The sequence below is a fragment of the Xanthomonas sp. NCPPB 2866 genome (genome assembly GCF_041475745.2).
GTDB lineage: Bacteria > Pseudomonadota > Gammaproteobacteria > Xanthomonadales > Xanthomonadaceae > Xanthomonas > Xanthomonas arboricola.
Map to the genome: position 1 here is coordinate 3,432,541 of NZ_CM192975.1, position 57,671 is coordinate 3,490,211.

The following is a 57,671-nucleotide window of genomic DNA, read 5'->3' on the forward strand; positions in this document are numbered from 1 at the left end:
ATCGCTGCCTATCACCGCATGCGCCTTGCCACCTGGGTCGCGCTGAGCGCCTGTGTGCTGGTGGCCTGCTGGTTGCTGGGTGCCAATCTCACCGCAACCATCGTCGCTGCCGTGCTGGTGGTGCTGGTTTCCGCACCGGTGCTGTTGCCGTTCCTGCGCAAGCCGCTGCTGACCACGCCACTGATGGGCTTCTTCCGCAAGGTGCTGCCGCCGCTGTCGCAGACCGAGCGCATCGCGCTGGAAACGGGTTCGGTGGGCTTTGAAGGCGAACTGTTCACCGGCGACCCGGATTGGCAGAAGCTGCTCAACTATCCCAAGCCGCAACTGAGCGCCGAAGAGCAGGCCTTCCTAGATGGCCCGGTCGAAGAGCTGTGCAGGATGGTCAACGACTGGGAGATCACCCACGTCCACGCCGACCTGCCGCCGGAGCTGTGGGAATACATCAAGAAGAACAAGTTCTTCGGCATGATCATTCCCAAGCAATACGGCGGGCTGGGCTTCAGTGCGCTGGCGCATCACAAGGTGATCCAGAAGCTGTCCTCGATCTCCAGCGTGGTCAGCTCCACCGTCGGCGTGCCCAACTCGCTCGGGCCGGGCGAGCTGCTGCTGCATTACGGCACGCCGGAACAGAAGGATTACTACCTGCCGCGCCTGGCGGTCGGCGCAGAAGTGCCGTGTTTCGGCCTGACCGGTCCGTTCGCCGGTTCCGATGCGACCTCGATCCCCGACTACGGCATCGTCTGCAAGGGCGAGTGGAATGGCGCCAACGTGCTTGGCGTCAAGCTGACCTTCGACAAGCGCTACATCACCCTGGCGCCGGTGGCCTCGCTGATCGGCCTGGCATTCCGCGCCTACGATCCGGATGGCCTGATCGGCGACAAGAAGGACATCGGCATCACCCTGGCCCTGTTGCCGCGCGAGACCCCCGGCGTGGAAATCGGCCGTCGCCATTTCCCGCTCAATTCGCCGTTCCAGAATGGCCCGATCCACGGCGAGGAAGTGTTCATCCCGCTGAGCCAGCTGATCGGCGGCGTGGAGATGGTCGGTAAGGGCTGGAACATGCTCAACGAGTGCCTGGCGGTGGGCCGTTCGATCACCCTGCCCTCCACGGCCAGCGGTGGCAGCAAGTATGCCGCCGTGGTCACCGGCGCGTATGCGCGTATTCGCAAGCAGTTCGGCCTGTCGGTCGGACGCTTCGAGGGCGTCGAAGAAGCGCTCGCGCGGATCGGCGGCAAGGCCTATGCCATCAGCGCGTTGTCGCAGGCCACCGCTGCGGCGGTGGACCGTGGCGATGTGCCATCGGTGCCGTCGGCGATCGCCAAGTATCACTGCACCACCATGGGCCGCGAAGTGGTCAGCGACATGATGGATGTGATCGGCGGCAAGGGCATCATCCTGGGGCCGCGCAACTTCGCCGGCCGTGCCTGGCAGGCGGCACCGATCGGCGTGACCGTGGAAGGCGCCAACATCATGACCCGCAGCCTGCTGATCTTCGGGCAGGGCGCAATCCTGTGCCATCCGTGGGTGATGAAGGAAATGCAGGCGGCGCAGGATCCGGACACGCGTCGTGGCCTGGAAGAGTTCGACCAGAGTCTGTTTGGGCATATCCGCTTCGGCATCTCCAATGCGGTGCGTTCGTTCTGGTTCGGGCTGACCGGTGCGCGCATCGGGGCAGCGCCGGGCGATGCGTACACGCGGCGCTTCTTCCGCAAGCTGGATCGTTATTCCGCCAACCTGGCGCTGATGGCCGACGTGTCGATGCTGATGCTCGGCGGCAAGCTCAAGTTCAAGGAATCGCTGTCCGGACGTCTGGGCGACGTGCTGAGCCACATCTACCTGACCAGCGCGATGCTCAAGCGCTATCACGACGAAGGCGCGCCGGCGACCGATCAGCCGCTGCTGGCCTGGGCGTTCCATGACAGCGTGCACAAGATCGAAACCGCGCTGTCTGCGGCGCTGCGCAACTTCCCGATCCGTCCGGTGGGCTGGCTGATGTGGGTGCTGATCTTCCCGCTGGGCCGTCGTGCCGAAGCACCGGGCGACCGGCTGGGACACCGCGTGGCATCGATCCTGATGACGCCGAACGAAGCGCGCGACCGTCTGGGCCAGGGCGTGTTTCTGACCCCCTGCGCCAACAATCCGGGCGGACGTATCGCCAGCTATCTGGCCAAGGCCGTGCTGGCCGAGCCGGTGGAGCGCAAGTTCCTCAAGGCGCTCAAGACCAAGGGCATCGAAGCGCTGGATTTCACCGCGCAGCTGGACGAAGCCGTGGCCGAAGGCGTGATCACCGGCGACGAGCGCAGGCAGCTGGAAGAGTTGCGCGAGATGATGATGGACACCATCACCGTGGACGATTTCGACCCGCACGAACTGCGTGCGGCTAGCTACTACGACAAGCCGCAGGCCCAGCAGCCGCGCGAAGCGGCGTAGGTCTCAGGCCGAGGTGACAAGCAGACAGCGGCGGGCTTCGGCCCGCCGTTGTCGTTTGTGGAGACTGGCTGTGGTGGAGGACGAGCATTCGCAACTGCGCTGCCTGCCGTCAGCGTCTTCGACCAGTTCCCAGCAACTGCAATCCGGTGGACACCTGGTAGGAGCGGGCTTGCCCGCGATGAAGCTCTACCGGTAACGCCTCATCGCGGGCAGGCCCGCTCCTACAGGAAGCGAGCACACGGCCTCAGCGCGGCAACCACAGCAACGCCAGGGCAATCAGCGCGGGCAAGGCCTGCACGAAAAAAATGCGGCGGTTGACGCTGTAGGCGCCATAGCAGCCTGCCACGACGACACAGCCCAGAAAGAAGCTCAGCACATCCGCGCGTGCCTGCAACGCGCCCCAGAACAGGCCCGCTGCCAGGAAGCCGTTGTACAAGCCCTGATTGGCCGCGAGCACGCGTGTGGCTTGCGCCTTCTCGGGAGTATTGCGGAAGGTCTTCAGGCCCAGCGGCCGCGTCCACAACGCCATCTCCAAGACCAGAATGTAGACGTGCAGCAGAGCGACGCACAGGCCGGCAACGATGGCGAACAGGGACATGGCGGATCGACGTGATGGATGTGGCGACCAGCATAGCTGCGATTGCGGCCCTGCTGCTCGGAACAGGCGACGGAACCCGGCGCGCCGGCAAGAGACGGGGGATGTGCAGGACCTGCATGCATGATCGGAGCGTCGCGATTGCGGACATCGGCGGCGTGTCCTGCAATGGTCTGATCTATCTGCTCGCCACACTCTCCCAAAGGCAAAAGCGGCTAGTCCAGACAGCGGCATCGCTAATGCATGTCATGCCCTGCTTGCCAGTGCACACCGACCATCTCGGTCCTTGCTCGCTCACCGTCTCGGGACCTTATGCGGCATGGATGCCGCGTATGAGCCTACACGGACGTACTTGCGGCGTGTCCCGCGAGGGTGGGCGGGCAAGGGCGCTGCAACCAGGCCATTTGTTGACCGCTCCTAGTCGGAGACCTGATTGCCAGTCTCCGCATCGCGCTCTGCGGGCAGTTTGCGCGCCTCGCGCAGCAGGCCGAACGCGCCCAGGGTCATGCCCGATGCCACCAGCAGACCGACGCCGAACACCGCGCTGGAGCCGAATGCCGACACCAGCTTGTGCACCCAGACGAAGGTGAGATCGCCACCGCGGTAGATCACGGTGTCGATCGCCGCGCCGGCCTTGTAACGCCATTCCCGATCCACCCGCGTGTACAAGGTCTCGCGCGCCGGCTTGGCCAGTGCGAACTCGCTGGAGCGGGTGATCACCTGCACGATCGCAAGCATCATCGGCAGCGGCGAGGCCGTCAGCACGGCATAGCCCAGCGTGATCGCCACGCCCGGAATCAGCAGCGCCGGTGCGATGCCGAAACGCGACAGCAGCGCGCGCGTCACCAGCAGCTGCAACACCAGGGTAAGCGCGTTGATCGCCAGGTCGATGCTGGCGTAATAGGCGGTGGCCGCCGCTGCGTCCGTGTAGAGCCGGCGTACCAGCGCTGCCTGCTCGTTGTAGAGCAAGGTGCCGACGCCCACGCCGAACAGCACCATGAAAGCCAACCAGCGCAGCAACGGCTCGCGCACGATCAGCTTGAGCCCGCCCAGCACATCGCCGCCCATTGGCACCTCGCCGGAGCCCAGCTGTCGCTCCTGCTCGCGCGCAACCGCCCACAGGCGTAGACGCAGCACGCACACCACGCACACGGTCAGAAACCCGGCCGACACCAGCATCAGATGCGCGATGCCGATGCGCTCGACCAGCGTGCGGGTGAGGATCGGCCCGAGAAACGCGCCCAGCGTGCCGGCCGCACCGATGTAACCGTAGTAGCTGCGCGCTTCGGCATTGCTGAAGACGTCGGCCATGAAGCTCCAGAACACCGCCACCGCAAACAGGTTGAAGACGGTCACCCACAGGAAGAACGCCAGGCCGCGCCCAGGCACGCCGCTGTCGAATAATACGTAGAACAGCAACAGGGTCGCGATGAAGAAGCCATACACCGCCGGCAGGAACACCCGGCGCGGGTAGCGACTGACCAGCGCGCCGTAGACCGGCTGCAGCAACACCATGATCAGGAAGGTGCAGGTAAACAGCACCTGCAGGGTGAAATCCTTGAGCGGTATGCCGTGCGTGGCAAAGAAGGCGATCATGCCGGTGGGGAAAATCGCTTCCACATCCGCCGACGCACTCATCGCCTCGCGCACCGGGCGCAGCACGTAGTAGCCGCTGAGCAGGCAGAAGAAATACAGGAACGACCACGCCAGCGGCGGCGAGCTGCGCAATGCCACGCTCAGACGGCCAGCCGCAGAGCGCGGCGAAGACAGGCTGGTCATCGGGTAAGGCTCGCTCGCATCGACGAGCGCGACAGCAGGGACATGGCAGCGGCAACACCCGCGAAACAAGCGCGCAAGTTAGCCGATGCCGCGCTGCATCACCAGCAGCAGCGGGCGGCACCGACTAAATCGATTGACTGCGGAGACGGCACGCCGCTTGCAGCTGTCTCCGCACGGGCTCCCGATTGCGTTGCAGAGGGTCCTGGCAGTTCGATTTATGAACCTAAAATCATCAATAGGATCAACACGATGCCCATTCATCTTCCGGCAGTTTGTGCTATTGCAAAGCGCGGCGCTAGAATCGTCGGAGGCAGTGGAACAGGCGGGACAACCATGACTCAAATGCGCAGGCGCCGACGGTTCCGACCGTTGGCCATCGGGCTGCTCGGGGCGTTATTGCCTCTGGCCCTCTCTTCCACCGCGCAGACACCCGCGCCGGCTGCTTCTGCGCTGCAGCCGGCCACCGTCGTGCAGTCGCCCACCGCCCCGCTGCAATACCGCGCGTCGCTTCCGGCCAGCCAGGTGCTGGCCCCGGCGGCCGGGTTCGATGTGGCCGCGTTCGAATCGATGGCCAACCAGTTGACCTACGGCAATCGCCTGCCCGGCATGGCGATGGCGATCGTGCAGGGCGGCAAGGTGCTGAGCGCGCGCGGCTATGGTGTCACCGACGTCAATCACCCGCAGCCGGTCGACGCGCATACCGTGTTCCGTCTGGCATCGCTGTCCAAGGCCTTCGCCGGCACCATGGCCGGGTTGCTGGTCAACGACGGCGTGCTGCGTTGGGACAGCAAGGTAGTGGACTACGTGCCTGGGTTCCAGCTCAGCAATGACGTCGCCACCCGGCAGCTCACCGTCGCCGAGGTGCTGAGCCACCGCGTCGGGCTGACCCGCAACGCCTACGACAACGATATCGAATCCAACGTCGACTACTACTCGCTCAGCCACAAGCTTGCCGCCGCACCGCTGCGCTGCGCGCCCGGCGATTGCTATGCGTACCAGAACGTGGCCTTCAGCCTGGTCGGCGATGTGGTGTTCGCTGCGTCCGGCAGCTTCTACGAGCAGTCGGTGGAGCGCCGCATCTTCAAGCCGCTGGGCATGAACGATGCGAGCATGGGTCTGGCCGGTATCCAGGCCAGCCCGCGCTGGGCGCGCCCGCATGTGCGCAGCCGCAATGGCTGGGTGTCGTTGACGCCCAAGCCGACCTACTACCGTCTGGCCCCCGCTGCCGGCGTCAATGCCAGCGCCAGCGACATGGCGCAGTGGCTGCTCGCGCACACCGGCCACCGCACCGACGTGCTGCCTGCGCCGCTGCTGGCGACGCTGCACGCGCCGCTGATCTCCACGCCTGGGGAGATGCGCTCGGGTTGGCGCCACGAGCGTGTTGACGCTGCCAGCTACGCGCTGGGTTGGCGCGTGTTCGACTACGCCGGCCATCAGGTCGTCTTCCATGCCGGCGCAGTGCAAGGCTATCGCGGCCTGGTCGCGTTGCTGCCCGAACGTGATCTCGGCATCGCGATCATGTGGAACGGCGAGAGCGGCCTGCCCTCCGGCATGCTGCCCACCATTCTGGATCGGGCGCTGGGTCTGCCCGCCAAGCGTTGGCTGGATATCGATGTGGATGGCGACTTCGGCAGCGAGAACATGCTGGCCGAGCGCCCCGATCCTGCCGGCAAGGGCGCCTCGTCGGGCAAGTCGGTGGCATCGCCGCGCTGAGTTGGCGTTGCGGCGACCTCGCACACAGGCGGCTTCGGCCGCCTGTGTCGTTTCCGGCCTGCAGAATCGAGTCGGGCGTGTCGACATCGGTGGCCGGAAGCCGGGCATCGCTCCATGCCATGCGATGACGATCATGGCAGGCGCAGGTCTGAGTCACCTTGTCGAGTAAGCGCGTCAGACCTGACTGAAAAGCGAGAGCGTGGCTGCCCACGATGCGGCCCAATGCATCTACTCCCGCTTGGCACGACCAACACACCGCACCGCTAGGCCAATCGATGGCGGCACGACCGATCGGGACAGACGATGGTCAGTTGGGCGGGCGGCGCAGCGGCCCAGCCCACTGCTAGCGTTGGACCGGAGAAAGCGGGTGGCGGGTGGCAAGCGGCGATAGTGTGGCGATAGCCACAACGTCCCGGCCTGACATCCCGTCACGCACAGCGCAACGCATCCAGCGGCGATAGCTTCGGCTGCCTGCGTGCGACCGGGACTTCCTCGATCACGGACGCCCTGGGCACGTCAATAAAAAAGCTCCCTCCCCGCTGGGCGTCGGGGAGAGAGCTCGATGTTTACGGCGATCGGGTGGTGCAGATCAGATCAGCGGCGCCGGGGTTGCGGGCAGCGCGACCGGAGCGGCCTTCTTCTTGCGAACGGCCGGCTTCTTTTTGGCGACCTTCTTCACAGCAGGCTTCTTGGCGGTAGTCTTCTTGGTGGCGGACTTCTTGGTCGCCTTCTTGGCAACTGCCTTCTTGGCGGTCTTCTTTACCGCTTTCTTGGCGGTCTTCTTGACGGCCTTCTTGGCGGCGGTCTTCTTGGTCGCCTTCTTTGCAGTCTTCTTCACTGCCTTCTTGGCGGCAGTCTTCTTGGTTGCCTTCTTTGCAGTCTTCTTCACTGCCTTCTTGGCGGTTGCCTTCTTTGCAGTCTTCTTGACGGCCTTCTTGGCAGCAGTCTTCTTCACTGCCTTCTTGGCGGTTGCCTTTTTGGCGACCTTCTTGACTGCCTTCTTGGCGGCAGTCTTCTTCACTGCCTTCTTGGCAGTGGGTTTCTTTTTCGCAGCTTTTGCAGTGGCCATGTAATTGGCTCCTCGTCAGTGAACTATGGAGGTGAAACGCCCAGTTGAAGCAAACCCCGCAACGGCACGCCGTCGTCGGGAACCGTCCGCAGGTAATGCGCGACGGGACGGATACAGAAACACCCGCATCGAACAGCGACGCGGGTGCGTGATCGGAGCGACTGCTGCTTTTTCGGAGAGAAGCGGACCCAACTCCACCGTGGATAGCGCTTCGGTGGACTTAGGGAACAAGCGTGTCGGCTTGATGTCGATTCTGCTCACTCTCTTTCGCAGCAACGTCTGCTGGGCGAAACCTAATCACGCTTTTTTTTACTGTCAACACTCTTTTGCATTTTTTTTTCAACGCCTCGTCGCGGCGCGTCCCGTCGAGCGTGTCCAAAGACGCCGTGCGATGGCGCGCGCCGCTGACCTTGGCATGCAGCGGCGCAACGACGTTTTCAAAAAAGCACTTCTTTTGTGCTGTTTTTTTTTTGCGATGCAGACGCGCACGCTGTTGCCCACTGCACCGACGTAGCAGCGCACGCCTGCTCGCCGCAGTGCGCGCCGCCTGTCCGCCAGCTGAAAATTTTTTATCGACCAAGCTTGCCCAAGGCCTCGCACAAGCAAAAATGCGCAAACTTATTGCGCGTTTTTCGACCCATGCGTGCATCCGCGTGCACTGCCAACGGCATCCGTTGCGCACCGTGTCCAAGGTTGGATGCAGGCGACGCTGCAAATATTTTTCACCGGCTGCACGCCATCTCCTCACGACCGGCTCACGTCGGAAATCCGACACCACGACGATCGCAACGCAGTCGACGATGTCGCGCGCGCATGCCGCTGGCGAGTGCACGGTCGTCGAACATCGGCAAAGGCTTCGACTGCGAGCGACAGCCGGCACCGGCCGGACGCGTGCAGCGCGGCAGGACGCACGCCATCGGCAGGCGGGATCGGCGCGCGGCCATCGCCACGCAGACAAAAAAATGGCCGCTCCAACGAGCGGCCATCCGGGTGTGCGACGGGCGAGGCGCGGTCAGTGCGCGTCGTCTTCCAGCAGCTCGGCGTAGTCGTCCGGCGACAGCAGGTCGTTGAGCTCTTCCTTGTCGTCGAGTTCGACCACGAAGATCCAGCCTTCGCCGTAGGCGTCTTCGTTGATGGTTTCCGGCTTGTCGCTGAGTGCGCCGTTGACCTCGACGACGGTGCCGCTGACCGGGCTGTAGACGTCGGAGGCGGCCTTGACCGACTCCACCACCGCCGCGCCGGTACCGACCTGCACGGTGTCGCCGACGCCGGGCAGTTCGACGTAGACCAAGTCGCCCAGCAAGCCCTGCGCGTGGTCGGAGATGCCGACGGTCACGCGGCCGCTGCTTTCGACGCGGGCCCACTCGTGGGATTTGAGGAACTTGAGGTCGCCAGGGATCTCGCTCATGGGTGTGCTCCGGGGAAACTGTTGGGTTGGGGACAGGTGGCTAGTTTAGACCGCACGACAACACAGGTGCACGCGCGTGTCGGCCGGTGGGTGGCGATGGATGTCGCACGCTGCCGGACGTTTGCACGCCCGGCAGAGGTCTGACTCATTCGCCGAGGACGCCAGGCTGCGCCTGGCCGTCGCGCACGAACGGAAACTTCACCGCGCGCAACGGCACCTGCTTGCCACGGATGTCCACGCGCAGCGCGTCGATGCTGCCGGCCGGCACGCGCGCGAACGCGATCGCCTTGCCGAGCGTGGGCGAGAAGGTGCCGGACAGGATCTCGCCTTCGCCGCTGGCGCTAAGCACGGTCTGGCCATGCCGCAGCACGCCCTTCTCGTCCATCACCACACCGATCAGCTGACGCGGTGCGCCCTGCGCCTTTTGCGACTCGAGCACGGCGCGACCGATGAAGTCGCGGCCGTCGTCCAGGGCGATCGTCCAGGCCAGCGCGGCCTCGTACGGACTGACCGTGTCGTCCATGTCCTGGCCGTAGAGATTCATGCCGGCTTCCAGACGCAAGGTGTCGCGTGCGCCCAGACCGGCCGGCTTGACGCCCTGCGCGAGCAGCGCGTTCCAGAACGCCACTGCTGCCTCCTGCGGCAACACGATTTCGAAACCGTCTTCGCCGGTGTAGCCGGTGCGCGCAAGGAACAGTTCCACGCCATCGCGCGAACGCGTCTGCAGCGCAGCGAAACGGCCGAGCTTGCTCGCCGCTACGGTATCGGCCGGATCCACCAGTTCGATCACCTTGGCGCGCGCGTTGGGCCCTTGCACGGCGATCATCGCAAAGTCGCCGCGCTCTTCCACGCGCACCTGGAAGGCTGCGGCCTGTTCGCCGATCCACTGCAGGTCCTTTTCGCGGGTGGCGGCGTTGACCACCAGGCGGAAGAAGTCCTCGCGCAGGAAGTAGACGATCAGATCATCGATCACCCCGCCCTGCGGGTTGAGCATGCAGGTGTACAGCGCCTTGCCGGAGACCTTGAGCTTGTCCACCGAGTTGGCCAGCAGGTAGCGCAGGAACTCGCGCACGCGTGCACCGTGCAGGTCGACCACGGTCATGTGGCTGACATCGAACATGCCGGCGTCGCGACGCACGTGGTGGTGCTCGTCCAGCTGCGAGCCGTAATGGATCGGCATGTCCCAACCGCCGAAGTCGACCATCTTGGCGCCGAGCGCACGATGGGTGTCGTTGAGGATGGTCTTCTGGGTCATGCGCACCGGTCCAAGGGAAAGAGGACCATTATCGCCGCCTGGCCGTGCCTGGGGAAACGGCGCAGGCGATGCGGCAACGCGCCGCCGACACCTGGACCTGGCCGCGCTCTATCGCGCCGCGCTGCAGCATCGCTGCATGGGCACGACGCGTGCCCTGCCCGATCAACCGGCCGCCTGCACCTGCAAGGTCATGCCATCGACACCGACGATGCGCACCGGCGTGCCGGCCGGAAGGTCCGGGCCGCTGACCACCCAGAACGCGTCGTCGACCTTGGCACGGCCGCGTCCCTCCCGGATCGCCTGGTCGAGCACCACGCAGCGACCGATCAACTGCTCGGCACGTCGGTTGAGCAGGGGCCGATCACTCTGCCGGCCCTTGCCGCGGAACCAGCTGCGATACACCTGCACCGAGACGAAACTCAGCAGCACGAAGGCGACGATCTGCAGCAGCAGCGACATGCCCGGCAACGCGAGCACCAGCACGCACACCGCTGCGGCGGCAATGCCCATCCACAGCAGGAACGCGCCGGGCACCAGCGTCTCGGCAGCAATCAACAGCAACGCCAGTACCGCCCAGGCCACCACGTCCCAATGCATGGCTCAGCCTCCCACGCGCGGCGGCATCGGCGGCACGCGCACATTGCTCGCCTCGGGTTTGTTCAGCGCCTCCTTGGCCAGCTCGGCGATGCCGGCGATCGAGCCGATGACGCCGCTGGATTCCATCGGCATCAGCACGAACTTCTGGTTGGGCGCGGTGGCCAGCGCCTTGAACGCCTCCACATACTTCTGCGCGACGAAGTAATTGATCGCCTGCACGCTGCCATTGGCGATCGCATCGGAGACCATCTGGGTGGCCTTGGCTTCGGCCTCGGCCAGTCGCTCGCGCGCCTCGGCGTCGCGGAACGCGGCTTCCTTGCGGCCTTCGGCTTCGAGCACGGCGGCCTGCTTCTCGCCTTCGGCGCGCAGGATTTCCGACTGGCGCGAGCCCTCGGCTTCGAGGATCTGCGCGCGCTTCTCGCGCTCGGCCTTCATCTGCCGCGCCATCGAGTCGATCAGGTCGCGCGGCGGCTGGATGTCGCGGATCTCGATGCGCGTGACCTTGATGCCCCAGGGATTGGTGGCCTGGTCGACCACGCTGAGCAGCTGCGCATTGATGGTCTCGCGCTGGCTCAGCGATTCGTCCAGATCCATCGAGCCGATCACGGTGCGGATGTTGGTCTGCACCAGCGCGATCGAGGCGATCTCCAGGTTAGAGACCTCATAGGCGGCCTTGGCGGCATCCAGCACCTGGAAGAACACCACGCCATCCACGCGCACCACCGCGTTGTCCTTGGTGATGACGTCCTGGCTAGGGACGTCGAGCACCTGCTCCATCATGTTGATCTTGCGCCCCACGCCGTAGACCACCGGCACCAGAAAGTGCAGACCCGGACTCATGGTGTGGGTGTAGCGGCCGAAGCGCTCCACCGTCCACTGAAAGCCCTGCGGCACCATGCGCACGGTCTTGAACAACACGATGACGCCAGCGACCAGAACGGCGATGGCCAAGAAAGAAGTCGGAAACATGAGCAGCCCCTTGCGATGACGAGTCGATCCTTGGCTTGAGTATGCCCTAGCGCCACCTGTCCCCACTGCGCGCCCCACCTTCGGCAACGGCGGTCACGACCCTGCATGCGGCGCTGTGGCTGACCACCTCGGGCAGCGTGTCGGCGTTGCGCAGCTCGCCGCAACGCGCAGGCGACCGCGCTTTGCAAAGCGCAGACGGTGCTGCGAAGGTGCTCTCAGGCGCCGCGCGGCGAGAACATGATGATCGCCATGCCGAGCAGGCAGCAGGCTGCGCCCAGCAGATCCCAACGCGTCGGCGTCACCCCGTCCACCCACCACAGCCACAGCAGCGCACTGGCGATATAGACCCCGCCATAGGCGGCATACACCCGGCCGCTGGCATCGGGATGCAGGCTCAACAACCAGACGAAGACGGCCAGGCTCAGCGCCGTCGGCAGCAACAACCAGATGCTGCCGCCCTTGCGCAGCCACAGATACGGCAGGTAGCAGCCGACCAGCTCGGCAACGGCAGTGGCCGCGAACAGCAACAGCGTGGTCGGTGCGCCATTCATGCGTGGCCGGGCTTGTCGACGCCTTGCTTGCCAACGTCGGCCTGCTGCAGCTCCGCAGTGTCGCGCGCCTGCACACCGGCCGCAGGCGCGTCAGTGACAGGCGTCGCGGCAGCTCGATCGGGAGCAGCAGGATCACCGCCGCGTTCGCCGCGCTTGACCTGTTGCCACAGCGCCTCCTGCTGCTGCAGCGACAGCGCGGCCAGGGAGGTGCCGTCCGTCTGCGCCTGCGCTTCCATCGCGCGAAAGCGATGCTCGAACTTGAGATTGGCATGACGCAGCGCCGCACCCACGTCGACCCTGGCGTGGCGCGCCAGGTTGGCGCAGACGAACAACACATCGCCGAGTTCGTCTTCCAGCCGCGCCTGGTTGTCGGCGACCGGGCCACGCGCGAACTCCACGCGCAGCTCCTCGATTTCTTCCTGCAACTTTTCCAGCACCGGCGCCGGGCCGGGCCAATCGAAGCCGACCCGCGCCGCACGCGCCTGCAGCTTGGTGGAGCGCTGCCATTCCGGCAGGCCGCGTGCGATGCCGGCAAGTGCGGAGTCATCCTGATGGCCGGCCGCGCGACGTTCGTCGCGCTTGATCTGCTCCCAGTTGGCGCTTACCGCCTGCGCATCGTCGGCACGTTGCTCGGCAAACACGTGCGGGTGGCGACGCACCAGCTTGTCGCTGAGCGTGGCGACCACGTCGGCGAATCCGAACGCGCCCTGCTCGGCGGCCATCTGCGCATGGAAGACCACCTGCAGGAGAAGGTCGCCTAGCTCGTCGCGCAGAGCCGGCAGGTCGTTGCGATCGATGGCGTCGGCAACTTCGTAGGCTTCTTCGATGGTGTACGGCGCGATGCTGGCGAAGGTCTGCTCCACATCCCACGGACAGCCGTGCTCACGATCGCGCAGGCGCGCCATCAGCTGCAGCAGGCGCTGGAGGTCGCCGGTCGGCGGGGACTGAGACATGGTGTGTTCCTGGCAGGTGTGGTGCAGTGGAGTGGCGTGCCCGGGCGATGCCGCAGGCACGTGCCGGGTCACCTGGCGGCAGACGATGGGCAGGGACCGCATTGGACGTGACTGCATCGGGATTGCGCGCAGCCGCAGGATCCAACCCGCGAGCGCGCAAGCGGCGGTCGGCCGTGCTCACACCAGCCAGCTGCGCCACGGCAGATTGGGATCGCCCAGCGCGATGAAATCGCCATTGAGCAAGGTGTCGCGGCGGTTGTAACGGAACGGTTTGCCGGTGCCGCCGGCCAGCAGCACACCGCCGGCGGCGTGCAGCACGCACTGGCCGGCTGCGGTGTCCCACTCGGAGGTGGGGCCGAAGCGCGGATACACGTCCAGGTCGCCTTCGGCGATGCGGCAGAACTTCAACGACGAGCCTTGCGCGACTACATCGATCTCGCCCATGCGCTCCAGCGCGGCGGCGGTGCGCGCGTCGCGATGCGAGCGACTGGCGGCGACCCGCAGCGGCGTGGCCGCCGGCGTGCACGTGTGCAGCATCTCGTCGCGGTCGCCATCGCGGCGGTAAGCGTTCTCGCCCCGTGCGGCGTACCAGACCCGGCCATCGACCGGCGCCTGCACCACGCCGAGCACCGGTGCGCCCATATGGATCAGGGCGATGTTGACGCTGAACTCGCCGTTGCGCTTGACGAACTCGCGGGTACCGTCGAGCGGGTCAACCAGCCAGTAGCTGGTCCAGAACTGGCGGTCTTCCCAGGCCACGTGCGCGGATTCTTCCGACAGCACCGGCACGTCCGGAGTGACCCGGCGCAAGCCTTCGACGATGACACGGTTGGCGGCAAGGTCGGCCTGGGTCAGCGGGCTGGCGTCGTCCTTGATCTCCACTGCGAAATCCTGCGCATAGACATCCATGATCGCCGCCCCCGCCTCGCGGGCGATGGCGATCACGGTTTCGCGCAGTTCCATCGGGATGCGGATCATGGGTTGCGCTCCAGCCACTCGCGCGCAATGAACAAGGCGGCCAGCGAGCGGCCTTCGGAAAAATCTTCGCGCAGCATCAATTCGTCCAGACGGGCGATCGGCCAGGGCACCACCTCCATCTCTTCCGGCTCGTCGCCCACCAGGCGCTCGGGATAGAGGTCGCGTGCCAGCACCAACCAGGATTGGTGACTCATATAAGTAGGAGCGAGCGTCATCGCACGCAGCACCTGTACCTGGCGCGCGCCGTAACCGGCTTCTTCCTTGAGCTCGCGGTCGGCCGCCTGCTCCGGCGTTTCGCCGGCATCGATGCGGCCCTTGACCAGGCCCAGCTCGTAACGATGCACGCCGGCGGCATACTCGCGCACCAGCAGCACGGTCTGCGCGTCGAGCATCGGCACCACCACCACCGCGCCGTGGCCCTGGCTGAGCTGGCGCTCGTAAAGGCGACGCTCGCCGTTGGAAAATTCCAGATCCAGCTGCTGGCGACGGAACGGCCCGTCACCCAGATCGGTGATCTTGTGGATGGTCGGCAGGCGCGGGCTCATGCGTCGCACGCAGCGGCGGGGCCGACCGATAGAATAGGCGTATGCATCGACATGTTCATGAGCCCGAAATCCTAGCAGACCCGGCAGCCTCCCAAGCTGACGAACATTGGCGGCAACGCGATCTTGCCGTGCTGTGGCACCCCTGCACGCAGATGCGCGAGCACCCGCACACACTTCCGCTGGTGCCGATCGCGCGTGGCGACGGTGCGTGGCTGATCGGCCACGACGGTCGCCACTACCTGGACGCGGTCAGCAGTTGGTGGACCAACCTGTTCGGCCATAGCGAACCGCGCATCGGCGCGGCCATCGCGCGCCAGGCTGGCGAACTGGAGCAGGTGATGCTGGCCGGCTTCACCCATGCGCCCGCCGTGCAGCTGGCCGAGCGCCTGTTGGCGATCGCGCCGCGCCAGGCCGGCCGCGCGCCGTTGTCCAAGGTGTTCTATGCCGACAATGGCTCGGCCGGCGTGGAAGTGGCCTTGAAGATGGCCTTCCACTATTTCCATAACCGCGGCGAGCACCGCCGCACGCGTTTCGTCGCGCTGGAAAACGGCTACCACGGCGAGACCATCGGCGCGCTGTCGGTCGGCGACATCCCGCTGTATCGGCGCGTGTATGCGCCGTTGCTGCTGGAGTCGATCTTTGCGCCCTCGCCCGATGCCTACCTGGCCGAGCCCGGACAGAGCGCAGAAGACTACGCATTGCAGGCGGCCGATGCGCTGCAGGCGGTGTTCGAACAATCGCCCGGCGAAATCTGCGCGCTGATCCTGGAGCCGCGCGTGCAGTGCGCAGGCGGCATGCGCATGTATCACCCGGCCTATCTGCGCCGCGCACGCGAACTGTGCGACGCGCATGGCGCGTTCCTGATCGCCGACGAGATCGCCACCGGCTTCGGTCGCACCGGCAGCCTGTTCGCCTGCGAACAGGCCGGGATCATGCCCGACCTGTTGTGCCTGTCCAAAGGGCTGACCGGCGGATTCCTGCCGCTGTCGGCGGTGCTGGCCACGCAGCAGTTGTACGCGGCGTTCCTAGACGACTCGCGCGAACGTGCGTTCCTGCATTCGCATAGCTACACCGGCAATCCGCTGGCATGCGCCGCCGCGCTGGCAACCCTGCAGATCTTTGCAGACGACGATGTCATTGCGCGCAACCAGCGCACCGCCGCGCACATGACCACGCTGGCTGCGCAGATCGGCGAACACCCCGCGGTGGCCGACGTGCGCCAGGCCGGCATGATCGTGGCGTTCGAACTCACGCAGGGCGGCGACAAGCGCACGCCATTCCCGTCTGCGGCGCGGGTGGGCCTGAAGGCTTATCGCGCCGCACTCGACAAGGGCGTGGTGCTGCGCCCGCTCGGCGACGTGCTGTACTGGATGCCGCCGTATTGCGTGGACGACGCGCAACTTGCGCTGCTGGCTGCGACCACCCGCCACGCCATCGAGGAGGCCGTTGCATGCGCCTGACCCGCTCCCATGTCGCACTGCCGCTGCACTGCGACCAGGAGGTGACGCTGCCGGAAGAGTCGGCCAATCACCTGCTGCGTGTGCTGCGACTGCGCGAGGGCGATGCCTGCGTGCTGTTCAACGGCGACGGCAGCGACTACCACGCGCGCATCACCCTGGCCGGCAAACGCGAGGCGCGCGCACTGGTGGAACGTGCCGAGCCGCTGCGCAACGAGTCGCCGCTGTCGATCACCCTGATCCAGGGCATTGCGCGCGGCGAGAAGATGGATCTGATCCTGCAGAAGGCCACCGAGCTGGGGGTAACGGCGGTCGTGCCGGTCAACGCCGAGCGCACCGAGGTCAAGCTGGATGCGGCGCGCATGGAAAAACGCCTGGCGCATTGGCGTAGCGTGGTGGTGTCGGCCTGCGAGCAGTCCGGGCGTGCGCGCATTCCCACGGTCGCTGCTCCGCACGGCCTGCAGGATGCGGCGCAGGCCAGCGACCCGCAGGCGTTACGGCTGACGCTGGACCCGCACGGCGAGCATCGCCTGGGTAGCCTGGCGCTCGGCGCGCAACCGCATGTGATCGTGGCGATCGGCCCGGAAGGCGGCTGGTCGCCGCGTGATCGCGCCACCCTCGCCGAGGCCGGTTTCAGCGGCCTGCAACTGGGGCCACGCATTCTGCGTACCGAAACCGCGGGCCTGGCGGCAATCGCGGCGCTGCAGTCGCGGTTCGGTGACCTATAGCGCCACGCCATCGTAGGAGCGCACCTGGGCGCGACCGGGCTTTATCGGGAATGCCTCGTCGCGCCCGGGTGCGCTCCTACCGGGATGTGGAGTTGATCGGCGTTGCGTCGTCCGCTGCATGTCGATGGCTCCGTCCACTGCGTCCCGGCCCTAAACCCGCGCCGACTCGTAGGAGCGCACCTGGGCGCGACCCGGCGTTATCGAGAATGCCTTGTCGCGCCCAGGTGCGCTCCTACGGGATGTGGAGTTGATCGGTTTGGTGCAGCCAGACTGCTGCAACTGGCGCTGCGCGGGCGCTCAGCGGCCGTGCTGCAGGAACCAGCTGGCCGCGCCGATCACACCGAGCTGGCCGTGCTCGACGATGCTGACCGGCACCTGCTCCAGCGCCGGACGCAATGCGCCCTTGTCGAGCAGACGTACGACGAAATCGCTTGCGGCCACGAATGCGGCGATCTGCGGCAGGAATCCACCCGCCAGATAGACACCGCTGCGCACGCCATAGAGCAGCATCATGTCGCCGACCACGCTGCCCATGAAGCCGCAGAACGCCTGTAGCGCATCGCGCGCCAGCACGTCCTCGCCAGCCAGTGCGGCGGCAGTGACATCGGCCGGGCTGGCATGCAGCGCCGGCACGCCACGCAGCGCGGCCAGTGCGGTGTAGAGATTCAACAGGCCCGGGCCGGAGAGCAGGTGCTCGGTGGCCACATGCGTGCGCGCGCGGCGCAACTCCTGCAGCAAGGCCACTTCCAGATCGCTGGCGGCAGCAAGCGCGGCGTGGCCGGCCTCGGTCGGCAACACCACCGGGGTGGCGCCGTTGGGAATCCACAACGCCGCGCCCAGGCCGGTGCCCGGGCCCAGGATCAGTGCCGGACCCGGCGCACCCTGCGGCGGACCGGACAACTGCAGGACCTGATTGCCGACCATGTAATTGGCCGCATGCGCCACCGCTTCGAAATCGTTGACCAGATGCAATGCCTGCATGCCGAGCTGGCGGCGGATCTGCTCGGGCGCCAGCACCCACGGCAAGTTGGCGGTGATCACGCTGCCGTCTTCCAGCGCATACCCGGCACTGGCGATGACACCACGCTGCACCGGCGCGCAGCCCAGCTCCGCAAAGAACGCGGCCATGATCTCGGCCAGGCCCGGGTAGTCGGCACACCGGTACTTGCGGTAGTCCAGCACCGTGACCGGTTGGCGTGGATCGGGGCTTTCGCACACCAGCGCCAGACGCACATGCGTCCCCCCCACGTCTGCGGCAACGAAGGTGTCGGGGCGCGGAAAGGCCACCGCTTCCATTGGACTGCTTGCGCTCACGCATTCTCCTGATAAGTGGCCGCGGGCTGGCGTCATGCCCATTGTCCGACGAACGGTAACGGGGTAGACAACGTTGTCAGTAATCGCCCTGTAACGCAACCGTGGCGATCACGATTTAAACAGGATGCCGCCAATTTCATCATTCACTCAAATTCCACGTTTGCGACAGCGATTTCAGCACAAAACGGCACCCGCCATTTGCACAAGCGCCATTCCCCATAGAAACAGCTGATCAAAACCGCGAGCCACCGACGGCGCATTGCGCAACGGTATCGGCGCAGTGCATGGCATCGCGGAGAAATGCTGCAATGCAGCGCAATCGCAGCCGCTTCAGAGATCTGTGACGATGTGTTGACAACGCTGTCAACGCTACGCGAGACTCGATCCAAATCGGGGTTCTGGCAGGAGGGGCCATGGACTGTTCGGTACTCAGGAACGGGCTACTCCCTCGCCGGTGCATTCCAGATTCGTGAGCGGGACATCACCCGATGTTCGACTCGCTGAAGTCGCATTCGCTCTACCGCTTCACCACACGGGGGACACCTCCTCTACCACGCGAATCACCCGGGCCCGCCTCTTGCGACGCGTGCCAGTGGGATCACCGCGATCGGTCAGGGCGTGTTGTTTTGCCGGCCACGCCGAGCGCGTGACGCCTTCCAGAGGCGGCGCGCTCACAGCACTAACCAACGAGGTTTAGCCATGCACAGCCGCACCACGACGTTAGCACTCTGTATTACCGCCGCTCTGTACTGCTCCGGCTCTGCAATGGCTGCCGGACAAGAACAACAGGCTCCTGCCGCCACGCCGTCGGCGACCACCGAGCTGGATACCATCACCGTCACCGGTTATCGCGCATCGCTGGAGAAGAGCCAGTCAGTCAAGCGCTCGGCCAACTCGATCGTCGATGCGATCAGCGCCGAAGACATCGGCAAGTTCCCGGACATCAACGCCGCCGAATCGCTGTCGCACCTGCCAGGCATCAGCGTCGACCGCCAGTTCGGCGAAGGCGAAAAGGTCAGCATCAACGGTACCGACCCGGCCTTGAACCGCGTGCTGCTCAACGGCCAGACCATCGCCTCGGGCGATTGGGGCGGCAACCCGACCGACACCAGCGGCCGTACCTTCAACTACACCCTGCTGTCGCCGGAAATCATCGGCTTGATGGAGGTCTACAAGACCCCGGAAGCGCGCATCGACGAAGGCTCGATCGGCGGCACCGTGATCGTGCACACCCGCAAGCCGCTGGACCTGCCCAAGAACACCATCCGCGGCTCGGTCGGCTACAACTACAACGACCGTTCGGAAGAAGGCAATCCGCGCGGCTCGGCGCTGTGGAGCTGGAAGAACGACGACGAGACCTTCGGCGCGTTGATCTCCGCCACGCATGACAAGCAGGACCTGGCACGCGCCGGTATCGAATACTTCGGCTACACCACCGGCGCCAACATTCCCGCCAGCGCCACCATCACCGGCGACGGCAGCGATGTGGCCACCGCCCGTGTACCGGCCGGCATCAACAGCGCGTTCTTCCAGCAGACCCGCGAACGCAGCGGCGTGCAGGGCGCGTTGCAGTGGAAGCCGAACGAGCAGAACGAATTCAACCTGACCGGCCTGTACATCAAGGGCAAGTACAACAACTTCAGCGAATCGCGTTACGTCTGCCCGGCGTGCAACAACGACCTGCAGAAGGTCACCAGCGCCAATGTGCAGAACGGCGTGGTCACCTCGGCGACCTTCGGCGATGGCGCCGCGGGGCAGCCGTACGCTCAGCTGGACGCGAACTACCGCGAGAGCACCGTCACCACCAAGAGCCTGAACCTGCGTCACGACTGGTCGGGCGAGAAGTGGGTGTTCACCACCCAGGTCGGCGACACCAAGGCCACCGGCGGCAAGAACCCCGAGTACCTGATGAAGTTCCTGATGACCGACGGCGGCTATAACTACGCCTTCGATGGTCAGAACACCGCGGTGAACTACGACAACGGCGGCGCCTCGAACTGGACGCTGCCCGGTTCGCCGGCCGGCCTGCCCGCCGGCTCGCAGGACTCCAGCGCGATGCAGGCCGGCGGCATCTTCTATCAGAAGAGCACCGACGAAGAGAAATACTTCCAGTGGGATGCGGCCCGCGATCTGGAGCTGGGCCCGTTCACCAAACTGCTGTTCGGCTACAAGTACATCAACCACAACAACGGCGTGGACGCACGCGGCAATCGCATCAATACCACCGATGCGATCTCGCTGACCCAGTTCAACCCGGGCACCACCCCGAGCGGTCTGTACGACGGCCTGGGCGCAAGTGGCGACCTGACCACCTGGCCGACCGCCAGCCTGAACTCGATCCGCAACTATCTGCTGTCGCAGCCGCAGGGTCCGTACCGTCCCGATTACGGTTCCTCGTTCGAGGTGAAGGAGATCACGCAGAACTTCTACACCCAGTTGAATTACGAGACCGGCAAGTGGCGCGGTAACGTCGGCGTGCGCCTGGTCGACACCACCGACAAGTCGCTGTACTGGCAGACCGCCGATGGCGGCACCAACTACTCGCGCGTGGCCGAGACCAACGACTACCGCAAGGCGCTGCCGAGCTTCAACATCGCCTACGACATCACCGACGACGCCGTGCTGCGTTTCTCGGCTGCCAAGGTGATCGCACGTCCACGCTATGGCGATCTGGCCGGCACGTTCAGCATCAACAGTGCGAACGGCAACTTGACCGCCGGTGGCGGTAACCCGGACCTGAAGCCGTACGAGTCCACCAACTACGACCTTGCTGCGGAGTGGTATTTCGCGCCGTCCAGCATGCTGTCCGGTGAAGTGTTCTATCGCGACATCAGCTCCTACATCGTCAACACCACCAGCCAGCAGCAGTTGACCGATCCGATCAGCGGCAACTCCGGCATCTACACGGTGACCTCGCCGATCAACGTCTCCGACGCCAAGGTCAAGGGCGTGTCGGTGAACTACCAGCAGTCGCTGGGTCTGGGCTTCGGTGTGCAGGCCAACTACACCTTTGCCGAATCCGATTCGAGCTCGGGCCTGAACCTGCCGTACCTGTCGCGCGACACCTACAACATCATCCCGTACTGGGAGCATGGCGACTGGATGGTGCGTGTGAACTACAGCTTCCGTTCCAAGTACTTCACCCAGATCGGCCGCCTCGCCTCGCAGGACTTCGCAGACAGCTACAAGCAGCTGGATCTGACCGCCTCGTATCAGATCACCGATTACATGGGCATCACCTTCGGCGCGACCAACCTGCTGGATTCCACCTACCGGCTGTTCAGCAACACCCGCTCGACCCCCACGGCGTTCTACAAGAACGGCCGCGGTTATCAGGCCCAGTTGAACTTCAAGTTCTGATGCAGCACCGGCGCGCCACCGACCCTCCACGGTGGCGCGCTTTTTTTTGAGCGGTGTGTTGCATGCAGTGCACCGCTCGATGTTGTACCAAGGAGTGGTACTGGCCACGCCCCTTCGCGGTTGAGGGAGCATGGCCAGGCCCGCTTTTGCCATCCACGTGCCGGCTGCGCTGCAACCGACACGTCTCGCTTGAAGGAGTGCAGTTCCCATGACGACCGATAGCCGCCCTGCGGCTCCATCCCGCCGCCACGCCGGAGCTGCACCCAGAACGCGAATGCTCGCGCTCGGTCTGCTGCTCGCGTTGCCTGCTGCCACGCTCAGCGCGCAATCGCCCACCGCGCCCACCGCCACCACGCTCAGCCCGGAACAGATCGACCAGCAGTGGCTCAGCGCCACCGCCAAGTACGCACCCGAGCGCGAGCGCCTGGTGCGCGAAGCCGAGGCCGGCGCACGCAAGGGTCCGTTCCGCCCCGACTGGGCTGCACTCAAGGCCTATCAATCGCCGGCGTGGTACGACAATGCCAAGTTCGGCATCTTCATCCATTGGGGCGTGTTCTCGGTGCCGGCGTTCGGCAGCGAGTGGTATTCGCGCAACATGTACCTGGAGGGCTCCAAGGAATTCGCCCATCACGTGGCGACCTATGGCCCGCAGGCGCGCTCCGGCTACAAGGATCTAATTCCCAAGTTCACCGCGCCCAAGTTCGATCCGAATGCCTGGGCCAAGCTGTTCCGGCAATCCGGCGCGCGCTATGTGGTGCCGGTGGCCGAGCACCATGACGGCTTTGCGCTGTACGACTCCCGGTTGTCGGACTGGACTGCGGTCAAGATGGGCCCCAAACGCGATCTGCTGGGCGAGTTGTCCAAGTCGATCCGCGCGCAGGGATTGCACTTCGGGCTGTCCTCGCACCGCGCCGAGCACAACTGGTTCTTCGATGGCGGGCGCAAGTTCGATTCGGACGTCAACGACCCGCGCTATGCCGCGCTGTACGGCCCGGCGCAGGTGCGCCTGCCTGGCAAGGACGATGCCGATGTGGCCAACGACTGGACCCCGGTGTCGCAGGCCTGGCTGGACGACTGGCTGGCGCGTACTACCGAGCTGATCGACACCTATCAGCCGGACCTGATCTATTTCGACTGGTGGATTGCCCACCCCACCTTCCGCAGCAGCCTGCCGACCATGCTGGCCTACTACTACAACCAGGGCGCGGCGCGCACCGAAGCCGATCGCGGCGTGGTGGTGAACTACAAGCTGGGCGCGTTTCCGGAAGGGGCCGGCACGCTGGACATCGAGCGCGGCCAGCTCACCGGCATCCATCCCACCCATTGGCAGACCGACACTTCGGTGAGCAATGCGTCGTGGGGCTACATCGAAAACGACACCTACAAGTCGCCGACCTTCATCATCCACATGCTGGCCGATGTGGTGGCCAAGAACGGCAACCTGATGCTCAACATCGGCCCGCGTGCCGATGGCTCGATCCCGGACACCGAGCGCGGCATCCTGCTGGCGATCGGCAAGTGGCTCAAGACCAACGGCGGCGCGATCTACGACAGCAAGCCGTGGCGCGTGTATGGCGAAGGCCCGACCGAGGTGGTCGGCGGCACCTTCCAGGACGTCAAGACCAAGCCCTACACCGCCGAGGATTTCCGCTTCACCACGCGCGATGGCGCGCTGTATGCGATCGAACTCGGCTGGCCGGCCGGCGGCAAGGCGGTGATCCGCTCGCTCACACCGGCCGACGGCGTGCGCGGCGTGACGCTGCTGGCCAACGGCAAGAAGGTGCCGTTCGAGCAGCAGGCCGACGGCCTGCATCTGAGCCTGCCTGCCAAGCCGGTCGGCGAGCATGCCTACGTGCTGCGCATCGATCTTTCTTCTTCCTCCACTCCCTGACGGATGCTGTTTTCATGAGCAAGCGATTGACCTGGATCCTGCTGGCGCTGGCGCTGGTGTGCGCGCCGGCCCTGGCAAAAACCCCCACGGCGTTGTTCTATCTGATGAACACGCAGAAATCGACCAACTCGTTCCTGGCCAATGTCGACAAGATCGACGTGGTGGTGCCGACCTGGTACGGCGTCGACCAGAACGGCCTGGTCAACGGCACGCCCAACATGTACCTGTACGACATCGCCAAGCAGAAGAACCTGCGGGTGATGCCGATCCTGTCGATGACCACCGGGCGCGACGGCTTCCACAAGCTGATGCACGACGAAGCCGCCAAGAAGCGCATGATCGAATCGCTGCTGATCCACGGCAAGCAGCACAAGTACTACGGCTTCCAGTTCGATTTCGAGAACATCGCCTGGACCGACCGCGACGCCTACACGCTGATGGTCAAGCAGACCGCCGATGCGCTGCACAAAGCCGGCTTCAAGATGTCGGTGGCGGTGGTGCCCAATGCCCCGGGCCATGCCGAAGGCGGCCAGTTCTCCAAGTGGATGTGGGAATACTGGCGCGGCGCGTACGACCTCAAGGCGCTGGGCCAGGCCGTGGACCTGGTCAGCATCATGACCTACGACCAGCACACCCGCTGGACCACGCCGGGCCCGGTCGACGGCATGGTGTGGATGAAGAAGCACCTGGATTACGCCATCACCCAGGTGCCGAAGGACAAGCTCTCGCTCGGCATCGCCACCTACGGCTACCGCTGGTACACCGGCAATCCGGTCAAGGAAGACGGCACCGAGGCGTCGAACATCTCCGCCACCTACATCGATGCCGACGAATCGTTCCCGCTGGCGATCGAGCAGAACGCCACCGTGCAATGGGATCCGGTCGAGCAGGAATCGTGGTTCTACTTCTACCGCGACGACATGCGCGAGTGGGTGTTCCGCCCGGATGCGCGCAGCTTCAAGGCACGCTACGACCTGGTGAAGCAGTACGGCCTGGAAGGCTTCAGCTGCTGGGTGCTGGGCGCCGAGGACCCGAAGGTGTGGGACGAGTTGCCGACCGCGCAGCGCTGACCGCGTCATCGCACTGCTGCACGACAGGACGGGCGCGGTCGGTGTTCACATCGGAATGCATCCACTGCAAGCCGATGCGTGCACTGCCCGCGCCCGTTCTGCAACACGCCATGCGGAGCGCGGTCGCTGCGCGACACCACACACCGCGCACCCCGACGAAGCGTGCGCCAGTCCCTGCGCCATCCGGCGCGGCTTTGCTACTGTGCGTGGCTGCCGTATCTCCCCCGCCATACCGGGATGTGATTGCATGATGTCGAACTCCGCACCGAGCCTGCGCTCACCGTTATCCGGGCCGCCGTCGCCGCGCAGCCTGTCGTCGCGCCTGCTGTCATCGCACCGACGCTCCTCGTGCCTGCTTGCGATGGCGCTGACGGCGATGGTGCTGGCGGGCTGCGGCCAACGCGATGCAGCGACCGCACCCGCAGCCAACCCCGGCAATACCGCAACACTGCCTGCGACCAACGCACCGCTGCCCCTGATTCCCGCCCCGGCCGAAGCCAGGCGCGGCACCGGCAGTTTCCGCGTCGGCACCGGCACGGTGATCTCCATCCCCACCGGCAACGCCGAAGTACGCCGCAGCGCCGAGTCGCTGGCCAGCCTGTTGCAACGCACCCGCGGCCTGACCCTGGAAGTGCGCACCGAAACCAGCGCCTCGCCGCACAGCATCCGCCTGGAGCGCACAGCGCAGGCGCCGGTGGCACACAAGGAAGGCTATAGCCTGGATGTGGACGGCAACGGCATCCGCATCACCGCGCGCGATGGCGCTGGCCTGTTCTATGGCGCGATCAGCGCCTGGCAATTGATGACGCCGGATGCGGGCAAGGGCGATGTCACCGTACCGGCGGTGGCGATCCGCGACTGGCCGCGCTTTGGCTGGCGCGGCCAGCATCTGGATGTGGCCCGCCACTTCCACGACGTGGACACGGTCAAGCATGTGCTGGACGCGATGGCCGCGCACAAGCTCAATGTGCTGCATTGGCATCTCACCGACGACCAGGGCTGGCGCATCGAAATCAAGCGTTACCCCAAACTCACCGAGGTCGGTGCCTGGCGCACCCCGCCCGGCGCCGGCCAGCACGGCACGCCCGAGCGCTATGGCGGTTTCTATACGCAGCAGCAGATCAGCGAGATCGTCGCCTATGCGGCGCGCCTGCACATCACCGTGCTGCCCGAGCTGGACATGCCCGGGCATGCGCAGGCCGCAGTGGCCGCGTATCCGGAAGAAGTCGGCGTGCCCGGCCAGCGCACGCAGGTGGGCGTGGACTGGGGCGTCAACCCGTACCTGTTCAACACCAGCGAACGCAGCCTGAGCTTCATCACCAACGTGCTGGACGAGGTGCTGACCTTGTTCCCGTCGGCGTATATCCATATCGGTGGCGACGAGGCGGTCAAGGATCAGTGGGAAGCCTCGCCCGCGGTGCGCGCGCAGATGCGCAAGCTGGGCGTCAAGGATGCCCATGCCATGCAAGGCTGGTTCAACGAACAGCTTGCGGCCTACCTCACCCAGCACGGCCGGCGCATGATCGGCTGGGACGAAATTCTCGAAGGCGGCATGCCGGCCAGTGCCTCGGTGATGTCGTGGCGCGGCACCGACGGTGCGGTGACCGCCGCCAGGCAGGGCCACGATGTGGTGCTGGCGCCGGGCGACTGGCTGTACCTGGACAACCTGCAGACCACCCGCAGCGACGAACCCAACGGCCGCCTGACCGTACTGCCGTTGTCCAAGGTCTACGCCTTCGACCCGGTGCCCGACACACTGACCGCCGAGCAGGCCACGCATGTACTCGGCGCGCAAGGCGCGTTGTGGTCCGAATACATTCCCTCGCGCTGGCATGTGGATCACGCGCTGTTCCCGCGGCTGTCCGCCATCGCCGAAGTGACCTGGTCGCCGGTGGCTGCCCGCAACTGGAAGGATTTCCTGGCGCGCCTGCCGGCGCAGCTGCAGCGCTACAAGGCGCTGGGGATCGACTACAGCGACGGTGCCTTCGCCGCCGATATCGCCCTGGAAGGCGGCCCCAACCCGGTGCTGGCCGGTGGCCCGGCCAAGGTGGCACTCGGCACCCAGGCCGGTGCGGGCACGCTGCACTACACCGTCGACGGCAGCGATCCCACGCCGGCATCGCCACGCTATGCGGCGCCGTTTACGATCCAGCTGCCGACCACGGTCAAGGCCACCGCCTTCGATGCCGGCGGCACCGCGCTGGCGGCCACGCGCAGCCGTACTTTCGATCGTGCCGGGCTGTTGCGCGTGGACACCCAGGGCCTGCGCGATTGCGTGGACACCGGTGCGCTCGGCCTGCGCCTGCCGTTGTTGCCGGAGCTGACCGGCGCCGACACGCCGGTCTACAACGTCGACCTGTTCCATGCCTGCCGGCTGTATCCGCAGGCGCGCCTGGATGGCGTCGGCGCGATCCGGATCGAGGCCGCACGCCTGCCGAACAATTTCGGCCTGGCCCACGAACAATCCAAGGTGGTGCAGTACCCCGCCAAGACGCGCCGCGGCGAGCTGGAAGTGCGCCTGGGCTGCGAGGGCGAGCTGATCGCCAGCGTGCAATTACCCAACAGCGCCACGCTGGGCGAACAATTCACGCTGGAAACCGCACTGCCTGCACGCACCGGCATCCACGATCTATGCCTGCGCTTCACCGCGCCGATTCGCGGCCCGCTGTACGCCATCGGCGCCGTCCAGTTGATTGAAACCACCGCGCAGGCGCCCCCCGCCGCCACGCGCTGATCCATCCAAGGAGAGTCATCCATGCCCCTGTCCCGTCATCGTTGCGTTCCCGCCCCCGCCCGCCTCGGGCTTGCCCTGGCCGTTGCCATCTCGCAGGCCTGGGCCGCGCCGCCCACCGCGACGCCGCTGGACAGCGGCTGGCAGGTGCGGCTGGTGCCGGGCCAGGAGCAGGCCAGGACCTATCCGAAAGCGGCGGCGTGGTTGCCGGCGCAGGTACCGGGCGCGGTGCAGACAGATCTGATCGCCGCCAAGATCGTGCCGGACCCGTTCTATCGCGACAACGAAGGCAAGATCCAGTGGGCGGGCCTGAGCGACTGGCAATACCAGACCCGCTTCAGCGTGGATGCGGCCACGCTCAAGCGCGAGCACGTCGAGCTGGTGTTCGACGGCCTGGATACGTTTGCCGAGGTCACCCTCAACGGCAAGCCGCTGCTCAGCGCCGACAACATGTTCCGGCAGTGGCGCGTGGATGCCAAATCCCTGCTCAAGCGCGGCGACAACGTGCTCGAGGTCAAGCTGTTCTCGCCGATCAAGAAGATCCAGCCGTGGCTGGCCAAGCAGCCGTACGCGCTGCCGGGCGCCTACGATTCCGCCTTCGGCGACGAGCCCGAGTCGCGCCACAGCTCCACCTACGTGCGCAAGGCGCCGTACAACTTCGGCTGGGACTGGGGCCCGCGCATGGTCAATGCCGGCATCTGGAAAGACGTGCGCCTGGAAGCCTGGGATGCGGTGCGCGTGGACGGGCTGCATATCGCCCAGCAACGCGTGGACGCCGACAGTGCGCAGTTGCAGGCGCAGCTGGAACTGCAGGCCGGCCGCAGCGGCCCGGTGCAGGTGACGCTGGACGTGCTCGGCCCGGATGGGCAGAAAGTCGGGCAATTCACCCAGCAGGCAGTGGTCGACCCGGGGCAGAACCGCATCGATGTGCCGGTGCGCATCGCCAAGCCCAAGCGCTGGTTCCCGGCCGGCTACGGCGCGCAGGACCGCTACACCTTCGTGGCCAGCGTGCGTGATGCCGATGGCGACAGCCAGCAGATCAAGCGGGTGACCGGCCTGCGCTCGGTGGAGCTGCGGCGCGAGAAAGATAAGTACGGCAAGAGCATGGAGATCGTGATCAACGGCATCCCGATCTTCGCCAAGGGGGCCAACCTGATTCCGCTGGATGCGTTCCCCGCGCGCGTGAGCCCCGAGCGCATGCGCAGCACCTTGCAGGATGCGCGCGATGCCAACATGAACATGCTGCGCATGTGGGGCGGCGGGCACTATCAGGACGACCGCTTCTACGAGGTGGCCGACGAGCTGGGCATCATGATCTGGCAGGACTTCATGTTCGGCGGCGCGGTGCCGCCGTACGACGTGGAGTTCCGCGAGAACACCCGGCAGGAGGCGATCGAACAGGTCAAGCGCCTGCGCGACCATCCCAGCATCGTGCTGTGGTGCGGCAACAACGAAGTGCAGACCGGCTGGGAAAACTGGGGCGACCGGGTCAAGTTCAAGCAGTCAGTGGACCCGGAAGAACGCAGCCGCATCGAGCGCGGCATGACCACCTTGTTCGGCACCGTGTTCCGCGAAGTGGTGGCCACCTACGACAGCGACGTGCCGTACTGGTCCACCTCGCCGGGCACCAACTTCGACGGCGCCGCCGACCAGGCCAACGATGGCGACATGCATTACTGGAAGGTCTGGGGCGGCCCCGCGCTGCCGGTGACCGAATACCTCAACGTCACCCCGCGCTTCATGTCCGAATACGGCCTGCAGTCGTTCCCGGACATGCGCACCGTGCGTGCCTTCGCCGAAGCCGGCGACATGGATCCGGAATCGCCGGTGATGCGCGTGCATCAGAAGTTCGACAAGGGCAACGGCAACAAGCGGCTGATGCTGTACATCCGCCGCGAATTCGGCGAGCCCAAGGACTTCGAGAGCTTCGTCTACCTGAGCCAGCTGATGCAGGCCGAAGGCATCAACCTGGCCGCCTCGCATCTGCGCGCCTCGCGCCCGCAATCGATGGGCTCGTTGTACTGGCAGCTCAACGATGTGTGGCCGGGTGCGTCGTGGTCCAGCGTGGACTACTACGGCCGCTGGAAGGCGCTGCACTACCACGCCCGCCGCTTCTACGCGCCGGAGCTGATCGCCGCATTGCGTAACGACAAGGGCCAGACCGAGGTGTCGCTGGTCTCCGACCGCACCACCCCGCTGGCCGCGCGTTGGCGCATGCGGGTAATGAGCATGGACGGCAAGCTGCTGAGCAAGCGCGAGGAAAAGGCCACCGTCAAACCGCTCAGCAGCCTGCAGGTGGGCAACTTCAGCGACAAGCAGTTGCTGGGCAGCGCCGACCCCAAGCGCAGCTACGCGGTGTTCGAGTTGTTTGACGGCGACAAGCTGCTGTCGCGCGAAGTGGTGTTCTTCGCGCCGGCCAAGCAGCTGGCGTTGCCGGCCGCCAATATCGACAGCCAATGGCGCGCCGATGGCGATGGCTACGCGCTGACGCTGTCCAGCAACACGCTGGCACGCGAGGTTTGGCTATCGTTCGGCGATGTGGATGCCACGCTGTCGGACAACGCGTTCGACCTGTTGCCGGGCGAGCCATTGACCGTGCATGTGAGCAGCAAGGCCGCGCTGGCACAGTTGCAGTCCACGCTGCAGGTGCGCGATCTGGCGAGCACGCTGGCCGGCGCACCGCCGGAGCCGGCCGAGACGAAGTAAGCCGCGCCGGGAACAGGCGTCAGACGATGGCGCAGCGCTCGTCTCAAAGCGCTGCGCCATCCGCCAAGCCGGCGCATGCCGCAGTGACGGCAGTCCCGGGCGCAGGTCTCGCATCCGATCCGGCGTCCGATCAGCAACCACCACTGCGCCAAGTGTCACCAACCGCTGCCCGCGGTGTCGCTGCGGGCAATCCAAGAACAACGCGTGACGGCCAGTCGCCGCCCCGCAGGAGTGAGCAGATGTCGTTGTCCGTGTTTCCATGCCGCCTGGCGGTCGCGCTGAGTCTGGGCCTGGGCCTGCCGCTGGTCGGCGCGCCGGCGTTGGCCGCAACACAACCCGATGCGACGCCGGAGCAACGCGCCGCCGCGCTGGTCGCGCAGATGAGCCGCGAGGAGAAAGTCGCGCAGGCGATGAACGATGCGCCGGCGATTCCACGCCTGCGCATCCCCGCCTACGAATGGTGGAGCGAAGGCCTGCACGGCATCGCACGCAATGGCTACGCCACGGTGTTTCCGCAGTCGATCGGCCTTGCCGCCAGCTGGAATACCGCGTTGATGCAGCAGGTGGGCACGGTGGTGTCGACCGAGGCGCGTGCCAAGTTCAATCAGGCCGGCGCCCCGGGCAAGGATCACAAGCGCTATGCGGGCCTGACCATCTGGTCGCCCAACATCAATATCTTCCGCGACCCGCGCTGGGGCCGTGGCATGGAAACCTACGGCGAGGATCCCTTCCTCACCGGGCAATTGGCGGTGGGCTTCATTCGCGGGCTGCAGGGCGACGATCTGGATCACCCGCGCACCATCGCCACGCCCAAGCACATCGCAGTGCACAGCGGTCCGGAGCCGGGCCGGCACAGCTTCGATGTGGACGTGTCGCCGCGCGATGTGGAGGCGACCTATACGCCCGCCTTCCGCGCCGCCCTGATCGACGGCCAGGCCGGCTCGGTGATGTGCGCGTACAACTCGCTGCACGGCACGCCGGCCTGCGCGGCCGACTGGTTGCTCAACGGCCGCGTGCGTGGCGACTGGGGCTTCAAGGGCTTTGTGGTTTCCGACTGCGATGCGGTCGACGACATGACCCAGTTCCATTACTTCCGCCCGGACAATGCAGGCTCTTCGGCTGCAGCGCTCAAGGCCGGGCACGATCTCAATTGCGGGCATGCCTATCGCGAACTCGGCACCGCGATCGAACGTGGCGAAGTGGACGAAGCCCTGCTCGACCAATCGCTGGTGCGGCTGTTTGCCGCGCGCTATCGCCTGGGCGAACTGGAAGCGCCGCGCAAGGATCCGTATGCAAAGCTCGGTGCCAGGGATATCGATAACGCCGCCAACCGTGCGCTGGCGCTGAAGGCCGCTGCCGAATCGATCGTATTGCTCAAGAACGAGGCCGGCACACTACCGTTGAAGGCCGGCACGCGGCTGGCGGTGATCGGGCCGAATGCCGATGCGCTGGCAGCGTTGGAAGCCAACTACCAGGGCACCTCGTCCACGCCGGTCACCCCGCTGCTCGGCCTGCGCGAGCGCTTCGGCGCGCAGCAGGTGAGCTATGCGCAAGGTGCGCCGCTGGCCGCGGGCGTACCCGGCATGATTCCGGAAACCGCGCTGCGCAGCGACGGCAAGCCGGGCTTGCGTGGCGAATATTTCGATAATGTCGAGCTGGACGGTGCGCCGCGCACGGTGCGGCAGGATCGTACGGTGAGTTTCAACTGGGATCAGGTCGCCCCCGCAAAGGGCGTGCCGGCCGATCGCTACGCGGTGCGCTGGAGCGGCGAACTGCTGCCGCCGAGCGCGGGCGACTACACGCTGGCGGTGCGGGTGGCGCGCTGCTTCGACTGCGCCGGCCACGACCCGGTGCGGCTGTACATCGACGACAAGCTGGTGGTCGCCGGCAATGCCGAAGACAAGCACGTGCCGGCCGGCATGCACAACGCCGACGGCCGCAGCGTGGAGACCGTGCTGCACTTCGACGACACCCGCCCGCGCAAGATCCGCCTGGAAATGGAACACCGCGGCCAGGACCAGGGCGTGCGCCTGGAGTGGCTGGCACCGGCGGCCGCGCAACTGGCCGAGGCCGAGCAGGCGGTGGCGCAGGCTGATGCGGTGGTGGCCTTCGTCGGCCTGTCGCCGGATGTGGAAGGCGAGGAACTGCGCATCGATGTGCCCGGCTTCGACGGCGGCGACCGCAACGACATCGCTCTGCCCGCCCCGCAGCAGGCGCTGCTGGAACGGGCCAAGGCCTCCGGCAAGCCGCTGGTCGTGGTGCTGATGAGCGGCAGCGCGGTGGCCCTGAACTGGGCCAAGACGCATGCCGATGCGATCGTCGCGGCGTGGTATCCGGGCCAGTCCGGCGGCACCGCGATCGCGCGCATGCTGGCCGGCGACGACAACCCCGGCGGGCGCCTGCCGGTCACGTTCTATCGCTCCACCAAGGACCTGCCGCCCTACGTCAGCTACGACATGAAGGGCCGCACCTACCGCTACTTCAAGGGCGAGCCGCTGTTTACGTTCGGCTACGGCTTGAGCTACACCAGCTTTGCCTACGCCGCGCCGCAGCTGTCCACTGCAACCCTGCAAGCCGGCAGTCCGTTGCAGGTGACCACCACCGTGCGCAATACCGGCACGCGTGCCGGCGACGAAGTGGCGCAGGTGTATCTGCAATATCCGGATCGCCCGCAGTCTCCCTTGCGCAGCCTGGTCGGCTTTCAGCGTGTGCATCTGAAGCCCGGCGAGCAGCGCACGCTGCGCTTCACCCTGGATGCGCGCGCGCTGAGCGATGTGGATCGCACCGGGCAGCGTGCGGTGGAAGCGGGCGACTACACGCTGTTTGTCGGCGGTGGCCAGCCCGGCACCGGCGCGGCTGGCGAGGCCGCAGCGTTCTCGATCTCGGGGCGTTCGCCGTTGCCGAAATAAGCGATGCATCCGCGTGCCCCATAACAGGCGTCGGCTGTCATGGCCGGCGCCTGTTGCATGATCTGCGCATGCTGCGTTGCATCGCAGGATGCAGATACTGCGACTGCGCAACACGGAATTGGTGATCTATCCGCAGGCAATACGAGGATCTCCGCACACACTTCACACCTACTTGACAGAGCGCAAAACGCGGTCTATCACTAGCCACAGTCGGCAACACGCGCCATCGGCGTTGCGCCCGACGCACATGACGGCAACAGCGTTTCCACGTAGCACCTGCACTGGGAGATGGTTGGATGCAGCATCGTCGTACCGACCAGCGCGTATCTGTCGCCGCTCATGCAGTGCATCGCATCGGCGCCTGCGGTGCTGTCGTCACGCTGGTGCAGCCGTCATGACCAAGCATTACAAGTTGAGCGCAATGCGCTCGCGCTCCAAGTGCATTGCCGGTTACTCCCCGCCCCGCCACTGACGCCTGCATGGCTGTCCCAGCTGGCAGACGCTCCGGCGCCACTCCCGTTCGGTAATTCGCACACGCGTTGATCGCGTGTTGCGCGATGCCGTGCGCGCGCATCGCCGTGCAACCGTCTGCCCAAGAGCAAGGCATCGGCAAGGCGTTGCCGTCGGCAACGCTGCCCAGCATCTGGCGAGGTGGCACGTGACAAAGCGTGAGCGTTCGAACGGCAAGCAGTGGGTCGTGGCAATCCTGACCGTGACCGGCATGGCGTCTGCCGCAGCCGCAGTGGCCGGCACCGTGGAGGGAGACCTCAAGGAAGGCAGCAGCGGCAAGCCCGCCGCCAATGCGAAGGTACGCATTGCCGGCACGTCCTACAGCGCGGTGGCCGATGCGCGCGGGCACTTCGTCATCCGCGATGTGCCTGCCGGGCAGTACGCGCTAGCTCTGGACTACCCCGGCTTCAGCGCGGCCGAGACCAGCGTGCAGGTCGGCGACAGCGGCACGGCCTCGGTGGCCGTTGCGCTGGAGGAGGTCAAGCAACTGAAGGCGGTCAGCGTGGTGAGCAACCGCTACGACGCCAGCGACCTGAAGATCAACGCCGCCAACACGGTGGACGTGCTGTCGGCCAACGACCTGCAACGCACCGCCGTGCACAACGTGGCCGAAGCGCTCGGCCTCATCGCCGGCATCAACATCACCAGTACCGGCTCGGGCTATTTCGGCGGCATCGATGGCGCCGCGCGCGGCGAAGGCATGTTCGCCTCGGTGCGCGGGCTGCCGTCCGAATACAACGTCAACATGATCGACGGCGTCACCGTGGCGCAGGGCATGCCGTACAGCCGCAGCGTGCAGCTCAGCCTGTTGCCGCCGAGCGGCCTGCAGACCATCGTCGCCAACAAGACCTCCACCGCCGACATGGACGGTGATGCGATCGGCGGCACGCTGGATTTCCGCACGCCCACCGCCTACGACTTCAAGGACATCACCAGCGGTAGCGTCACCGGCAGCGGCCGGGTGGAAAGCCGCGCGCGCGATTACGGTGGCGATGGCCTGGGCGGCGGCTTCGGCGGCGAGTTCCAGCACAAGTTCGGTGAGGCGCAACAGTTCGGCGTCTATGCCAGCGCGTACTACGACTACCGCACCACCACCAACAGCGAGGTGGCCGCGGCCACCAGCGCACTCAACGATGGCTCCTGGGAGTACCTGAATACCGATGCCGAAGGTCGCAACGCGGCCGGTTTCGATCCGCAACACAACCTCACCAGCACCGGCATGAACGTCGGCATCGCCGCCGGCTGGGAGCGCCGCTATGGCGGCAACGCCTCGTTCGACTGGCATGTGGACGACAGCCTGTCGCTGTATGCGCGCATGACCTATGCCTATGCCAAGACCGAGCAAGGCACCACCTTCGTACAGTTGCTGCCGCAGGATGTGAGCTACCTGCCGACCGGCACACCGGGCGTGTTCACCCCGAATATCGGCCGCATCGCCTCGCGCTTCTGGTACGAGACCAACCCGGAAGTCGCCGACCTGGCCACCTTCCAGATCGGCGCCAAAAAGACCGCCGGCGGCTGGACCTTCATGCCCAACCTGTTCTACAGCTTCGGCAATAACGACCGACCCGACCATGTCGAGATCGACGGGCGCGAAGACAAGTTCAGCCAGGACAACTACGCCTACTCCGGCAACAGCTTCGTGCGCTATGGCGGTAGCGCGTTCCCGTACCCGCAGCTCACGCCCGCGCTGCAGGCGCAGGTCAACAACATCCCGGCGTTGTACGCCAGTAGCTATGGCGAGCAGACCAAGATCTACTCCGGCCAGAAGAAGGGCGGCGCGCGTTTCGACACCCGCTACGACTTCGAAGATGGCGCGCTGCGGTCAGTGCAGTTCGGAGTGAAGTACAGCAAGAGCAGCCGCCGCTACACCAATCGCGACTGGTATACCGGCGGCGTGGACGGCACCACCACGTTGGGCGATCTGGGCATCTTCACCGGCACCTATGCCTCGATCTTTCCCGGCAAATACGACTGGAATACGCCACGGGTGAGCGAAGCGGCGGTGGCCGGGGTGATCGCCCAACACCTCAGCGACGATGACCTGGACACCTGCGGCAGTGCGTTCTACGTCAACAACTTCAACTGCAACACCATGCGCGGCACCGAGGCGGTCAGCGCCGCCTATGCCACTGCCACCTTCACTGTCGGCAACCTGGATATCGTGCCGGGCGTGCGCTTCGAGCACACCGGGATCGACAACACCTTCTGGGTGAGCCCGGTGGATGCGGACGGCAACGAGATCGTCGGCTACTTCGACCACAACCACACCTCCTACAACGAGCCGCTACCCAGCGTGTTCCTGACCTGGCGGCCGGACCTGCGCACCGCCTATCGCGCCTCGCTGTGGACCAGCAATACGCGGCCGGCCTTCGTACAGCTGGGTGGCGGCAGCCAGATCGACATCTCCAATGGCGTCACCACCATCACCCAGGGCAATCCCGACCTGAAGCCGATCGAATCCACCAACCTGGACCTGTCCGGCGAGTGGTCCACCGAGCGCGGCGGCTTCTTCTCGCTGGCCGGCTTCTACAAGCAGTTGCGCAACTACATCTACGATGCCGGCTCGGCCCAGGCCAATGGCAACACCACCGGCAGCGGCACGGTGCTGTACCACATGCCCACCAACGGCGGCGACGGCAAGATCTACGGGGTGGAACTCAGCGCGCGGCAGAAGTTCCAGGACTTGCCGGCGCCGTTTGACGGCCTGGGCATCAGTGCCAACGCCACCCGCCAGCATGCGCGCGCCGACCTGGGCCTGGCTGGCTTCGACAACGAACACATGCAATCGGCGCCGTCGGCGATGGCCAACCTGGAGTTGTTCTACGAGCACAACGGGTTCTCGTTGAACCTGAGCTACCACTTCAGCAGTTCTTACCTGCTGGGCTACGACTTCCTGCACGAAGGCGCGCCCTGGAACGACCTGTGGGCACGCCCGACCCGCCGCGTGGATCTGCACACCGGCTACCGCTTCGACAACGGCGTGAGCATGGACCTGTCGATCTCCAACCTGACCAAGGAATACAGCTACTGGGCGCATGTGGGCCGCAACAACCTGGCGATCTCCGACATCGTCGATGCCGGCAGCACCGCCTTGTTCACGGTCAAGTACGCGTTCTAGCAGCGCGTGGCGCACTCACTGCGCTGCGCAGCGCAGCGCAGCGATTCCTTCCACTTCCGGAGCAGCGATGAAACGCAGAAGCCTGTGTACGTTTGGCCTGCTCGCACCGTTCGGTCTGGCGGCCGCGCCGGCGCTGCTGTCGTCGCTGCATGCGCCGCTGCCGGATGGGCGGCCGCATGCGTTCGGCTTCGAGCGCGGCCAGTTCGTGCTGGATCAGCAGCCGTGGCAACTCCGCAGCGGCGAGATGCATCCGCTGCGCATCGCCCGTGCGGACTGGCTGCAGCGCATCCGCATGGCCAAGGCGCTGGGCTTGAACACCATCGCGCTGTACCTGATGTGGAACGCCTACGAACGCGAGCCGGGGCAATTCGATTTCGACACCGGCGAACGCGATTTCGTTGCCTTCATCAGGCTGTGCCAGCAGGAAGGGCTATGGGTGTATCTGCGCCCCGGCCCGTACGTCTGCGCCGAGTGGACGCTGGGCGGGCTGCCGCCGTATCTGTTGCGCGAGCCGGGCATGCGCCTGCGCGATGCCGGCGACGCGCGCTACATTGCGGCGGTGCAGCGCTACATCGCCGCAGTGGCGCCGCGCATCGCCCCGTTGATGGCCAGTGCCGGCGGACCGGTGCTGATGCTGCAGATCGAGAACGAATACAGCATGCAGGGCAGCGACGTGGGCTACCTGCAGGCATTGGCTGCGCTGTGGCGTGCGCACGGCATCGATGGTCCGTTTTCATTGGCCGAAGGCATGAAGGATCTGCGCCGGCGCAAGGCCTATCTGCCAGGCGCCGCGCTGGGACTGGATGGGGCCGATCTGGCTGAATTGCAGGAAGCGAAACAGTTTGCAGGCACTGCGCCGGTCTGGGTGGCCGAAGGCTATCCGGGATGGCTGACGCATTGGGGCGAAGACGACTTCGCAAAGCGCAATTACGCACCGACACTGCAGCAGCTGATGGCCGCCGGCTACTCGTTCAATCTCTACGTGGTGCATGGCGGCAGCAACTTCGGCCTGAGCGCCGGTGGCAATGCCGAGGACGACGGCTCGCAGTTCCAGCCTGCACTGACCAGCTACGACTACGGCGCCCCGATCGACGAAGGCGGCCGCGCCACGCCTGCCTACATGGCGCTGCGCCGGATCATCGCCCGGCACAGCAGCACCGCGCTGCCGGTAATCCCGCAGGCATCGCCGCGCGCACGCTTTACATCGGTCACCGCCCACCCGGTCGCCGCGCTCTGGGACAACCTGAGCCCCACGCCGGTGCACACCGAGCGGCCCACCGACAACCAACGCCTGCTCAAGCAGAACCTGGGGCTGGTGGTGTACCGGCGCCGTATTGCAGCCGGCACGCAGCTGGAGCTTGGCAAGGTGCACGACTACGCGGTGGTGCAACTGGACGGCGAGGAGATCGGGCATGTCTCGCGCATGCCGCACGCGCGCCTGAACAGCGCGACGCAGCTCCCGCTCGCGCAGACCGCATCCGATGAGCGCAGATTGGACGTCCTGGTCGACAGCTTCGGCCACATCAACTTCGGCCCGGCCTTGGGCGATGCGAAAGGCTTGCTCGGCCCGGTGCTGCTGGATGGAAAGGAACTGCGCGATTGGCAGGTCCATGGCTTGCCGCTGGATGACGACAAGGCGCCGACGCTGCGCCCGCTGCAAGGCCCACCCACACGGCCCGGCCTGTACTTCGCGGCCGCCATCGCGCTGGAAACCGTCGGCGACGTCTACATCGACATGAGTCAGTGGCGCAAAGGCTATCTGTGGGTCAACGGCCGCCTGCTCGGGCGTTACTGGGACATCGGCCCGCAGCAGTGCCTGTTCTGCCCTGGCGCGTGGTTGAAGAAAGGCGACAACGCAGTGCTGGTGCTGGATCTGCATCAGCTGCAGCCGGCCGCGATTCACTGCGCAGACGGGCTGACCTCGACACGCATCGCGCGCCCCACAGTGGCAGTCGCGCAGGCAGAGCCAAGCGCATGCTGACCGCACCCAGCGTCGTGCCGGCGAATCCACAGGCGTCGGCACCGCCGCGCACGCTCGGTTTCTGGAGCGCGCTGTCGGCCAACCTGCTCAACATGATCGGCATCGGGCCGTTCATCACCATCCCGCTGGCCTTGTCGGCACTGGCCGGGCCGGTGGTGCTGGCCGGTTGGGTCGCCGGCGCACTGCTCTGCCTGTGCGATGGCCTGGTGTGGGCCGAGCTGGGCGCGGCGATTCCGCGCTCGGGCGGACCGTATCACTATCTGCGCGAGGCCTACGGCCGCGAACGCTGGGGGCGGCTGTTCGGTTTTCTGTATCTGTGGCAGACGCTGCTGACCGCGCCGTTGTCGGTGGGCTCGGCGGCGGTCGGTTGCGTGCAGTACCTGGCGTTCCTGCTGCCGGGGCTGGGCCATACGCAGCTCACTGCGATCGCGATGGCGCTGTGCGCGTTCAACACGCTGCTGCTGTATCGCAAGGTGCGCTCGGTGCAGCTGCTGTCGCTGCTGGTCAGTGCGGTGGTGATCGGTGCCTGCGTGTGGATCATCGTCAGTGGCGTGCTGCATTTCGACATCGGCATCGCCTCGGCGTTCTTGCACGCCCGCCCGGCATCGCCGCATGGATTCTGGCTGGGCTTTGGTGCAGTGGCACTGATCGCGGTCTACGACTACGGCGGCTACAACAACGTGTGCATGCTGGGCGGTGAAATCCGCAAGCCGCGCCGCATGATTCCGCGCGCGGTGCTGATCTCCATCCCGATCGTGGCGCTGCTGTATCTGGGCCTCAACATCACCCTGCTCGGTGTGCTGCCCTGGCAGCAGGCGGCGCACTCCAAGGCGGTGATGGCCGACTTCATGCAGGCCATCTACGGGCCCATCGGCAGCACCGTGGCGGTGGCGCTGATCGTGCTGGCCAGCTGGGGCTCGGCGCTGGTGGTGCAGTTGGGCTATTCACGGGTGCCGTATGCGGCCGCGGCGGCCGGGCAGTTCTTCGACGTGTTCGCGCGGCTGCATCCGCGCGGCGGCTTTCCGACCGTGTCGCTGCTGTTCGTCGGTGCGACCTCGGCGCTGGCCTGCCTGCTGTCGCTGGACGACCTGATCGCCACCTTGATGATCATCCAGATCCTGTTCCAGTTTCTGGCGCAATGCCTGGCGGTGGTGCTGCTGCGACGCAGGCAACGTCGGCGCGCCTTTGCGATGCCGCTGTATCCCTGGCCGTTGCTGATCAGCGTGTTCGGCTGGCTGTACCTGCTGGCGACCAGCCCGGGGCACCGCCTGCTCGCTGCCGTGGTGGCGCTGTGCGTGGGCAGCGCCTTGTATCTGATCCAGGCACGGAGGCAGCGCGCATGGCCGTTCCAGCAGTGAACACCGCGCAACTCGTGGTGGTCGGCGAGGTCTATCTGGACCACATCTTCAGCGGCTTCGCACGCTGGCCGGCACCGGGCGAAGAAGCGCTTGCGCGCCATTACACGCGTGAGCTCGGCGGCGGCACCGTCATCACCGCCTGCGCGCTGGCGCGCCTGGGCTGCAACGTGCGCGTACTCGGTGCGATCGGTGCGCAGGACCGCGCGGTGTTCGCCCAGCGTCTGGGCGAGTTCGGTGTCTCGGCCGCCGGACTGGTCGATTCGGAAGCCGGCACCGGCGTGACCACCAGCGTGTCGCTGCAGGAGGACCGCTCGTTCTTCACCTATATCGGCGCCAATGCCGAGTTGGGCACGCTGCTGCTGCGCGAGCAATCCATTGCCGCGATGTGCGCGGCCCGGCATGTGCACTTCGCGATGCCGTTGCCGGCCGCGCTGGCCGCCGTCGTGTTGCCGCTGCTGGCGCGCGCCGGCTGCACGACCTCGCTGGATGTGGGTTTCAGTCCGGCCTGGCTCACCGACCCGGCCAACCACGCCACCTGCCGCGCGGTGACCTGGTTCCTGCCGAACCAGAAAGAAGCCGCGCTGATGGGCTGCGGCGACGGCGCCGATGCCTGCCTGGCCTGGGCGCGCGCGCTTGGCCTGCGGCAGGCGGTGATCAAGCGTGGCGCTGCGGGCGCCATGGTGGTCGACAACAACGGCGCCCGCCCGATCGCCGCGCCCAGCGTGCCGGTGCGCGACACCACCGGTGCCGGCGATGCCTTCGATGCCGGCTTTCTGGCCGCCCAGTTGCGCGGCCTGCCGCTGGACGAGAGCGCACAGCACGGCTGCCACGCCGGCGCTGCCTGTTGCAGCGCGCTCGGCGCGCTCGACGGCCTTTTTCTTTTATCTCCCCCCACACACGAGGACGTTCCATGAGCAGTTCTGTCGACAATCGCAAGCTGACCCTGATCGGCGGCGGCGGCGTACGCACGCCGTTGGTGGTGTACGGCGTCAACGAGGCCGCCGAAGCGCTGGGCGCGCGCGAGATCGTGCTGTACGACCCCGACCAGGAGCGCCTGGCGCTGATGGTGGCGATGGGCCGCGCCATCGTCGCCGAGTCCGGCGGCGCGTTGCAGGTGCACGCCGCGCCCTCGCTGGAAGCGGCGATCGAGGGCGCGCACTTCGTGCTCAACAGCATCCGCGTCGGCGGCATCGCCCAGCGCGCCTCCGACGAGCAGACCATCATCCGCCATGGCTATTCCGGCCAGGAAACCACCGGCCCCGGCGGCGTGGCCAAGGCCTTGCGCACGGTGCCGGTGGCGATCGAACAGGCGCGCCTGATCGAGCGCCTGAGCCCGGACGCCTGGCTGGTCAGCTTCACCAACCCGGCCGGGCTGATCACCCAGGCCATCAGCGCACACACCCGCGCGCGCGTGGTCGGCATCTGCGACACGCCGGTGGAGCTGTTCCACAACATCGCGCGCGCGCTCGGCGAGCCGGCGGCCGATGTGGAATGCGAGTACGTCGGCCTCAACCACCTGGGCTGGATCCGCGCGGTGCGCCTGCGCGGCGTGGACATCATCGACCGCGTGCTGGCCGACGACGCCATCCTGCGGCAGCTGTACCTGGCGCCGTTGTTCGACTTCGACATGCTGCGTGCGCTGCGGCTGATCCCCACCGAGTACCTGTACTTCTTCTACGAACGCCGCCGCGCCCTGGACAACCAGCGCGCCAGCGGCGCCAGCCGCGGTGGCGAGATCGAACGGCTCAACCGCAGCCTGATCGGCGACCTGCGCAGCCGCCTGGAGGCCGGCGACACCACCGGCGCGGTGCAGACCTATGCCGCCTATCTGGCGCAGCGCTCCGGCTCGTACATGAAGCTGGAGGCCGAGGCCGGCTCGGCCTTCGCGCCTGACCTGGCGCCGCAGCCGGATCCGTTCCGCGCCAGCACCGGCTATCACCGCATCGCGGTGGACGTGATGAGCGCGCTGACCGGCGCCCGCCCCAGCCGGCACGTGGTCAACGTGCGCAACCAGGGCGCGCTGGCCGAGCTGGCCGACGACGACATCGTGGAAATCGCTTCGGACATCGACCGCGACCGCATCGTGCCGATCCCGGCCGCGCCGCTGCCGGCCGCGGTGCAAGGGTTGGTGCGCTCGTTCAAGGCCTACGAACACGCCGCAATCGAGGCCGCGCTCAGCGGCAGCCACCTGGACGCCTGCAAGGCGATGCTGATCCACCCGGCGATCGGCGAGTGGAGCCCGTCGCGGCGCATGCTGGACGAACTGTTCGGGCATGCACACGACGATGGCCACTGCGCGGGACCGGCGCACTGGCGCGGGCATGCAGCCGGTTGAAAGCCGGTGCCGCGCGACCGCGGAGGACGCGGACCAGCCACTGCCGCCACGGCCGCAGGCCACGCGTACGGCGCCGAATTGTGCGGGCGCACTATGCACATTCGGCGCACACGTTGTATGGTCATCGGGAATTGGTCATGCAGAGGTCTCATCACCGGCCCGGCACCAGATGCCGCCGCTGCAAGGAGGTCCGCTGCGTCGACCGCTTGCTGAAATCCCAGGGAGCTCCAGGTCATGCACACCCGCCGCGACATCCTCCAGTTGCTGGGCGCCAGCGCGGGCGCCGGCCTGCTCGCCGGCGCATTGCCCGCCTTCGCCGCCCCCGTTGCCGGCACCTCCACGGCTGCCGGCAACTTCGTCAGCAAGCGCCCGCCCAAGGCGCAGCGCCGCTTCGTCAGCAAGGCGGTCGAGCAGCAGATCGTGCAGATCAAGGCGCGCATCGCCGATCCCGAATTGGCCTGGCTGTTCGAAAACTGCTACCCCAACACGCTGGATACCACGGTGGAAACCGGCACCCGCAACGGCAAGCCGGACACCTTCGTCATCACCGGCGACATCCATGCGATGTGGCTGCGCGACTCCTCCGCCCAGGTGCACCCGTATGTGCCGCTGGCCAGGCGCGACCCTGCCTTACGGCGCATGTTCCATGGCCTGATCCAGCGCCAGGCCGCCTGCATCCGGCTGGACCCGTACGCCAACGCCTTCCTGCCCGATGGCCAGACCCAGCGCCTGAAGTGGTCGCTCAACGACATCACCGAGATGAAGCCCGGCGTGGGCGAGCGCAAGTGGGAAATCGATTCGCTGTGCTACCCGATCCGCATCGCGCACGAATACTGGCGCGCCACCGGCGATGCCGCCCCGTTCGACGACGACTGGCGCGCGGCGATGCAGGTGGTGGTCAGAACCTTCCGCGAGCAGCAGCGCAAGGACAACCGCGGCCCCTACGTGTTCCAGCGCCCCTCGCCGTTGGCGACCGAGACCCTGGTGCTGGAAGGCTACGGCCAGCCGACCCGGCCCAACGGCATGATCCACTCGATGTTCCGCCCCTCCGACGATGCCTGCGTGTATCCGTTGTTCGTGCCGGCCAACCTGTTCGCGGTGGCCTCGCTGCGCCAGCTGGCGACGATGAGCACGGCCCTGCATCGCGATGCCGCGTTCGCCGCCGACTGCACCGCGCTGGCCGACGAAGTGGAAGCGGCGACACGCAAGTTCGGCCAGCAACGCGACGCCGATGGGCAGGCCTACTGGGCATTCGAAGTGGACGGTTACGGCAACCAGTTGTTTATCGACGACGCCAATGCCCCCGGCCTGCTCAGCCTGGCCTACCTGGGCTGCTGCGACCGCGCCGACCCGGTATTCCTGCGCACGCGCCAGCTGGCCTGGAGCGAACGCAACCCGTATTTCTCGCGCGGCAGCGCGGCCGAAGGCGTCGGCAGCCCGCACAGCGGCATGGGTACGATCTGGCCGATGTCGATCATCCAGTACGCGCTGGTCAGCGACGACGACGCACAACTGCGCCAATGCCTGCAGTGGCTCAAGACCACCCATGCCAGCACCGGCTTCATGCACGAGGCCTTCGACAAGGACAACCCGAGCAGCTTCACCCGCGACTGGTTCGCTTGGGCCAACACCTTGTTCGGCGAACTGATCATCGACCTGCACCAACGCAAACCCCAGCTGCTGCGCAGCGCCTGATTTTGCGAAGGGCCCGCCCTTCCAACGTGGAACTGCAGAGCTTGATCTTCCCTTCTCCCGCCGGGAGAAGGTGCCCGAAGGGCGGATGAGGGTACGGCCCGCCCCACTTCGTGACATCCAAGAGCACATCACCATGGCAACACGACGCGGTTTTCTCCAAGGCGCCATCGCGGCGGCACTGTTCGGCAGCGCCGGCCTCTCCGGGCTTGCACGCGCACGCGCCGGCAACTATGCACTGCCGGCCGATGCGCGCACCCGCGCCGAGCTCACCCGCCACGTCGATGTGTTCATCGGCACCGGCGGCCATGGCCACACCTTTCCCGGTGCGACCCTGCCGTTCGGCATGGTGCAGCTGAGCCCGGACACCTACAACGCGGTGTGGGATTCGTGCTCCGGCTATCACGAGTCCGACGGCTCGATCATGGGCTTCTCGCACACGCACCTGTCCGGCACCGGCATCGGCGACATGCTGGATTTTCTGCTGGTGCCCGCCACCGGCGAAGTGAAACTGGTACCAGGCGCACTCGACGCACCGGACAGCGGTTACCGCTCGCGCTACGACCATGCCGACGAAGCCGCCTCGCCCGGCTATTACCGCGTGCGGCTCAAGGACAGCGGCGTACATGCTGAACTCACCGCCACCGCACGCGCCGGCCTGCACCGCTACCACTTCCCCAAGGGCAAGCCGGCGCATGTGCTGCTGGATCTATGCCACGGCATGCAGGACAAACCCGGCATCCCCACCCGCATCACCGACGCGCAACTGCGCGTGGTCGACGACCGCACGCTCACCGGTGGCCGGCGCGTCTATCAATGGGCGCAGGGGCGCTACATCTATTTCGCGATGCGGCTGTCGCGGCCGTTCAAGCAGGTGCAGCTGTACAACGAAGACCAGCCGCTGGCCGCAGGCACGCGCAACGTGGACGGCGTGCACCTCAAGGCCGCCCTGCACTACCCAGATGCCTCAGACGCACCGCTGCTGATCAAGGTCGGCATCTCCGCGGTTAGCGCCGACAATGCGCTGGCCAACCTGGATGCGGAACTGCCCGACTTCGACTTCGCCCGCGTGCATGCGCAAGCCGTGGCCGCCTGGGAAAAGGAACTGGCACGCGTACGCATCGACAGCGATGACGACGCGCAACGCCGCATCTTCTACACCGGCCTGTATCACAGCCTGCTCGCGCCCACCCTTTTCAGCGATGTGGATGGCCGCTACCGCGGCATGGACCTGCAGATCCACACCGCCCCCAAGGGCTATCACAACTACAGCACCTACTCGCTGTGGGACACCTACCGTGCCGCGCATCCGCTGCTCACCCTGGTGCAACCCGAGCGCGTACCGGACCTGCTGCAATGCCTGGTGCGCGGCGCCAACGAATGCCCGGACGGCGTGGGCATCTGGCCGCTGCAAGGTGTGGAAACCGGCTGCATGATCGGCTACCACTCGGCGGTGGTGCTGGCCGAGGCGCATGCCAAGGGCTTCACCGGCATCGACTACACCGCCGCCTGGCCGGCCTACCGCAAGCGCGCCATGGACGACACCACCCATGGCCTGGCGTACTACCGCAAGCTCGGCTATATCCCCGCCGACAAGGTGGACGAAGCGGTCAGCCGCACGCTGGAATACGCCTACGACGACTGGGCCTGCGCGCATCTGGCGCAGGCCGCCGGTGCCACCGACGATGCACGCGCACTGCGCGAGCGCTCGCGCAATTACCGCAATGTGTTCAATCGCGACAGCGGCTTCGTGCAGGCGCGTCTGGAAGACGGTAGCTGGGCCACGCCGTTCGACCCGCGCGGCATGGGCCATATCAACAAATGGCGCGACTTCACCGAATCCAACGCCTGGCAGGCCAGCTTCCTCAATCAGCACGATCTGTACGGCTACATGGACCTGTACGGCGGCCGCGACGGCTTCGTCGCCAAGCTCGACGAGCTGTTTTCCACCAGCTCCGAACTGCCCGCCGATGCGCCGCCGGATATCGACGGCCTGGTCGGCCAGTACGCGCACGGCAACGAGCCAAGCCACCACGTCGCGTATCTGTTTGCTTACGCCGGCCAGCCTTACAAGACCCAGGCGATGGTGCGCCGGCTGTTGCGCGAGCAGTACCACGACGCGCGCAATGGCCTGTCCGGCAACGAGGACTGCGGGCAGATGAGCGCCTGGTTCGTGCTCAGTGCGCTCGGGCTGTATGCGGTGGACCCGGTCAGCGGCAACTACGTCCTCGGCAGCCCGCTGTTCAAGCGCGCAGAACTCGATGTCGGCAACGGCCGCACGCTGCGCATTGTCGCCAACAACAGCAGCGCGCAGAACGTGTATGTGCAGGCGCTGAGCTGGAACGGCAAACCGACCAACCGCAGCTGGATGCGGCATGCCGACCTGGCCGCTGGCGGCACGCTGGAATTCACCATGGGTGCCAAACCGAACCTCGCCTTCGGCGCGAACAAGGGGGATCTGCCGCCTTCGTTTGCTTGATGTTTGTCCTTACTCGTCACTCGTTACCGCCGAGAATCGCCCATGTTGCGCAGCACCCTCAGCCCCTTCGTCCTGGCCCTCGCGCTAGCGCTTCCCGTCGCCGCCAGTGCCGCCGACACCCACAGCTGGCCCAGCTTCGGCACCCAGGGCACGCAGTTCGTGCGCGACGGCAAGCCGTATCAACTGCTCTCCGGCGCCATCCATTTCCAGCGCATCCCGCGTGACTACTGGAAGGACCGCCTGCAGAAGGCGCGCGCACTGGGCTTGAACACGGTGGAGACCTACGTGTTCTGGAACCTGGTCGAGCCGCAGCAGGGCCGGTTCGACTTCACCGGCAACAACGACGTGGCCGCGTTCGTACGCGAGGCCGCCGCGCAAGGCCTCAACGTGATCCTGCGGCCCGGCCCCTACACCTGCGCCGAGTGGGAAGCCGGCGGCTACCCCGCCTGGTTGTTCGGCAAGGACAACATCCGTGTGCGCAGCCGCGACCCGCGCTTCCTCGCCGCCAGCCAGGCCTATCTGGATACCGTGTCCCAACAGGTGCGTCCGCTGCTCAATCACAACGGCGGGCCGATCATCGCCGTGCAGGTCGAGAACGAATACGGCTCCTACGACGACGACCATGCCTACATGGCCGACAACCGCGCCATGTACGTCAAGGCCGGCTTCGACGACGCCTTGCTGTTCACCTCCGACGGCGCCGACATGCTCGCCAACGGCACCTTGCCGGACACCCTGGCGGTGGTGAACTTCGCCCCCGGCGAGGCCAAAAGCGCGTTCGACAAACTGATCAAGTTCCGCCCTGACCAACCGCGCATGGTCGGCGAATATTGGGCCGGCTGGTTCGACCACTGGGGCAAGCCGCACGCCAGCACCAACGCCAAACAACAGACCGAAGAACTGGAGTGGATCCTGCGCCAGGGGCATTCGGCCAACCTCTACATGTTCATCGGCGGCACCAGTTTTGGCTTCATGAATGGTGCCAATTTCCAGGGTAATCCCAGCGACCATTACGCCCCGCAGACCACCAGCTACGACTACGACGCCATCCTCGACGAAGCCGGCCGCCCCACCCCCAAGTTCGCGCTGATGCGCGACGCCATCGCCCGCGTCACCGGCGTACAGCCGCCCGCGCTGCCCAAGCCGATCGCGATCGCGGCGCTGCCGGAGACGCCGCTGCGCGAATCCGCCTCGCTGTGGGACAACCTGCCCGCCCCGATCGCCATCGACACCCCGCAGCCGATGGAGCACTTCGGCCAGGACTATGGCTACATCCTCTACCGCACCACCGTCACCGGCCCGCGCAAGGGGCCGCTGTACCTGGGCGAGGTGCGCGATGTGGCGCGGGTATACGTCGACCAGAAGCCGGTCGGGAGTGTCGAGCGCCGGCTGCAGCAGGTCTCCACCGATGTGGATATTCCGGCCGGCCAGCACACGCTGGATGTGCTGGTCGAAAACAGCGGCCGCATCAACTACGGCCCGCGCATGGCCGACGGCCGCGCCGGGCTGGTCGACCCGGTGCTGCTGGACAACCAGCAGCTCACCGGCTGGCAGGCCTTCCCGCTGCCGATGCGCTCGCCCGACAGCATCCGCGGCTGGACCCGCACCCCCGTCGCAGGCCCGGCCTTCCATCGCGGCACGCTGCGCATCGGCACACCGACCGACACCTATCTGGACATGCGCGCCTTCGGCAAGGGCGTGGCCTGGGCCAACGGCGTGAATCTCGGCCGGCACTGGTCCATCGGCCCCCAGACTGCGCTGTATTTCCCCGCGCCGTTCCAGCGCAAGGGCGACAACGCCGTGGTGGTGTTCGACCTGGACAGCACCGCCAAGCCCGGCGTGCGCGGCCTGCAGCAGCAGGTGTGGATCACGCCGAAGGAGTAACCGGCACGCGGGTGGCGGGCCGTTGGCGATTGCGCACCTGTCCGGGACGGCGATCGCAGGCCGCACGCCCATCCCCCGTCGACGCCCAACCCAACCGCCAGGCAACCCGCCGGGCGCCCCCGGAGCGACGCCCCTTCAGACCGCCGCGCGCCCGCCGCTATCTGGAGGTCCGCTGCCCGCGCAGCGTCTGCTACCAATTGCGGTATCGGACCGATCGCATTCCAGGCAAGATCACCGGCTCACGCCGTTGTGGAAGGCAGTGGCGCATTCCCGTCGTCCTATCGGGCGACGGTCAGATCGTGAGTTCCAGGAGCGTTTCATGTCGTCGTCCACCGTTACGCAAGACCCTGTCTCCGCGGTTCCGGAGCAGACCCAGCACGCCTTCGCCGAACACGTTCACAGCAAGCCCGCGCCCAGCCAGCCGATCGGCAGCACCGAAGCGGCGCACCTGATGACCTTCCTGTGCCAGACCCACTCGGCCAAGCAGCCGCAGATCCTGTTGCCGCCGCAGGCGCGCGACGACGACGCGGCCTGAGTGCGACGACGCTCGCGTCAGCAATGGCAATAGCAACATTGGCGACAGCACTGCCGCTGTCGCCAGCCGCCATTATTTGCTGGTGTTGAACGCATTGAGCACGGTGAGCAGACTGGTCAGATTGTCGGCGATGCCCGCCTGCGCGATCTTCTCGACATCCGCCGCCGAGGCGGTCGTATCAAGGCTGTAGATCTGCATCACGCCCTGGTTGGTGGCGGCCTGCGACAGCGTGTTTTGCTGCTGTTGCACCGATACCGCGTTCTGAAACAGGATGCCGCTCGAATGCGCCATGCTCTGGTACACCGTGCTCGTCGCCATTGCAGGCGCCTCGCCAATGACCTTGACGTTGGACTGCGTGACAGCATCGGTGATCTGGTCGTTGACTGATGTTGGAAAAGCCATACGTGTGCTCCTGAGTGGACGGATACACGGCGCTGCGCGTTGTTGCACGCCAATCGGCACTGAAGCCGGTCGCACCGGTTACCGCGTTGCGGTGCGCCGACCAAGCGCCAGGCACACCGCACACCGTGTCATCTCGATAACGGCCTGCTCGCGTACGACTGAATCCTCGCAACGCCGCTTCGCGACGGACGTCGCAGGCGCAGCAAAGTTCTGCGTCATGGCGGTGTGCAGGGTCAAGGCGGTCAGGCCGAGTGCGGCCAGCCAGCGCAATGGGGAGAGCGGGTGCCATGACATCGCCGCGCCTCGCCGTGGTCGGTGACCACGACCGCCTGGGATGACCGGGGAACATGGTATTTAATAGATAATAAATAGGTATCTTTAAAAATCCGCACAGGACTTCACCACGATGCTCCCGTCACCGCTGCTGAACTGCCTTGTCGTAAGCCTCGCCGCCTTCGCAGCCCAGGTCGAAGCGCGCACGCCGCCGCCCTCCCCCATTGTGCTCAGCGAATTCATCGCCGACCCGGCGCCGACGCCACAGGCGCACGCCTCCACGCTGCTGGAAACCCGCGACGGCACGCTGCTGGCGGCCTGGTTCGGCGGCGCGCACGAGGGAGCGGCCGATGTCGGTATCTGGCTCGCACAACGCGGCGCGCAGCACTGGCAGCCGCCGCGACGCATCGCCGATGGCGCGCACGCAGGCACCAATGGCGCCGCGCTGCCGGCCTGGAATCCGGTGCTGTTCCAGTCCGGCACCGGGCCGGTGCAGCTGTACTACAAGCTCGGCCCGAATCCGCGCGATTGGTGGGGCCTGCGCACCACCTCAAATGATGACGGTGCGCACTGGTCGCCGTCGCAGCGCCTGCCCGACGGCATTCTTGGCCCGATCAAGAACAAGCCGGTGCAATTGCCGAATGGACGCATCCTTGCGCCCAGCAGCAGCGAAGACCGCGGCTGGCGCGCGCATCTGGAATGGAGCGACGACGACGGCGCGCACTGGCAGCGCGGCATGCCGCTCAACGACCCGAGTGTGATCGGTGCGATCCAGCCCAGCGTATTGCTGCACGCAGACGGGCGCGTGCAGGTGCTCGGGCGCAGCCAGCAGAACAAGTTGTTCAGTACCTTCTCGCAGGATGGCGGCCTGCATTGGCAACCGATGCAGTTGCTGGATGTGGAGAACCCCAACTCCGGCACCGACGCGGTGATGCTGCGCGACGGCCGCGCCCTGCTGGTCTACAACCCCGGTATCGCCGGCAAGGACTGGTGGGATGGTCGCGGCACACTTGCGGTGGCGCTATCGACCGACGGTGTGCATTGGCAACGCGCCCTCACGCTGGAAAACAGCGCAAAAGACGAGTTCTCCTATCCGGCGGTGATCCAGACCCGCGATGGCCTGGTCCATATCAGCTACACCTGGAAGCGCCAACGCATCAAGCATGTCGTGATCGATCCGGTGAGGCTCGGCGGCAATGCAGATGGCACGATGCCATAGTCACTTCTGCTTTGTCCGGAAGTAAGCCAAGCGCACGGTGTCCTTGCCGCTCGCGGGACACGCCGCGAAATGCGCAAGACACAGGCCTAATTCAGTCGAGCGCGCGGTGCCCTCGCCGCTCGCGGGACACGCCGTAAACCCGTCCCTGGGGGCTCGGTGGCGGCATCCATGCCGCCACACGGTCCCGCAAGCGGCGAGGACACCGCACCAGAGAAGTTGTTGGCTGTTTTATTGAAAGCCATGCGTACCGACCATCGAGACAGGTCCTTGTCCGCCTACCGGCGCGGGACCTTACGCGGCATGGATGCCGCGTAAGAGCCTACAAGGACGTACTTGCGGCGTGTCCCGCGAGGGTGGGCGGGCAAGGGCCCTGCAACGAAGCACCAGATCAGATGCTTTTCCCCCGCTTCTTACACAGTGCCCGTCTGAGCTCAACACAAGAGCTTTGCCGCCGTTTCAACGCAGCAAAGCTTGGTGGTCGTGCACACAAGCAACTCGCCGACCGCCGCTCCTGCTCTTGTCCATGCATACCGACCATCTCGGCAAGTCCTTGCCCGCCCACCGTCGCGGGACCTTACGCGGCATGGATGCCGCGTAAGAGCCTACAAGGACGTACTTGCGGCGTGTCCCGCGATGGTGGGCGGGCAAGGACCCGGCAGCCAAGCTACAGCTCACATGACACGTCTTCGCTTCACCTAAATTGACCAGCCACAGCGTGCAAAAAGGTCCCAGCTCGCGTGCTCCACAATCGGCACACAGCGCCTCACAGCTCCTGCAACACCCCCACGATCTGCCGCACACGCGCCACATCGGTACGCTGGTAGTCGCCGCCCAGATCGGAGATGTACGCGTGCGGCGCATGCACCTGCGCCGCAACCGGCCCACGTGAGGAGGCATGGAACTCTCGCGCGCCGGTGTTGGCGCGCAGCGCACGCACATTGCTTTCGGACACGCCCGCACCCGGCATGATGCTGATGCGGTCGCCCGCCTGCCGCACCAATGCGGCAATGGTGTCGACACCTTCAAGCGCGCTCGCACGCGCACCGGAGGTCAGCACGCGCTCGCAACCCAGCGTGATTGCATCTTCCAGCGCGCGCGACGGATCGGCACTGACATCGATCGCACGATGAAAGGTCACGCCCAGCGAACCGGCTGCGGCGATCAACACCCGCATCGTGCCCATGTCGACCTGCCCGTGCGGATCCAGCGCGCCTAGCACCACGCCATCGCAGCCCAGCCGCACGCATTGCTCCACATCGCGCCGCATCACCTCGACCTCCGCCGCGTCGAAGACGAAGTCGCCCACGCGCGGACGGATCAATACGTATAGCGGAATCTGCAATCGCTCACGCACCACTGCCAGCGTGCCGAACGATGGCGTCAGCCCGCCGCCATCCAGGCCCCCGCAGAGTTCGACCCGCATCGCACCGCCTTCCTGCGCCGCCAATGCCGACCCCACCGAATCGGCGGCCACTTCCAGCCCCAACCCACTCATGCTGCAGGCTCGGTGGTGTAGTGGCTTTCACCGGGCACCAGCAGATCCTGCCGCTGCGCATCGCAGACCGCGTAACTGAAACCCTTCTGGATCGCGAACGCCCCCACCTCGCCGCGCTTGTTCATCGCCAGAAATCCTACCTGCAAGGTGCGGGTGAGTTCGGGCTTGCGCCGGATCAGCCGCATCACCACCTCGCGGCAGGCATCGGCCGGCGACTTGCCCTGGCGCATCATTTCCACCACCGCAAAACTGCCGACATTGCGGATCACCTCTTCGCCGACGCCGGTCGAGGTCGCACCGCCCACCTCGTTGTCCACGTACAACCCCGCGCCGATGATCGGGCTGTCGCCGACCCGACCGTGCATCTTCCACGCCATGCCGCTGGTGGTGCACGCGCCGGACAGGTTGCCGTGCGCATCCAGCGCCAGCATGCCGATGGTGTCGTGATTGTCCTTGCCGCCTGGCAACTTTGCATCGCGCCAGGCACGGTTTTCGATATTGGCTTCCGGCGAATATTTCGAGGTCTTCAACCACTCTTTCCACGCCGCTTCCGAGCTGGGCGTGAGCAGCTTGGTCTGCGGAAATCCCTGCTCCAGCGCGAACTGCCGCGCGCCATCGCCGACCAGCATCACATGCGGGGTTTTTTCCATCACCGCGCGCGCCACCGAAATCGCATGCACCACATCTTCCAGTGAAGCAACCGAGCCGCAATTGCCCAGGTGATCCATGATGCAGGCGTCCAGCGTCACCCGGCCATCGCGGTCCGGATAGCCACCCAAGCCAACAGTCGGATTACTCGGGTCTGCTTCCGGCACGCGCACGCCGGCTTCCACCGCATCCAGTGCGATACCGCCGCTGCCAAGGATTTTCCAGGCCGCCTGATTGGCGGCAATGCCGAAATCCCAGGTGGAAATCACCCGCGCCGCGCCGCGCGGCAGCGCGGTAACGCGTCCGGCCGTGCCGGCACCGGCGGCAGCCTGCGCACGTGCGCCCCACCCGGCCAGGCCGGAAGCGATCGCACCAAGCGTGGCGCTCTTGAGGAAGTGACGACGTTGGATCATCCGGGCGAACTCCATGCAGGAAGAAGACAGGCAACCGCAGTGCGCGGCCATAGCCTTCCATCATGCGGCAGCACCGCGCGCGGATAAACCGCCTTGCGGCGCCCAGCAGTGCGGATTCGCGCATAACGCGCAGCAATGACTGTAAAGCCCCTGTCCCACAGCGGCGAGAAGGCACGGCTTGCGCGCGGGCCTTGGAGCGCCCGCGCTGCTGGCGAGGGCCGGGACGCAGAGCGGAGGTCGGGGTGAGGGTACGGGGCGAACGGCACCGCCCTGCACCGCCGTGCCCTCATCCGGCGCTAGGCGCCACCTCCTTCCAATGGGAGAAGGGAAGCATCAAGCCCCTCTCTAATGGAAGAGGGGTTGGGGTGAGCGTACGTAGACAAGTGATGCCAGTCGCCCAGCCATCCCCAGCGAGCACTGCACAGCAGCACTCACCGGCGATCGAAAAATCTTCAACCCAGTTAACCCCGTTTGCCGCACTGGTCCGTTTACTCAACAGAGGCGCAGTGCACGGCGACCTCGGACGGTCCGTTGTTCACCCATCCCTTTTCGCCACGCAAAGGATTCCCATGCCCCGTCACAGCCTTCTTGCGCTCGCCTTGCTGCTGAGCGCCTGCTCGCACGAGCCGACCCAGCCGAACAGCGACAGTTCGCGCACCACCGTGCTGCCTGCAACCGCGCAGCCATCGCCATCCACCGCTTCGACACCCGCGCAGATCGAGGGCAGTCTCGCAGCGCCTGCCCTCGCCCACCCCATGCAGCCGCCGTCTGTGCCGAGTCCACCACCGGCACCATCGCCATCCGCAATGCCGATGCTGATGCCGATGCCGATGCCAGCAGCGCCCATCGCACTTGAGGCCTCGGTTGCACAGCGGGCGCCAAGCGCTAAGTGGGTCGCACAACGCCCAATGCTCGACAACCGCATGCCGATGCCGCCGCTCCTGCCGGCACCGGCCGAAGACCGCGAAACGTATCAAACGCTGCGCGACAACCCGATCGTGCAGACTGCGGCGAATCCGGTGTCCACCTTCAGCATCGACGTGGACACCGGCAGCTATAGCAATGTGCGGCGCTTCCTGAGCGCAGGCACGCTACCGCCGGTGGACGCCGTGCGTGTGGAAGAGCTGATCAACTACTTCCGCTACGACGACCCCGCACCCACCAACGGCCAACCGTTCGCCGTGAGCGCCGAACTGGCGCCCACGCCCTGGAACAACGACAGCCTGCTGCTGCGCGTCGGCATTGCCGGCCGCGACATCGCCAGCGCCGGTCTGCCGCCGGCCAACCTGGTGTTTCTGGTCGATGTCTCCGGCTCGATGGACTCGCCCGACAAACTGCCGCTGCTGCAATCCTCGCTCAAGCTGCTGGTGCGGCAGTTGCGGGCGAAAGATCGCATCACCCTGGTGACCTATGCCGGCAACACCGCAGTCGTGCTGCCGCCCACGCCCGGCGACCAGCAGGGCCGCATCATCGAAGCCATCGACAGCCTGCAATCGGCCGGATCCACCGCCGGCGCCAGCGGCATCGAACTGGCCTACAGGGCTGCCCAGCAAGCCTATCTGCGCGGCGGCATCAACCGCATCCTGCTCGCCACCGATGGCGACTTCAATGTCGGGGTCACCGACTTCGATCAGCTCAAGGGCATGGTCGCCGAAAAGCGGCGCTCCGGCGTGGCGCTGTCCACGCTCGGCTTCGGCACCGGCAATTACAACGACACGCTGATGGAACAGCTGGCCGATGCCGGCGACGGTGCCTACGCCTACATCGACTCGTCGCTGGAAGCACGCAAGGTACTGACCCATGAGCTCGGCGCCACGCTGGCCACGATCGCGCGCGACGTCAAGATCCAGGTCGAATTCAATCCGGACACGGTCAAGGAATATCGCCTGATCGGCTATGAAAACCGCGCACTGCAACGCGAGGACTTCAACAACGACCAGGTCGATGCAGGCGAGATCGGCGCCGGCCACACCGTCACCGCGCTGTATGAAATCACCCCGACCGATGGCCACGCATCGGTGGACCCCCTGCGTTATGCCAACACCGCCACACCTCGAAAAGTGCGTGCAATCGACAACGAACTGGCGCACGTCAAACTGCGCTACAAGCTGCCCGATGCACAACGCAGCCAGTTGCTCGACACGGTGGTCCGCAGCAATCAGCGCCGGGCCTTGAACGCCACCAGCGATGCCTTCCGCTTTTCCGCCGCAGTGGCCGGGTTTGGCCAGCGCCTGCGCGGCGGCAGTCAGCTGCACGGCTGGGATTATCCGCAGGTGCGTGCCCTGGCCGCGGCCAGCCTGGGCAGCGACCGCTTCGGCTACCGCGCCGATTTCCTGCAGCTGGTGCAGCAGGCCGACGCACTGAGTAGCCGGCCAATCGCAACCACCGACTGATGCGCGCGGCACCTGCCTATACTGCGCGCATGCAACCTGCCGACCTTGCGCATCTTCCCGACGAGGAGCTCATGCTCCTTGTCGCCAATGGCTTTGTCGAACAGCCGGCCACCGAGTTGTTCACGCGTCACAACCGCGCGCTGTTCAACTTCCTGGCCTGGTTGTGCGAAGGCAACCTGAGCGAAGCCGAAGACCTCGCGCAGAAGACCTGGGTCAAGCTGATGACCCGCTGCAGCGACTACCGCCCCGGGCAGGCCGCCTTCACCAGTTTTCTGTTCCAGATCGCGCGAAACGGCTGGATCGACACCCGGCGCAGCGCTTCTCACAGCACCTCGGTGGCGCTGGACGACGCCCATCTGCAACTGCCCGATGACGACCTGTCCACCGAGCAGCTCGCCATGCTCGGCCAGCAACACCATCGCGTGCGCGCTGCGGTGATGGCATTGCCCGACGCACAACGCGAAGTGGTGGTGCTGCGCTTTTTTGCCGAGCTCGGCGTCGACGAAATCGCCCAGGTGATCGGCGAAGGTTTCGAGACCGTCAAGAGCCGGCTGCGCTATGCATTCGCAAAGTTGCGCCTGAGCCTGGACGCGACCCGATGAGCCAGTCCTTCGAACGGTTTGTCGCCGGCAGCGATGGCCTTGCCGCACTGCTGCGTGCACTGCCGGCGCATACGCCGCCGGCGTCGATGCAGGCGTGGTTCGCACAGGCCGCACGCAACGCCGATGCCGAACGTGCGGCAGTGCATCCAACGCAGGACACCTTGCAGTTCGAAGCACCCGCCACGATGGCGGCGATGTTTGCGGCGGCCGCCGCGCAGGCGGAGCAGGCGCAGGCCGTACGGCGTGCTGCCGTGCAGGCGCGTCTGGCACAGGGCCAACCTATCGATCAGGCCGGGACGACGAATCTGAGCGAGTCCGCGCGTGCGTGGATCGCCGCGCAACCGCCACACGCCGATACGGCAGAGCTGCGTCCGACCGCAGACGTGGCCGCAGCATCAGCTGCGTCGCTGGCCACGGCGGCACCGGCATCTGCGGAGGAAGCCGCCGTTGCATCTGGAGTCGCATCGCGCGCGCTTCCTGCGCCCGACCTTGCGTCCACATCCGCATCCACCTCCCATGCATCGCAGGCGCAGGCAGCAGCTGCCGCCACAGCAAGCTCAAACCCTGCCCCTGCCGGCAACGCAGCCGCCCGCCGGCGCAGCAGCCGTCGCCCGCGCTGGATGCCGACGCTGGCCTTCGCTGCATCGATCACCCTGGTGGTCGGCATCGGATTGCAGTGGCAGGCCAGTCAGCCCACCGCGGAGGCGCCGCCAGCGGCTGCAGTCGGGACGTCAGTCGTCGAACCGTCGACAGTTCACCAAGCCAGGCGCGCGCCTGAGCAGCTCGATCCCGGCGCAGAGCATGCGTTGGTTTTGCCTGCGATGCCGGCACCGGCGGATGCCGAAGTCTCCGAAACCGCAGCGCGCCCGAGCGCGGCAGCGCCCTCCCCGCCGCCAGCGCCGTCCCCCCTGCCATCGCCCGCCTTGACCCCGGAACCAGTCAGTGCAGCGGCGCCTGTAGCGCCTGCGCCGTCATTCGACTCCGCACTCGCCGCCGACCCCACGTCAGGCACTGACCTGCAATCAGCCGACGCCCAGCCACCCGCGGCGCCTGCACCAGCTCCAGCCCCGATCGTCGCACTCCCTGAGGATGCGTCGGTGACTGGCTCGCTCGCAGCCAGTGCCCGGCCCAGCGCGCCTGCGGCACTTGCCCCCATCCCGCCCTCGCCCGCACCGGCTTCGATGCCGGCGACCGAGCAGGCGCAGATCGTCATCAGCGCAACAGACGGCACGCTGCAATCACGCGCGCCTGGCGCAGGCCAGCCTGCACCGCTGCGTGTGCTCCATGCGCCGTTGGCGCAGACGGACGCCGCCCGCGCAACAC

The 57,671-nt window shown here is 66.2% G+C and carries 40 protein-coding genes (2 of these 40 only partly in view); 24 read left to right on the forward strand and 16 right to left on the reverse strand.

The annotated features are described in order from the left end of the window. Positions 1–2,430: the 3' portion of an acyl-CoA dehydrogenase gene (locus tag ACCQ04_RS14740; protein ID WP_024939254.1), read on the forward strand. The gene continues 45 nt to the left of window position 1, outside the view; only the last 2,430 of its 2,475 coding nucleotides appear in the window; its start codon lies off the left edge, out of view; it ends in the stop codon at positions 2,428–2,430. Positions 2,431–2,674: 244 nt separating this feature from the next. Here the strand turns inward: ACCQ04_RS14740 and ACCQ04_RS14745 are convergent, their stop codons facing one another. Both ACCQ04_RS14745 and ACCQ04_RS14750 read right to left on the reverse strand, forming a co-directional pair. Further along, positions 2,675–3,028 carry a DUF1304 domain-containing protein gene (locus ACCQ04_RS14745; protein WP_065032627.1) on the reverse strand — a complete coding sequence of 118 codons (354 nt, stop codon included), beginning with the start codon at positions 3,026–3,028 and terminating at the stop codon, positions 2,675–2,677. Positions 3,029–3,442: 414 nt separating this feature from the next. Beyond that, positions 3,443–4,804, reverse strand: coding sequence for an NTP/NDP exchange transporter (locus ACCQ04_RS14750; RefSeq protein ID WP_024939257.1), 1,362 nt, complete (start codon positions 4,802–4,804; stop codon positions 3,443–3,445). Positions 4,805–5,137: 333 nt separating this feature from the next. On the opposite strand from ACCQ04_RS14750, the gene ACCQ04_RS14755 reads away from it, so the two are divergent. Together ACCQ04_RS14755 and ACCQ04_RS14760 are read left to right on the forward strand one after the other, a co-directional pair. Continuing rightward, positions 5,138–6,517 (forward strand): serine hydrolase domain-containing protein, encoded by a 1,380-nt coding sequence (locus ACCQ04_RS14755; protein ID WP_039813429.1) that lies wholly within the window; start codon positions 5,138–5,140, stop codon positions 6,515–6,517. Between the two features lie 641 nt (positions 6,518–7,158). Next, positions 7,159–7,590, forward strand: coding sequence for a hypothetical protein (locus tag ACCQ04_RS14760; protein WP_226427273.1), 432 nt, complete (start codon positions 7,159–7,161; stop codon positions 7,588–7,590). 216 nt (positions 7,591–7,806) lie between these two features. Here ACCQ04_RS14760 and ACCQ04_RS14765 read toward each other — a convergent pair whose 3' ends face one another. The 9 genes from ACCQ04_RS14765 to nudE all read right to left on the reverse strand — a co-directional run bounded on the left by ACCQ04_RS14765 (position 7,807) and on the right by nudE (position 14,842). After that, positions 7,807–8,418, reverse strand: a complete 612-nt coding sequence (locus tag ACCQ04_RS14765; protein WP_226427274.1) for a hypothetical protein — start codon at positions 8,416–8,418, stop codon at positions 7,807–7,809. 180 nt (positions 8,419–8,598) lie between these two features. Then, positions 8,599–8,994 carry a glycine cleavage system protein GcvH gene (gene gcvH, locus ACCQ04_RS14770; protein WP_226427275.1) on the reverse strand — a complete coding sequence of 132 codons (396 nt, stop codon included), beginning with the start codon at positions 8,992–8,994 and terminating at the stop codon, positions 8,599–8,601. Between the two features lie 145 nt (positions 8,995–9,139). Continuing rightward, a complete protein-coding gene (gcvT, locus tag ACCQ04_RS14775; protein WP_226427276.1) occupies positions 9,140–10,249 on the reverse strand; it encodes a glycine cleavage system aminomethyltransferase GcvT in 1,110 nt (369 codons plus the stop codon). 162 nt (positions 10,250–10,411) lie between these two features. Further along, positions 10,412–10,846: an NfeD family protein gene (locus tag ACCQ04_RS14780; RefSeq protein ID WP_226427277.1), complete on the reverse strand. Its 435-nt coding sequence runs from the start codon at positions 10,844–10,846 to the stop codon at positions 10,412–10,414. 3 nt (positions 10,847–10,849) lie between these two features. Beyond that, positions 10,850–11,815: an SPFH domain-containing protein gene (locus tag ACCQ04_RS14785; protein WP_039519637.1), complete on the reverse strand. Its 966-nt coding sequence runs from the start codon at positions 11,813–11,815 to the stop codon at positions 10,850–10,852. A 215-nt stretch (positions 11,816–12,030) separates the two neighbouring features. Beyond that, positions 12,031–12,366: a YnfA family protein gene (locus tag ACCQ04_RS14790; protein WP_102253671.1), complete on the reverse strand. Its 336-nt coding sequence runs from the start codon at positions 12,364–12,366 to the stop codon at positions 12,031–12,033. Beyond that, positions 12,363–13,319: a nucleoside triphosphate pyrophosphohydrolase gene (gene mazG, locus ACCQ04_RS14795; protein WP_226427278.1), complete on the reverse strand. Its 957-nt coding sequence runs from the start codon at positions 13,317–13,319 to the stop codon at positions 12,363–12,365. The genes ACCQ04_RS14790 and mazG overlap by 4 nt, the downstream gene beginning before the upstream one ends. A gap of 177 nt (positions 13,320–13,496) precedes the next feature. Then, positions 13,497–14,297, reverse strand: coding sequence for a 3'(2'),5'-bisphosphate nucleotidase CysQ (cysQ, locus tag ACCQ04_RS14800; protein ID WP_226427279.1), 801 nt, complete (start codon positions 14,295–14,297; stop codon positions 13,497–13,499). Beyond that, positions 14,294–14,842 (reverse strand): ADP compounds hydrolase NudE, encoded by a 549-nt coding sequence (gene nudE, locus ACCQ04_RS14805; RefSeq protein WP_016905001.1) that lies wholly within the window; start codon positions 14,840–14,842, stop codon positions 14,294–14,296. The genes cysQ and nudE overlap by 4 nt, the downstream gene beginning before the upstream one ends. A gap of 41 nt (positions 14,843–14,883) precedes the next feature. On the opposite strand from nudE, the gene bioA reads away from it, so the two are divergent. Together bioA and ACCQ04_RS14815 are read left to right on the forward strand one after the other, a co-directional pair. Beyond that, positions 14,884–16,302, forward strand: coding sequence for an adenosylmethionine--8-amino-7-oxononanoate transaminase (bioA, locus tag ACCQ04_RS14810; RefSeq protein WP_226427280.1), 1,419 nt, complete (start codon positions 14,884–14,886; stop codon positions 16,300–16,302). Beyond that, complete coding sequence (locus tag ACCQ04_RS14815) at positions 16,293–17,027, forward strand: 16S rRNA (uracil(1498)-N(3))-methyltransferase (RefSeq protein WP_047126994.1); 735 nt, start codon at positions 16,293–16,295, stop codon at positions 17,025–17,027. Before bioA ends, ACCQ04_RS14815 begins: the two co-directional genes overlap by 10 nt. 297 nt (positions 17,028–17,324) lie before the next feature. On the opposite strand, the gene ACCQ04_RS14820 is transcribed toward ACCQ04_RS14815, so the two are convergent. Continuing rightward, positions 17,325–18,323, reverse strand: a complete 999-nt coding sequence (locus ACCQ04_RS14820) for a glucokinase family protein (protein WP_226427563.1) — start codon at positions 18,321–18,323, stop codon at positions 17,325–17,327. Positions 18,324–19,040: 717 nt separating this feature from the next. Between ACCQ04_RS14820 and ACCQ04_RS14825 the strand changes: the two genes are divergently transcribed. The 15 genes from ACCQ04_RS14825 to ACCQ04_RS14895 all read left to right on the forward strand — a co-directional run bounded on the left by ACCQ04_RS14825 (position 19,041) and on the right by ACCQ04_RS14895 (position 48,903). Then, positions 19,041–21,701: a TonB-dependent receptor gene (locus ACCQ04_RS14825; protein WP_065032635.1), complete on the forward strand. Its 2,661-nt coding sequence runs from the start codon at positions 19,041–19,043 to the stop codon at positions 21,699–21,701. Positions 21,702–21,909: 208 nt separating this feature from the next. Beyond that, entirely contained in the window at positions 21,910–23,592 is a 1,683-nt protein-coding gene (locus ACCQ04_RS14830; RefSeq protein ID WP_226427281.1) for an alpha-L-fucosidase, read from the forward strand. 14 nt (positions 23,593–23,606) lie between these two features. Further along, the gene (locus ACCQ04_RS14835) at positions 23,607–24,662 is read left to right on the forward strand and encodes a glycosyl hydrolase family 18 protein (protein ID WP_016903894.1); all 1,056 of its coding nucleotides are present in this window, start codon (positions 23,607–23,609) and stop codon (positions 24,660–24,662) included. A 247-nt stretch (positions 24,663–24,909) separates the two neighbouring features. Further along, a complete protein-coding gene (locus ACCQ04_RS14840; RefSeq protein WP_372358549.1) occupies positions 24,910–27,396 on the forward strand; it encodes a family 20 glycosylhydrolase in 2,487 nt (828 codons plus the stop codon). A gap of 21 nt (positions 27,397–27,417) precedes the next feature. Continuing rightward, the gene (locus tag ACCQ04_RS14845) at positions 27,418–30,099 is read left to right on the forward strand and encodes a beta-mannosidase (protein ID WP_372358550.1); all 2,682 of its coding nucleotides are present in this window, start codon (positions 27,418–27,420) and stop codon (positions 30,097–30,099) included. Positions 30,100–30,338: 239 nt separating this feature from the next. Continuing rightward, complete coding sequence (locus ACCQ04_RS14850) at positions 30,339–33,008, forward strand: glycoside hydrolase family 3 C-terminal domain-containing protein (protein ID WP_226427283.1); 2,670 nt, start codon at positions 30,339–30,341, stop codon at positions 33,006–33,008. Positions 33,009–33,729: 721 nt separating this feature from the next. After that, positions 33,730–36,639, forward strand: coding sequence for a TonB-dependent receptor (locus ACCQ04_RS14855; RefSeq protein WP_255618580.1), 2,910 nt, complete (start codon positions 33,730–33,732; stop codon positions 36,637–36,639). A 67-nt stretch (positions 36,640–36,706) separates the two neighbouring features. Further along, positions 36,707–38,620: a beta-galactosidase gene (locus tag ACCQ04_RS14860; RefSeq protein ID WP_372358551.1), complete on the forward strand. Its 1,914-nt coding sequence runs from the start codon at positions 36,707–36,709 to the stop codon at positions 38,618–38,620. Continuing rightward, on the forward strand, positions 38,614–39,978 hold the full coding sequence (locus ACCQ04_RS14865; RefSeq protein ID WP_226427286.1) for an APC family permease: 1,365 nt from the start codon (positions 38,614–38,616) through the stop codon (positions 39,976–39,978). The genes ACCQ04_RS14860 and ACCQ04_RS14865 overlap by 7 nt, the downstream gene beginning before the upstream one ends. Next, positions 39,960–40,892: a carbohydrate kinase family protein gene (locus ACCQ04_RS14870; RefSeq protein ID WP_226427287.1), complete on the forward strand. Its 933-nt coding sequence runs from the start codon at positions 39,960–39,962 to the stop codon at positions 40,890–40,892. Before ACCQ04_RS14865 ends, ACCQ04_RS14870 begins: the two co-directional genes overlap by 19 nt. Beyond that, entirely contained in the window at positions 40,889–42,313 is a 1,425-nt protein-coding gene (locus ACCQ04_RS14875) for a family 4 glycosyl hydrolase (RefSeq protein WP_104568134.1), read from the forward strand. Before ACCQ04_RS14870 ends, ACCQ04_RS14875 begins: the two co-directional genes overlap by 4 nt. A gap of 234 nt (positions 42,314–42,547) precedes the next feature. Beyond that, positions 42,548–44,008: a glycoside hydrolase family 125 protein gene (locus ACCQ04_RS14880; RefSeq protein ID WP_226427288.1), complete on the forward strand. Its 1,461-nt coding sequence runs from the start codon at positions 42,548–42,550 to the stop codon at positions 44,006–44,008. Positions 44,009–44,141: 133 nt separating this feature from the next. Beyond that, complete coding sequence (locus tag ACCQ04_RS14885) at positions 44,142–46,484, forward strand: GH92 family glycosyl hydrolase (protein ID WP_226427289.1); 2,343 nt, start codon at positions 44,142–44,144, stop codon at positions 46,482–46,484. Between the two features lie 42 nt (positions 46,485–46,526). Next, the gene (locus tag ACCQ04_RS14890; protein ID WP_226427290.1) at positions 46,527–48,368 is read left to right on the forward strand and encodes a glycoside hydrolase family 35 protein; all 1,842 of its coding nucleotides are present in this window, start codon (positions 46,527–46,529) and stop codon (positions 48,366–48,368) included. Positions 48,369–48,687: 319 nt separating this feature from the next. Beyond that, a complete protein-coding gene (locus ACCQ04_RS14895) occupies positions 48,688–48,903 on the forward strand; it encodes a hypothetical protein (RefSeq protein WP_016904393.1) in 216 nt (71 codons plus the stop codon). Between the two features lie 72 nt (positions 48,904–48,975). Here the strand turns inward: ACCQ04_RS14895 and ACCQ04_RS14900 are convergent, their stop codons facing one another. Next, positions 48,976–49,305, reverse strand: coding sequence for a RebB family R body protein (locus ACCQ04_RS14900; RefSeq protein ID WP_226427291.1), 330 nt, complete (start codon positions 49,303–49,305; stop codon positions 48,976–48,978). Between the two features lie 406 nt (positions 49,306–49,711). Here ACCQ04_RS14900 and ACCQ04_RS14905 point away from each other — a divergent pair, with 406 nt between their 5' ends. Further along, positions 49,712–50,797 carry a sialidase family protein gene (locus ACCQ04_RS14905; protein ID WP_226427292.1) on the forward strand — a complete coding sequence of 362 codons (1,086 nt, stop codon included), beginning with the start codon at positions 49,712–49,714 and terminating at the stop codon, positions 50,795–50,797. 763 nt (positions 50,798–51,560) lie between these two features. On the opposite strand, the gene ACCQ04_RS14910 is transcribed toward ACCQ04_RS14905, so the two are convergent. The 3 genes from ACCQ04_RS14910 to ACCQ04_RS14920 all read right to left on the reverse strand — a co-directional run bounded on the left by ACCQ04_RS14910 (position 51,561) and on the right by ACCQ04_RS14920 (position 54,200). Then, positions 51,561–52,292, reverse strand: a complete 732-nt coding sequence (locus ACCQ04_RS14910) for a copper homeostasis protein CutC (RefSeq protein WP_065032651.1) — start codon at positions 52,290–52,292, stop codon at positions 51,561–51,563. After that, positions 52,289–53,353: a glycosylasparaginase gene (locus tag ACCQ04_RS14915; protein ID WP_024940206.1), complete on the reverse strand. Its 1,065-nt coding sequence runs from the start codon at positions 53,351–53,353 to the stop codon at positions 52,289–52,291. Before ACCQ04_RS14915 ends, ACCQ04_RS14910 begins: the two co-directional genes overlap by 4 nt. Before the next feature lie 577 nt (positions 53,354–53,930). Further along, the gene (locus ACCQ04_RS14920) at positions 53,931–54,200 is read right to left on the reverse strand and encodes a hypothetical protein (protein ID WP_226427293.1); all 270 of its coding nucleotides are present in this window, start codon (positions 54,198–54,200) and stop codon (positions 53,931–53,933) included. A 61-nt stretch (positions 54,201–54,261) separates the two neighbouring features. On the opposite strand from ACCQ04_RS14920, the gene ACCQ04_RS14925 reads away from it, so the two are divergent. The 3 genes in view from ACCQ04_RS14925 to ACCQ04_RS14935 are tightly spaced (at most 29 nt apart) and all read left to right on the forward strand, a layout consistent with a single transcriptional unit that may run on beyond the window. Next, a complete protein-coding gene (locus tag ACCQ04_RS14925; RefSeq protein WP_372358552.1) occupies positions 54,262–55,746 on the forward strand; it encodes a vWA domain-containing protein in 1,485 nt (494 codons plus the stop codon). Positions 55,747–55,775: 29 nt separating this feature from the next. Next, positions 55,776–56,348, forward strand: a complete 573-nt coding sequence (locus ACCQ04_RS14930) for a sigma-70 family RNA polymerase sigma factor (protein WP_104576486.1) — start codon at positions 55,776–55,778, stop codon at positions 56,346–56,348. Further along, positions 56,345–57,671 carry the 5' portion of a hypothetical protein gene (locus ACCQ04_RS14935; protein WP_372358553.1) on the forward strand. It continues 326 nt past the right edge of the window, so only the first 1,327 of its 1,653 coding nucleotides appear in the window; the start codon lies at positions 56,345–56,347; the stop codon falls past the right edge of the window. Before ACCQ04_RS14930 ends, ACCQ04_RS14935 begins: the two co-directional genes overlap by 4 nt.

Bases quoted from the DNA above. Each gene is read 5' to 3' on its own strand.
- ACCQ04_RS14745 (WP_065032627.1), bottom strand. From the start codon at position 3,028: ATGTCCCTGTTCGCCATCGTTGCCGGCCTGTGCGTCGCTCTGCTGCAC.
- ACCQ04_RS14750 (WP_024939257.1), bottom strand. From the start codon at position 4,804: ATGACCAGCCTGTCTTCGCCGCGCTCTGCGGCTGGCCGTCTGAGCGTG.
- ACCQ04_RS14755 (WP_039813429.1), top strand. From the start codon at position 5,138: ATGACTCAAATGCGCAGGCGCCGACGGTTCCGACCGTTGGCCATCGGG.
- gcvH (WP_226427275.1), bottom strand. From the start codon at position 8,994: ATGAGCGAGATCCCTGGCGACCTCAAGTTCCTCAAATCCCACGAGTGG.
- gcvT (WP_226427276.1), bottom strand. From the start codon at position 10,249: ATGACCCAGAAGACCATCCTCAACGACACCCATCGTGCGCTCGGCGCC.
- ACCQ04_RS14780 (WP_226427277.1), bottom strand. From the start codon at position 10,846: ATGCATTGGGACGTGGTGGCCTGGGCGGTACTGGCGTTGCTGTTGATT.
- ACCQ04_RS14785 (WP_039519637.1), bottom strand. From the start codon at position 11,815: ATGTTTCCGACTTCTTTCTTGGCCATCGCCGTTCTGGTCGCTGGCGTC.
- ACCQ04_RS14790 (WP_102253671.1), bottom strand. From the start codon at position 12,366: ATGAATGGCGCACCGACCACGCTGTTGCTGTTCGCGGCCACTGCCGTT.
- mazG (WP_226427278.1), bottom strand. From the start codon at position 13,319: ATGTCTCAGTCCCCGCCGACCGGCGACCTCCAGCGCCTGCTGCAGCTG.
- cysQ (WP_226427279.1), bottom strand. From the start codon at position 14,297: ATGATCCGCATCCCGATGGAACTGCGCGAAACCGTGATCGCCATCGCC.
- nudE (WP_016905001.1), bottom strand. From the start codon at position 14,842: ATGAGCCCGCGCCTGCCGACCATCCACAAGATCACCGATCTGGGTGAC.
- bioA (WP_226427280.1), top strand. From the start codon at position 14,884: ATGCATCGACATGTTCATGAGCCCGAAATCCTAGCAGACCCGGCAGCC.
- ACCQ04_RS14815 (WP_047126994.1), top strand. From the start codon at position 16,293: ATGCGCCTGACCCGCTCCCATGTCGCACTGCCGCTGCACTGCGACCAG.
- ACCQ04_RS14820 (WP_226427563.1), bottom strand. From the start codon at position 18,323: ATGGAAGCGGTGGCCTTTCCGCGCCCCGACACCTTCGTTGCCGCAGAC.
- ACCQ04_RS14825 (WP_065032635.1), top strand. From the start codon at position 19,041: ATGCACAGCCGCACCACGACGTTAGCACTCTGTATTACCGCCGCTCTG.
- ACCQ04_RS14830 (WP_226427281.1), top strand. From the start codon at position 21,910: ATGACGACCGATAGCCGCCCTGCGGCTCCATCCCGCCGCCACGCCGGA.
- ACCQ04_RS14835 (WP_016903894.1), top strand. From the start codon at position 23,607: ATGAGCAAGCGATTGACCTGGATCCTGCTGGCGCTGGCGCTGGTGTGC.
- ACCQ04_RS14840 (WP_372358549.1), top strand. From the start codon at position 24,910: ATGATGTCGAACTCCGCACCGAGCCTGCGCTCACCGTTATCCGGGCCG.
- ACCQ04_RS14845 (WP_372358550.1), top strand. From the start codon at position 27,418: ATGCCCCTGTCCCGTCATCGTTGCGTTCCCGCCCCCGCCCGCCTCGGG.
- ACCQ04_RS14850 (WP_226427283.1), top strand. From the start codon at position 30,339: ATGTCGTTGTCCGTGTTTCCATGCCGCCTGGCGGTCGCGCTGAGTCTG.
- ACCQ04_RS14855 (WP_255618580.1), top strand. From the start codon at position 33,730: ATGGCGTCTGCCGCAGCCGCAGTGGCCGGCACCGTGGAGGGAGACCTC.
- ACCQ04_RS14860 (WP_372358551.1), top strand. From the start codon at position 36,707: ATGAAACGCAGAAGCCTGTGTACGTTTGGCCTGCTCGCACCGTTCGGT.
- ACCQ04_RS14865 (WP_226427286.1), top strand. From the start codon at position 38,614: ATGCTGACCGCACCCAGCGTCGTGCCGGCGAATCCACAGGCGTCGGCA.
- ACCQ04_RS14870 (WP_226427287.1), top strand. From the start codon at position 39,960: ATGGCCGTTCCAGCAGTGAACACCGCGCAACTCGTGGTGGTCGGCGAG.
- ACCQ04_RS14875 (WP_104568134.1), top strand. From the start codon at position 40,889: ATGAGCAGTTCTGTCGACAATCGCAAGCTGACCCTGATCGGCGGCGGC.
- ACCQ04_RS14880 (WP_226427288.1), top strand. From the start codon at position 42,548: ATGCACACCCGCCGCGACATCCTCCAGTTGCTGGGCGCCAGCGCGGGC.
- ACCQ04_RS14885 (WP_226427289.1), top strand. From the start codon at position 44,142: ATGGCAACACGACGCGGTTTTCTCCAAGGCGCCATCGCGGCGGCACTG.
- ACCQ04_RS14890 (WP_226427290.1), top strand. From the start codon at position 46,527: ATGTTGCGCAGCACCCTCAGCCCCTTCGTCCTGGCCCTCGCGCTAGCG.
- ACCQ04_RS14895 (WP_016904393.1), top strand. From the start codon at position 48,688: ATGTCGTCGTCCACCGTTACGCAAGACCCTGTCTCCGCGGTTCCGGAG.
- ACCQ04_RS14900 (WP_226427291.1), bottom strand. From the start codon at position 49,305: ATGGCTTTTCCAACATCAGTCAACGACCAGATCACCGATGCTGTCACG.
- ACCQ04_RS14905 (WP_226427292.1), top strand. From the start codon at position 49,712: ATGCTCCCGTCACCGCTGCTGAACTGCCTTGTCGTAAGCCTCGCCGCC.
- ACCQ04_RS14910 (WP_065032651.1), bottom strand. From the start codon at position 52,292: ATGAGTGGGTTGGGGCTGGAAGTGGCCGCCGATTCGGTGGGGTCGGCA.
- ACCQ04_RS14915 (WP_024940206.1), bottom strand. From the start codon at position 53,353: ATGATCCAACGTCGTCACTTCCTCAAGAGCGCCACGCTTGGTGCGATC.
- ACCQ04_RS14920 (WP_226427293.1), bottom strand. From the start codon at position 54,200: ATGGGCGCTGCTGGCATCGGCATCGGCATCAGCATCGGCATTGCGGAT.
- ACCQ04_RS14925 (WP_372358552.1), top strand. From the start codon at position 54,262: ATGCTCGACAACCGCATGCCGATGCCGCCGCTCCTGCCGGCACCGGCC.
- ACCQ04_RS14930 (WP_104576486.1), top strand. From the start codon at position 55,776: ATGCAACCTGCCGACCTTGCGCATCTTCCCGACGAGGAGCTCATGCTC.